Raw genomic sequence first — 57671 nt, 5'->3', positions numbered from 1 at the left:
GGCCAGGAGACGGCCGCGCAGGGTGAGGACGAGACGGCCGTCCCGGTACGCCCCCGGATCGAGCAGACCGTCGGCCAGAGCCTGCGCGGCGCCGGTGGCGTCCACCCGGTCGAGCGGGATCCCGTCGCGCAGCCGCACCCGCAGCATCACGTCCTCCATGTGCCGGTCGTCGCCGGTCAGCATCTCCCGCGCGTGCCCGGGTGACGTGCCGTCGGCCAGGCGTTTCGCGTACGCCGACGGGTGTTTGACGTTCCACCAGCGCACCCCGCCGACGTGGCTGTGCGCGCCCGGCCCGAGACCCCACCAGTCGGCGCCGGTCCAGTACAGCAGGTTGTGCCGGCACTCCCCGCCCGGCCGGGCCCAGTTGGACACCTCGTACCACTGGAAGCCGGCGTCGGTCAGCGCGGCCTCGGCGGCCAGGTAGCGGTCGGCGGCCACGTCGTCCGACGGGTACGGCAGCTCGCCGCGCCGCATCCGGGCCGCCATCCGGGTGCCGTCCTCCACGATCAGCGCGTAGGCGCTCACGTGGTCCACCCCGGCGTCGACGACCGCCCGCAGGGACCGGGCGAAGTCGTCCTCCGACTCCCCCGGCGTGCCGTAGATCAGGTCCAGGTTGACGTGCTCGAACCCGGCCTCCCGGGCCTCGACGGCGGCCTGCGGCGCCCGGCCCGCGGTGTGCTTGCGGTCCAGCACGCGCAGCACGCCGGCGGCGGCCGACTGCATGCCGAGCGAGATCCGGGTGAAGCCGGCCCGCCGCAGGTCACGCAGATAGTGCGGATCCACCGATTCCGGATTGGCCTCGGTGGTCACCTCGGCGCCCGGGGCCAGACCCCAGGTCCGGTCCACGCCCTCCAGGATCCGGCCCAGGTCACCGGCGCTGAGCAGGGTCGGCGTGCCACCGCCGACGAACACCGTGTCCACCCGGCCGGGCTCGATCACCCGGGCGGCCAGGGCCAGCTCGGCAAGGACGGTGTCCGCGTACTCCTCGCGGCTCGCCCCGCCACCCAGCTCACTCGCGGTGTAGGTGTTGAAGTCGCAGTAGCCGCAGCGGCTCGCGCAGAACGGGACGTGGATGTAGACGGCGAACCCGTCCTTGCCCACCCTGCGGGTGGCCTCGTCGGGGAGGGACCCGTCAGCGGGTACGGGTTCACCATCGGGGAGTGCGCCGGCCATCCGACAAGTGTGCACGTCTTACAGTTCCGGCATGGATCTGGTCCGTACCGTCACCGCCGCCGGCGTGACCACGATGACACTCGACAACCCCGACAACCGCAACGCGCTCTCCACCGCCCTGCTCACGAAGCTGCTCGACGCGCTGGCCGCGTCCGCCGCCGACCCGGAGAGCCGGGTCGTGGTCCTCTCGCACACCGGCCCGGTCTTCTGCTCCGGCGTCGACCTGCGGGAGACCGCCGCGGCCGGCCCCGGCGACCGCCTGCCCGCCGAGATGCTCGCCGACGTCCTCGCCGTGCTCTGGGAGTTCCCGAAACCGGTGGTGGCGCGGATCGGCGGCCCGGCCCGGGCCGGTGGCCTCGGCCTGATCGGGGCGGCCGACATCGCGGTCTGCGCCCGGCCGGCCACCTTCGCCTTCACCGAGGTACGGCTGGGCGTGATCCCCGCGGTGATCAGCGCCACCGTGCTGCCCCGGCTGGCGCCCCGGGCCGCCGCCGAGCTCTATCTCACCGGCGACGTCTTCGACGGGCCGCGGGCGGCCGAGATCGGCCTGGTCACCGCGGCCGTCCCGGAGGAGGACCTGGACACCGCGGTGGCCGGCTACTGTGCGTCGCTTCTGCGGGGCGGCCCGCTCGCGCTCGCCGGGACCAAACAACTTCTGCGGCGTACGCGTAACGAATCGATCCGTGCGGACCTGGCCGACCTCGCCCACCGTTCGTCCGGATACTTCAAGTCGGCCGAAGGCCGGGAGGGCGTCGCCGCGGCCCGGGAGAAGCGGGATCCACGCTGGATCCGGTGAGCCGCCGGCGGAAGATCATCTCGGTCGGGTGCCCCGTCACCGGTGACGCCCGGCCGCGAGCGCTCGTTGTCTAGGCTTGGCGTCCGAATCGGGAGGGGTGTTGGTGCGAGCGAAACCGGTCCTGTGCGTGGTCGCCCTGCTGGCTCTCCTCGGTGTTGTCGGCGTGGTCGTGCTGATCGACAACCTCGCCGACAACATCAAGCTGCCCCGGTTGAGCCCGGAGTGCACGGTCAACGCCGACGGCAAGGTGACCCTCGACACCGCCCAGATGGCCAACGCGGCGACCATCGCCGCGGTCGGCGTCCGGCGCAACATGCCCGAGCAGGCCATCGTGGTCGCGCTGGCCACCGCGTTCCAGGAGTCGAAGCTGGAGAACCTGGACAGCGGCGACCGCGACTCGGTCGGCCTGTTCCAGCAGCGCCCCAGCCAGGGCTGGGGCACGGTCGAGCAGATCCAGGACCCGAGGTACGCCGCCGACAAGTTCTACGTGGCCCTCAAGAAGGTCAAGGGCTGGGAGAGGATGCGGGTCACCGACGCGGCACAGAAGGTGCAGCGCTCGGCGTACCCGGAGGCCTACCAGAAGTGGGCCGACGAGTCGAAGGTGCTGGCCGCGGCCCTGACCGGGCGGGCCACCGGCGCGGTCGAATGCGTCGTCCCGGACGATCCGACGGTTCGCGGCGCCGAGGCGGCCACCGCCCTGCTGGCCAGCCTCCAGCTCGACTGGGGCAAGAAACTGGCCGCTCAGGCCCACAGCGCCGAGGCGGTCGCCGGGCTCACCCTCGACGTGGCCAACCCGAACACCGGCTGGCGGTTCGCGCACTGGCTGGTCTCGCACGCCTCCGCCACCGGTCTCGAAAGGGTACGTTTCGGTGACCTGGAGTGGCATGCCCCCGAGGGGAAATGGCAGCCGGTCGCCGACGGCCGAGGGGGCAGCCAGGCACAGGTCGTCGCCGAGGTGTTCCGGTGACCATCCCCTCAGATTGCGCTGCGTATATCGACATGGACACTGCGCAACCACCCTGGTACTAAGTAGGTCGTGCTGACGGCGACCGTGTGGCTCCTGCTCGGAGCGGGAAGCGTCGGCGCCGTCCTCTTCGGTGTGCGTCGGCACCATCCGGCCCGGCGCGCCCCGTGGCTGCTGCTGGCCGGCTCGCTGGCGGCCCTGTCGATCGGCGACGTCCTCTTCGAGTTCCACCGGAGCGCCCTCGCCGACACCGCCTACCTGGTGATGTTCGCCCTGGTCGCGCTGAGCCTGCTGCAGTTCACCCGGTGTGGGGCGCTGCTCGTCGACCGGGCCCGGCTGCTCGATCTGGTGGCGTTCGCCTGCTCCGCCATGCTGGTGGTCTGGGTCTTCGTGATCAGCCCGGCCGGCCGGTTCCAGACGGTCTCCCCCGCCGACGTGATCGGCGACCTGCTGCTGATCGCCGTGGCCGTGCGCCTGCTCACCGCCGACCCGCGCAACATCGCCGCGATCCTGCTGGTCACCGGCGGCACGGCGATGCTCGCCGGGGACGTGCTCTACCCGCTGAGCCACGGGAGCGAAGCCGCCGAGTCCGCCTTCGTGGTGCTCTACCTGACGTGGGGCGCGGCGGCGCTGCACCCGTCGATGGCCCGGCTCACCGAACCGCGGCCGCCGCGGCTGTCACCGTGGCGGTTCCGCGACACCACGCTGCTCGCCGCGTCGGCCGCCACCCCGCCGTTCGTGCTGATCGTCGAGGCCTTCACCGGGACGGTGCACAACGGGGTGGTGATCGCCGTCACCGGCTCGATCAACCTGATGCTCACCATCACCCGCCTCGCCGACGCCATCCACCAGCACAGTCAGGCGCTGGTCCGGGAGCGCGCGCTCCGGGCCGCCAACACCACCCTCGTCTCGGCAGCGGACCCGCCGGCGGTCGAGGCGGCGGTGCGGGCCGCGGTCGCCCGGCTGCTGCCACCCCAGTCCGTCCGGAAAGTGATCCTCGCCACTGATGGCGGCCAGCTGGGCTCACTCCTCGACGGCGGCTCCGGATCCAGGTCACTTCTCGACGCCACAGCCGGCTCACTCTCCGACGACGGACCCGGCACCCGGTCGCCTTCCGATGCCGGAACCGGATCGCTTCCCGGCGGCGGGCCCGGCACTCGGAGCTTCTGGTCGGCCGCCGCCGGCAGTGGGGATCGAACCCTGATCTGCCCGCTCCGGCTGGAACCGCTCGCCGTGGCCCGGCCCAGCGGCGGCGCCCTGATCATCACCGGGGACCGGAACGCGCTGCTCGCGGGCCGGGACGCGCTCGAGGTGCTGGCCGGGGAGGCCGCGCTCGCCCTCGACCGGATCACCCTGGTGGAGGCGGTCGGGCGCCGGGACAGCGACCTCTACCTGCGTGCGGTCACCGGCAACACCGCGGAGATCATGGCGGTGATCGACTCCGACCACCGGATCCGGTACGCCAGCCCCGGCCTACGCCGGCTGGCCGGAGCCGAGGAGTTGCCGCCGCTCACCGCCTTCGAGGATCTGGTTCACCCCGACGACCAGGAGACGGTACGGCTGGCCCTGCGCACCGAGGGCGATGGCAAGGTCTACTGCGCCCTGTCCCGGCGGGACGGCAGCCAGGTGCTCGTCGAGATGGCCTACCGGGATCTGCGCGGCGACCGGCTCGTCCAGGGCCTGGTCGTGACGCTGCGGGTGGTCACCAACCGCGGCGACGTGATGGAGCCCGCCCCGCACCACGAACATCAGGGCGAGCCGCCGGCCTGGGTGAACCGCCGCAGCGCCCGCCACAAGTTCCGCTACTGAGCCCCGCTTCCAGAACTCTTCATCACCGGGCTGCCTTCCCGGCCCCTTCGCAACGGAGCCCTCCCGCCCTGGCCCTCCTGCGGGTTCTTCGTCCCTTGACCTCCGGCGGGTTATTCCGTCCCCGGGCCCTTCATCTGGGACTTCCTCCCCGGCGCCCCTCCGCCCGGCAGTTCCACCCGGCCCCCATGCCTCGGGTGTTTCCACCCCGGACACGGAAAACGCCAGCCCCCTTGCGGGGACCGGCGTATCCGGGTTTTGCGTCAGACCGCTGGTCAGCGGGTCAGGTGACGACGACGACCGGCGCCGGCGACCAGGGCCACACCGATCGCGGCGAAGGCGACCTGGAAGATGAACTCCCACCAGTCGAAACCGCGGGTCTCAGCAACGCCGATCGCGCGGGCCAGCACGGTACCCAGCAGAGCGGCGACCACACCGACGACCAGGGTCAGCCACAGCGGCATGTTCTGCTTGCCCGGGACGACCAGGCGGCCCAGGGCGCCGATGATGAGGCCGACGACGAGGGCGGTGATGATGCCGACAACAGTGAATTCCATGGGATCCTCCTCGGGGGTGGAGCTTGGTGGTTGCGTCCGTCGAGCCCCTGATTTCCCGACCCCCCGAAAAATCAAACCGCCCTATTTTTTTGTCGTCCCCTTGGTGTCAGTGCTATCGGACGTCGACAGAGCGGCGATGAAGGCCTCCTGCGGCACCTCCACGCGGCCCACCATCTTCATCCGCTTCTTGCCTTCCTTCTGCTTCTCGAGCAGCTTGCGCTTCCGGCTGATGTCACCGCCGTAGCACTTGGCGAGCACGTCCTTGCGGATCGCGCGGATGGTCTCGCGGGCGATGATCCGGCTGCCGATGGCCGCCTGGATCGGCACCTCGAACTGCTGCCGCGGGATGAGTTTCTGCAGCTTGGCGGCGATGGAGGTGCCATAGGTGTACGCCTTGTCCTTGTGCACGATGGCACTGAAGGCATCGACCGGCTCGCCGTGCAGCAGGATGTCGACCTTCACCAGATCGGCGGCCTGCTCGCCGGAGGGCTCGTAGTCGAGGGACGCGTACCCCTTGGTCTTGCTCTTGAGCTGGTCGAAGAAGTCGAAGATGATCTCGGCGAGGGGCAGGGTGTAGCGAAGCTCCACCCGTTCGGAGGACAGGTACTCCATGCCGAGCAGGCTGCCGCGGCGGCTCTGGCACAGCTCCATGACGGCGCCCACATACTCGTTCGGCACCAGGACTGTGGCCCTCACCACAGGCTCGTGGATCTCGGCGATCTTGCCGGTCGGGAACTCGCTCGGGTTGGTGACCACCGAGTCCTTCCCGTCCTCGGTGAACACCTGATAGACCACGTTCGGCGCGGTGGAGATCAGGTCGAGCCCGAACTCGCGCTCCAGCCGCTCGCCGATGATCTCCAGGTGCAGCAGGCCCAGGTAGCCGACGCGGAACCCGAAGCCGAGCGCCGCCGACGTCTCCGGCTCGTAGGTGAGCGCCGCGTCGTTGAGTTTCAGCTTGTCGAGCGCGTCACGCAGCGCCGGATAGTCCGAGCCGTCGATCGGGTAGAGACCCGAGTAGACCATCGGCTTCGGGTCCTTGTAGCCGCCGAGAGCCTCCTTCGCCGGCCGGTTGTTGCCGGTGACGGTGTCGCCCACCTTCGACTGACGGACGTCCTTCACACCGGTGATCAGGTAACCGACTTCACCGACGCCGAGCGCGCCCGCCTTCTCCATCTCGGGCGAGACCACCCCGATCTCGAGAAGCTCGTGCACGGCGCCGGTGGACATCATCTTGATCCGGTCACGGGCCTCGATCCGGCCGTCGATCACCCGGACATAGGTGACGACACCGCGGTACACGTCGTAGACCGAGTCGAAGATCATCGCCCGGGCCGGGGCCGCCGCGTCACCGACCGGCGCCTTGAACTGCCGGACGATCTCGTCGAGCAGATGACCCACGCCGACACCGGTCTTGCCGGAGACCCGCAACACGTCGGTGGGCTCGCAGCCGATCAGCTTGGCCAGCTCCTCGGCGTACTTCTCCGGCTGCGCGGCCGGCAGGTCGATCTTGTTGAGCACCGGGACGATGTGCAGGTCGTTCTCCATCGCCAGGTACAGGTTGGCGAGGGTCTGCGCCTCGATGCCCTGCGCGGCGTCGACCAGCAGCACGGCGCCCTCACAGGCCGCCAGGCTGCGGGACACCTCGTAGGTGAAGTCGACGTGCCCCGGAGTGTCGATCATGTTGAGGACGGCGGTCTCACCCTGCCGGTCACCCTCACGGATCGTCCAGGGCATGCGCACGGCCTGCGACTTGATGGTGATGCCGCGCTCGCGTTCGATGTCCATCCGGTCGAGGTACTGTGCGCGCATCTGACGCGGGTCGACCACCCCGGTGATCTGCAGCATCCGGTCGGCCAGCGTCGACTTGCCGTGGTCGATGTGCGCGATGATGCAGAAGTTGCGGATGCGGCTGGGATCGGTCGATCCGATCACGTTCACGCCGGGGTCGAGCGGTCCGGGCACGGTCTTCCGTTCTTCTCGGGCTGGTCTTCTCACCGCTGGTGGCGAGCCGGCGGTCCCCACCGGCGCTCCCTATCGTCCCACGCCCGGCCCGGCAGGTCCGATCACACCCGTTCGAGCGGCCCGCCGGAAGCCCGCGGGCGCCCCCGCGCGAAGCGAGCGCCCCGCGCGAACCGGACGCTCCGGCTCAGCCCGGCGGCTCGAGGAACAGGGTGGACAGTTTCGGCAGACGGCGGCGCATCTCGTCCTCGTCGTCGAAATCCCACAGATCACCGGCCTCCGGGCGGGTGCGTGGCCGCTCCCCGGACGGCAGCGGCTCCCCGGTGGCCTGCTCATAGGCCCGGGCCGCGATGCCGAGCACCTCCTCCGCCCCGAACACCGCGCCGGTGTCGGCGGCCGATTTGATCGCCACCACGTTGGCCAGCACGTCGGGCGACTGCACGGCGGCGGCCACCGCTTTACGCCCGTGGGCGATCAGCCAGCCCCGGAACGCGTCGAAGCCCTCACCGTCGACCCCACTGTTGATCAGATAAGCGGCGGCCCAGAGATCCTCCGTGCCCGAGGCCACCATGACCTTTTCCAGATGGCGGCCCCAGGCCACGATCTCCTCCGGATCGCGCGCGGCCAGCTCGGCGACGGCACGCTCGGCCACCTCGGCGGGCGAGGCCGGCCGGTCGGCGGTGGCACGGTCGATGACCGCCCAGAAATCGTCGGTTCGCATGCCGTGATCCTGCCAGGGCGGTACGACACTTTCCCGAGGCACACCTGCCGGGGCGGGGCGGGTACGACGGCGGCAGGATGGGGGCATGCGGCCGATCACCCTGCCCGAGGTTCCGTACGACGCGACCGCCGTACGTCCCCCGTGGGCCGATCTGCCGGAGACCGTGCGGGAGGCGATCACCGCGCGCCTCGGCTCACCGGTGTCCGCCGCGCGCAGCGCCGGCGGCGGTTTCACCCGCGCGTTCGCGGCCGTGCTGGAGACCGGGAGCGGGGACCGCGTATTCGTCAAAGCGGCGCCGCTCAGCGACCCGGCCTCGCAGTGGTACGCCCGGGAGGCCGCCGTCACCGCCGCCCTCCCACCCGAGGTGACCGCCGCCCGGCCGCGCTGGACCATGACCGCCTCCGGCTGGTTCGTGCTGTGCCTGGACGCGGTCGACGGCCGAATCCCGGCGCTGCCCTGGTCCCAGGCCGACCTGGACGCCACCCTGCGCACCTGGACGGTCGCCGCCACCGCGCTCGCCTACCCGGCGCCCTCGCTGCTCGGCATCGGGCTGCCCACCCTTCCGGAGATCCTGCGTACCGAGATGTCCTGGTGGTCGCTGATCGCCGGGCGCCGGGAGCCGATGCCCGAACCGGCCCGGGAGACGATCGCGCCGCAGCGCCTGCCCGAACTCGCCGAGCTGGAAGGCGCCCTGCCGGAACTGGCCGCCGGCGACGGCATGGCGCACGGCGACCTGCGGGTCGACAACGTGCTGATCGACACCGGCGGCCGCGCCTGGCTCTGCGACTGGACCTGGCCGTGCCTGGGCGCACCCTGGTTCGACACGGTCACCCTGCTGGTCAGCGCTTACGCCAGCGGCCTGGACACCGACTCGGTGCTGCGGGCATGGGGCGCCCCGGACGAAGGCGTGGACGGCGCGCTGGCGGCACTCTCCGGGTACTGGCTGGTCCGGGCCGGCGACGGGCCGGGCAGCGCGTCGCCGCACAGCCGTCAGCACCAGCGGTTCAGCGGCGAACAAGCCCTCGCCTGGCTGACCGAACGCCGCGGCTGGGCCACCGCCCCGAAGAAGCGCGGCTGGCTCCGCCGGTGACGGTTCCCGATCATCGGCAGCGCTCACGAAGGCCCTGGACCGGAGCCATTTTGGCGGCTCGGAGGCATGCTGGTAACCTGGTTCCTCGCGTGTGGTGACACGCTGTCGTCTCCTGTGCCGGCCTCGCCGGGTGAGCCGATCGCGGTGACCATTCGTTGAGACCATTTTTCCGAACTAGTCAGGACAAGGCTGTCGCGTGGCGAACATCAAGTCCCAGATCAAGCGCAACCGGCAGAACGAGAAGGCCCGTCTGCGCAACAAGTCGGTCAAGTCTTCCCTGAAGACCGTGATCCGCAAGCTGCACGAGGCAGGCGACTCGGGCAACGTCGAGACGGCTACCGCGCTGCTGCGTGACGCCTCGCGTCAGCTGGACAAGGCTGTCAGCAAGGGCGTCATTCACAAGAACCAGGCGGCCAACCGCAAGTCGGCCATCGCCAAGAAGATCGCCGCGCTGTCCGCCTGATCCTCACCGATCAATGAGATCGGCGGCCGCACGGATGCGGCCGGCGATCTGCGCCCGCTTTCAGGCGGGCAGGCATGGACGACCCCGGGCACCGTCGGACCTCACGGTCCGCAGCGGTGCCCGGTCGCATTTCCCCCTCGGTACGCACCCCGCGCTCACCCCGGCCGGCCCGCCCCTCCACGCGCGGCCACCCAGAGCCGTTTCGCGCCGTGCTGACGGCTCCTCCTCCCGCGACCGCCGGGACTCCTGCCCGCACCCGTACCTGCGCTCGTGCTCGTGCTCGTGCTCGTGCTCGTGCTCGTGCTCGTGCTCATCTTGGTTTCGTCTCGCCGTCTCGCCGTCTCGCCGTCTCGCCGTCTCGCCGTCTCGCCGGACTGGCGTTTATCGACCTTGCGCCGCGATCTTGGACGATTCGTCATCGATTCCGGTGGTCTATCGTCCAAGATCGGGCCGCGGGACGGCGGGACGTCCGCCGCGCCTCGGCAACCGAGCAGAAGACTCGAAAAACGGGTGAATCGATCAAGATCGCCGCACGGCGCCCCGGGGACGAGCCCTCCTGCTGAGGACGTGACGGAGAATGCCTGGCGAACCGGGGACAAGACCCACCGGTTCGCTCCCATCTCGCACGTGACGTGCGAGACGTGGAGGGCACCGGCCGGACGTGAGCAGCGGGCCGAGAACCGTACATCCGCGGGAACGCGGTGACCACACGGCAGGGTCAGGGCGGTGGCGGTAGCCGGCCGTGCCTACTCGTAGCGGCGTGCAGCGGCCTGACGAGCAATCTGCTCGCGCACGTCCAACTGGTCGGCCCACGGGCGGCGGCTGGGGGCACTGTTGTCGGCGGGCCGGGACTCGTCGGGCGCCGTGGGATTCCCGGGCGAGCGCGCCTGGAATCGGGCGGCGGCCACGTCGGCGTTCCTCGCCTGGTCCTCGTAGAGATGCCCGCCGGTCACGTCACCGTCGGAGTACGGGTGGCTCTCCGCTGCCTCGCCCTCCGGATGAGGACGCCCGCCGGCCACCTCGGTTCCGGCGTAGGCATGCCCGCCGGCCGCCGCGCCCTCCGGGTAGGAACGGCCGCCGGCTGATCCGCCTCCACCATGGAAACCGCCGCCGGCCACCTCGCCGTCAGCGTAGGGATGCCCGTCAGCGACCCCCTCGGCGAAGGGCCGACTGCTGTTCTCGGCGTTGAAGTGGCTGCCGACCGTGCCGCCGCCGGTGTAGGCGTGCTCGCTGGCCATGTTGCTCGCGACGTAGGAGTAGCCGCCGGTCGCTGCGGTGGCACCGCTCTCCTCGGCGTAGGACTGCGCGGTCGCCGCTGAGGAGCTGGCGTACACGGTCGGATATCCGGGCGCGGGCGTCGCCCCGAATCCGCCGGAGAGGTGACCTCCGGCAAGGCCGGACTGATAGCCACTCCCGAGGTCGTCCTGATGATCGTGGCCGGACTGGTGACCACCGGCGAGGTCGGACCGGTAAGCACTGCCGAGGCCGGATCGACAGTCACCGGCGAGGTCGGACTGGTGAGAACCGGCGAGACCGGCCTGATCGTCACGGGCGAGGTCGGGCTGGTAGCCGTCGGGCAGAGTGCCGGGAGAAGCCGTGTGCCCGTAACCGAGGGCGGCCGGCTCGTGCGCGACGACCGGCGCGAATCCGCCTGCCCGGACGGCGCCTCGGGACGGGACGCCGGGCTGGCCGGTGAGCGGCGCGACATCCGGGCCGAAACGCCGGTCCCGCTCGAAGGGCGACGTGCCGGCCGGGCCGGAGAAGGCGGCCGGAGCCGCGGAGACGGCGACCCGGAAGTCACCGGCCCGTTGCGGGGTGGCGCCGGTCTGCCCGGACAGGGACTGCCCGGCGCCCGGGACCCCGGGCGGGACCGGTCCGGAGGTGTCGATGGTGGGGGCGCGATGCGCGTACCCCTCGAAGGGTTGTGACACGCCGGGAGCGGGCATCGCTGCCGGGCGCAGCACGGTGGGGCGCTCCGCGCTGGTCTCGCGGGCGACCGGGCGCGGGGTGAGCGCCCCGGCGACCAGGTCGTTGAACTTGACCATCAGGGCGACCGTGACCGGCAGGACCAGCACGCCCCACCAGCTGACCAGCTCGGCGAGGGCCAGCAGGAGACCGAGGACGACCGCGCCCTCCAGGAAGACGAAGCAGAGCAGGCCGCTCGGCGCGAGATGACGCAGCCGCAGCGCCCGGGAATAGAGCGGCCGGTCGGCCGGCTCGGCACGGCGGGAACGGATCTCGCGGGTCATCGGGCGCCTCCGTCCCGGCGGGCGGTCGCGATGGCGAAGACCGTCCGCTCGAGGGCGAAGCCACGGTCCTCGGCGCCGCCCTTGACCGCGGCGTTGCAGTCGGCGGCGGCGCGCATCGCGTCGGCCAGGCCCTCCGGGGTCCAGCCACGGCTGCGGCCCTGGGCCTTCTCGATCTTCCAGGCGGGCATGCCGAGGGTACTGGCCAGCTGGTACGGGTTACCGCGGCCGGCGGAGGCGACCCGTGCCACGGTGCGGATCCCGTCGGCGAGCGCGTCGGCGATCGGCACCGGGTCGACACCGACGTGCAGGGCCCAGCGCAGCGCCTCGAGCGCGCCGGGCACGTCGCCGACCATCGCGGCGTCCGCCACCGCGAAGCCGGTGACCTCGGCGCGGCCCTTGTAATAGCGGGCGACCACGGCCTCGGTGATCTTGCCGTCGGTGTCGGCGAGCAACTGGGAGCAGGCGGCGGCGATCTCCCGCAGGTCGTTGCCGACCGCCTGGAGCAGCGCGGACGCGGCGGAGTCGTCACACCGGACGCCGTTGCGTCGGAACTCGTTGCGCACGAACGCGATCCGCTCGGCGTCCTTCTTCAGCTTCATCGCCGGGACGACGGTGGCGCCGGCCGCCCGCAGCCCGTCGGCGAACGCCTTGCCCTTGGCCCCGCCCACGTGGGTGACGATGAGCGTGACGTCGGGGTCGGGGCTCTTCGCATAGGCCAGCAGGGCGGTGGTGAGGTCTTTCCGTGCGTCCTGACCACTGCGGATCACCAGGACGCGGCGTCCGCCGAACAGCGACGGGCTGAGCATCTCGGCGACCTCGCCGGCGACCAGGGCCGCCGCCTCGTATTCCCGGACGTCCGCGCCGGGGTCGGCAGTCCGCGCCGCTTCGACCGCCTCGGCGACGGCACGGGCGGCGAGAAGCTCCTCGTCGCCTTGGACGAGCAGCAACGCGGGCGGTGGCACGGCATTCACGTGCAACATCGTCGCACGCGGCACCGACAGTTCCGTGAGCCTCACTCGTTAGCGCAGGACGCCGATCACCGAATGCGAAACCAGACATATCGGCACTCGGTTATCCCGGACCCGCCGTACAGTCGCGTGCACAGGCCCGATGCACCGCACGGGTGATTCGCACGATTCGCCTGACATAGAGGTTTATGGCGAGTAAAATCCGGTCGCCGCCTTCCGCACCCGGGCGTGTCGGCCCATGCCCTCCCGTCCGGTACTGATCGGCCCGCTCTACTGCGGCGGGTCCCCGCGGGCCGCGACGGCCAGACCTCCGTCCACCGCTACCGCTGCCACATCACCCGATTCATCGGTACGAAGGATCCGCGCCCCGCCCTGAGCGATCCATCCGAGCAGCACCGCGTTCGGATGGCCGTAATCGTTGTCCCGGCCGACCGATACCAGCGCCACCGTGGGATCCACCGCCTCCACCAGCGCCGGTGACTGCAGGGCGCTGCCGTGGTGCGCGACCTTCAGCACGTCCGCCCGCAGCCCCGCCGCCCCGATGCCGGCGACGAGATCCTCCTGTTCCTCGGTCTCCGCGTCACCGAGCAGCAGCACGGACCGCCCGCCGAGGACGGCCCGCAGGATCAGCGAGTTGTTGTTCGGATCCGAGTTGGTGCCGCGCATCGGCGACAGCGGCCCGATCACCTCCAGACGCAGACCCCCCGCCGTGTACGCCCACCCCGCCCCGGCCGCCTGCACCGCGATCCCGGCCCCGGCCGCGGACTCCGCCACGGACGCCCGGCCGGCCGCCGGCTCCGGCCAGTCGGGCCCGATCACCGCGTCCACCTCCCGGTCCCGGAACACTCCGGCCACCCCGCCGACGTGGTCGGCGTGGAAGTGGCTGACCACCAGCACCACCACGTGCCGGATGCCGAGCCGGCGCAGACACCGGTCGACCGCGTCCGGTTCCGGCCCGGCGTCGACCACCACGGCCCGGCCGGACCCGGCGGGGAGCACCACCGCGTCGCCCTGTCCCACCGCGCACGCCACCACGAGCCATCCCGGCGGCGGCCACCCGGACGCGAGCAGCCGCACCGGCAGGGCGCCGAGGACGGCGCCGAGCGCGACCACGGTCGCCAGCCGCCGGACCGGCTCCCGTCGTGCCGCGACCAGGAACGCCACCGTCAGCACGGCGAGCAGCACCCCGCCCACCGCGCCGCCCGGCCACGGCAGCGCCCCGGCCGGGATCCGCGCGCCGGTACGGGCCACCAGCACCAGCCACTCGGTGGGCCAGTGCCCGATCCAGGCCGCGAACTCGGCTCCGGCCGGCCACACCGGTGACAGCACCGCCGCCGCCACACCGAACAGGGTGGCCGGCGCGATCGCGGGCACCGCCAGCAGGTTGGCCGGCACCGCGACGAGGCTGACGGTCGCCGAGATGGCGGCGACCACCGGCCCGCAGGCGACCTGGGCCGCCGCCGGAACGGCGAGGGCCTCCGCCACCCAGCCCGGCCAGCCACGCCGTTGCAGCCCGTCCCGCCACACCGGCGCGATCAGCAGCAGACCGGCCGTGGCCAGCACCGACAGCGCGAACCCGGGATCCGCCGCGAGCTCCGGATCGGCGATCAGCAGGACCGCCGCGCCCGCGGCCAGCGCCGGCACCGCCGCCCGGGGCCGGCCGGCGGCCAGGCCGAGCAGGCCGATCGCGCCCATCGCCGCCGCCCGGATCACACTGGGCGACGGGCGGGCCAGGATGACGAAGCCGGCCAGCGCGATCGCGCACAGCACCGCGCACAGCAACGGCCCGGCCCGGGTCCGCCGCACCACGAACAGCACGAGACCCAGGACGATCGCGACATTCGTTCCAGAGACCGCGGTCAGATGTGTCATTCCGGTGGTACGGAAGTCCGCCTCCAGCGCCGGGTCGAGCCGGCTCGTGTCGCCGACGACCAGGCCCGGCAGCAGCCCACCGGAGTCGTCCGGCAGCGGCTCACAGGCTCGCTGGAGTCCCGCCCGCAGCACTCCGGCGCCGCGCTGCACCCAGGACGGCCGCCCCTCCAGCCGGGGTGGGGTACGGGCCGACAGCACGGCGGCGCGCAGATCACCGGGGCGGGGCGGCATCAGCCGTCCGGTCGCCGTGGCCCGCTGGCCCGGCAGCAGCTCCCGCCAGCCGGGGTCGGAGCCCAGCACGAGCGCCCGCGCGGTGAGCCGGATCGGCGCGGCGTCCTCCGCCGTGACCGATTCCAGTTCGACGGCGACCAGATAGGTCGGCGGCCCGGCGGAACGGGCCAGCGGCCGCGGGTCGTCCCGCACGACCAGTTCGACCCGTACGGTCGCACCGCTCTCCACCAGCGCGCGCAGCACCGGCGCCTCCCGCACCGACATCCGGGCCCCGGTGGCGATCGCCCCGCACCCCACCCCGAGCGCCACGGCGGCCACGATCCACCGGACCGCCCCACCCCAGCCGGCCTCGCCGGCCGCCCGCGCCTCCCCACCGCCACGGGCCGTCCCGCCCCGGCGGGAGCCGGGCGCCCGTCCGGCGAAGCCGGCCGCAGCGGTCACCGCGGCCACGGCCAGCCCCGCGGCCCCGACGGCGATGCCCCACACCGCGGACAGATGAAGCGTGCCCAGAGCGGCCAGCCAGAGACCCACCGTGAAGCCCGCCAGCCGCAGATCCGGGATCCGCTCGGCCCCGCTCATCCGACCGTCACCAGGTCCTTGAGCTGCTCGTAGCGGGCTTCCCCGATCCCGTCCACCTTGCGCAGATCGCTGACCGCCCGGAAACCGCCCTGGGCATCGCGCGCGTCCAGGATCCGCTGGGCGAGCACCGGCCCCACCCCGGGCAGTCCGTCCAGCTGGGCCGGCGTCGCCGTGTTGAGGTCGACGAGCGCGGAACCGCTGGCGGGAGCGGCGCCGCCGCCGGTGACGGCGCCGGGCGGCGGAGTGACCCCCACCATGATCAACTCACCGTCGACGACCTTGCGCGCGAGGTTGAGCATCGCCACGTCCACCCCGGCCTGCGGTCCGCCGGCCGCGACCAGAGCGTCGGCGACCCGGGCTCCGGGGCTGAGCCGTACCAGCCCCGGCCGCAGCACCTTCCCGCCGACCGCGACCACCACCTCACCGGACGGCGCCGCCCGGACCGGCCCCGAGCCCGGCGCCTGCGCGGTGACCGAGCCGGCCGGCGTCGACACGACCTCGTCGAGCCGCGGCCGCGACTGCCACGCGAAGTACGCCGCCCCGAGCACGACGACCGCGGCCACCGCCGCCAGCGCCCGGACCCCGGGCCGCCCCGGATCGAACGCCGGCAGCCACTGCCGTCGTCCCCCGCCGAAGGCCCCTTCCCCACCGAGGCCCGGATCCCCCGGCGGCGCGGAGACCGGCGCCGGACGCGGTGGTCCGGACACCACCGGCGAAGTCGGCGAAGCGCGCCGAGACGGCACGGACCGCCGCAGGGAATCCGCCCCGTCCCACGGGTAGGCCCTCACCCCACCCGAAGCCGGAACCGCTGATGAAGAAGCCGGATCCGCGGGGAACGGACCCGGGCTCGCAGGAAACGACGCCGGGTCAGCAGGGAACGGATCCGGGTCCGCGGAGGATGGCTCATCCGGAACCGAAGAGTCTGCGGAACCGCCGCCCGGCGACCCCCTTCCGGGATCCCCCGGACGGGAAGCGTCTCCTAAAGGGGAGACATCATCCTCCTCCGACGACCACGCCGGAATGATGTCCGCCCAACTGAGCGGCCCCTCCTCCGGAACCGCGCGGGAACCCGCCCCCGCGTCGAGCACCGCCCGCAGCCGCGCTCCGACGACGTCACCGCTATCCTTCGCCTCTCGCACGGCCCGACCGTAGGAACTTCCGCGTTCCCCCGCCCGTGGCCCTGTGGACGACGCCGCACTGTGGATATCCGATTCGTGCTAAGGACTGCATGTGACCTCCTCAGAGACGCTCGCCCGGGCCACCGCCCGGTTGCGTGCCGCGGGCTGTGTCTTCGCCGAGGAGGAGGCGGAGGTCCTCGCCTCGGCCGCCGCCTCCGGCGACGATCTGGACGCGATGGTCGGCCGGCGCGCTTCCGGCGAGCCTTTGGAACAGGTCGTCGGCTTCGCCGATTTCTGCGGGGTACGCGTCCGCCTGCGCCCCGGCGTCTTCGTCCCCCGGGTCCGCAGTGAGTTGCTGGTACGCCTCGGCGCCGCCGCGATCCCCCCGGATGCCCTCGTGGTCGACCTCTGCTGCGGCTCCGGCGCCCTGGGCATGGCCGTCCGCCATCGTGTCCCCGGCATCACCCTGCACGCCGCCGACGTGGACCCGGCCGCCGTGGCCTGCGCCACCGGGAACCTGGCGGCCGGCGGCGCCCACGTGCACCGGGGCGACCTCTTCCAGGCTCTCCCCGTCGATCTGCGCGGCCGTGTCGACCTTCTCCTGGCCAACGTCCCGTACGTCGCCACCCGTCACATCCCGTTCCTGCCCGCGGAGGCCCGTGACCACGAACCGCGTACCGCACTGGACGGTGGTGACGACGGCCTCGCCGTCTTCCGCGCGGTCGTCGCCGAGGCCGCCGCCTGGCTCGCCCCCGGTGGCCTGCTGATCTCCGAGATCACCGAGGCGCAGACCGGGGCGGCCACGGCGGCCGTTCGCGGGAACGGATTGACGGCCACCGTCACCACCGACGATGATCTCGACGCCCGCGCGATCCTGGCGCGCCGCAACCCCATAAGCCCTGCCTGATGACCCTCTGACGACGAGAAGGACGCCGTGGGCCTGCTGCGTAGGATCGCCCGCGCCCGGCTGGCCGGCCGGGTGATCCGCCTGCTGCGCCGTGCCGGCATACCCGGAGCGCGGTACCACTCCCGCGCCTTCGAGATCAGGTTCACCGCGCCCGGCGACAGCGAGCCCACCATCGTGCCGTTGACCCCGCTGATCGGCCGCAAGGATCTCGGCTCGTTCGTCGCCGGCCTGCTGCGGGTGCCCGCCGCCTGGACGGATGCGGCCCCGCTGCTGCGCCCGGTGCTGCGCGGCGCCGCGCCGGGCGCGCTGTTGCGGCGCCCGGCGCTGCCTTTCCTGTCCGAGTTCGTCGTGGTCGATCAACCCGACACCATGACGTACGTGACCCCGGCCCAGTCCGTCGCGTGGAAGACCGATGCCGACCGGATCTTCGCCCGGGCCCGTGCCAATCTCACCGGGGCGGTTCTGCACGGCACGGCCACCGGCCCGGTGACGGTGCGGTTCGTGGACGACGGCAACGCGTACTGGACGTCCCATCTGCTCCTTCCCGGCTGGCTGACCCGCCTGACCGGCCAGGTCGGCGGCACTCCGGTGGCCTTCGCCCCGGAACGCGGCACGCTCCTGGTGACCGCCGAGGAGAGCCCGCACCTGGTGGCCCTGTTCGCCGAGGCGGAGGCGATCTTCGTCACGTCACCGCATCCGCTGTCCCCGATGGCCTACGTCAGCGACCCGGACGGCTGCACCGTTCCCTACACCGCCCCGCCCGGTCACCGCCTGCACCAGACGGTCCGGCGCGCCGAGCGTCTTCTGGCCGTGCGCGAGTACGACGTCCAGCCCGCCGACCCCGAGCACCCGTCGGCGCCCCTGCAACTGCTCGGCTCCACCGCCGAGGGCTGGCGCACCCGCGCCCTGTGGCCGAAGGACTCCCCCACCCTGCTTCCCGAGGCCGACGAGGTCCAGGTCGGCGACCGGACCGTCGCCTGGCCCGACCTTCTCCCGCACCTGACGCCGGCCGGTCACACCCCACCCCGCTGGCTCGCCACCTCCTGGCCCCCGTGAAGCCGGAGACCCCGGCCGGGTGGTGGCCGGAGACAGCCCGGGGAGCCGGCCGGGCACGAGCGGTGGTGACGGACGCTCATCCCGTACGAGAGTGAATGACGACGCCGGCCAGGCCCGGACCCGTGTGTGCCGCGACCACCGCACCCACCTCGGTCAGATAGCAATCGCGTAAGCGATCCCCGAGCCGCTCGCTCAACGCCTCCACCAGCATCTCCGCCCGGTCCGGCGTGCCGAGATGGTGAACGGCGACGTCGGCCTCCCCGTCTCCCGCCGCCTCGACGGCGAGATCGACGAGCCGGGCGAGGGCACGCCCCGTCGTCCGGACCTTGTCACGGATCGTGACGGCGCCGTCGTCGACGTGCAGGATCGGTTTGACCGAGAGGGCGGTGCCGAGCAGCGCCGACGCCGCCCCGATCCGGCCGCCCCGGCGCAGGAACTCGAGGGTGTCGACGTAGAACAGCGTGGTGACCCGTGCCGCGTGGTCGACCGCGGCGCCGGTGACCGTCTCCAGGTCGTGGCCGTCCCGGGCGGCAGCGGCGGCGGCGAGCGCCGGGAAGCCGAGGCCCATCGCCGCGGTCCGGCTGTCGACGACCCGGACCCTGGGGCCGACCTCGGCGGCCGCGAGTCGCGCGGCCTCGTAGGTGCCGGAGAGCTTGGCGGACAGGTGCACCGAGACGACGCCGTCGGCGCCGGCGTCGAGGAGGCGACGGTACTCGGCGGCGAACTGTGCGGGCGCCGGCCGGGAGGTGCTGACGGCGGCCCGGCGCGCGGTGAGCGCCCGGGCCACCTCGGCCGGCGCGACCTCGGTGCCCTCCAGGCCGTCCCAGCCGTTGATCACGACGGTGAGCGGCACGATGGTCAGGTCATACGTGCCGTTCAGCTCGGCCGGCAGGTACGCGGTGGAGTCGGTGACGACCGCGATGGTCATGCAGGCAAGGTACTTGATTCAGATGTGCGCCACCTGACGGCTACCGAACCGAGGAGACCTCGAAGGGCTCGCCCTGCATGCAGGTGGTCATCATGCCCGGGGCGGGTTTGCCGGCCACGGTGACCTCGGTGCCGACCTGGAGAGAGGCACGTGCCTTCTCGTCCTTGACGATCAGCAGGTGATCGCCGGTGCCGTCCTTGAGGAGCAGGCAGTTCGGCTCGACACCGGCGGTGACGGTGCCGGTGAGGACGGTCTCGCCGGGAGCGGCCGTCGCCGAGGTGGCCGCGGTAGCCGAGGGTGCGTCGCCGGGCGAGAGAGGGGGCTCGGTGTTGTTCGCGCAACCGGCGGCGAGCGCCAGGAGGAGCGCGGCGGGGACGAGGATACGCATGGTTTTCTGACGGTAGCGAAGCCGGGTGGGTTCCCTCACACCGGCGGCGGGACCGGGCGGTCGGCCATGACACCGACGTTGTACGCCGCCATCTGCCAGCCCCGGGTCTCGTCGCGGGTGAGCTCCACCCAGTGACAGTTCTGCAGGGCGCGCAGCGTGCGCAGCTGCTCACGTGGCCAGCCGAGCAGATGACCGACACCCTGCCGGGCGGCCGCGCCATGGGTGGCGACCACGACGGTGCCGTCGGCCGGGACCAGGCGGGCCGCGTCCGCGAGCGCCTCGGAGACCCGCTTGCCCAGGTCGTCGAGGGTCTCCACCTCGCCGCCGATGACATCTTCGCCGGCGGTCCAGCGGGCGTGCTCCTCGGGACGCTCGGCGGCGACCTCGGCCATGGTCATGCCCTGCCACTCGCCGAAGTATCGCTCGCGCAGCCGCTCGTCGGGGCGGATGGTGAGCCCGGTGAGGGCGGCGAGGGCGGCGGCGGTGTCGGCGGCCCGGCTCAGGTCGCTGGCGACGATCGCGGCCGGGCGCAGACGGACGAGCAGTTCAGCCGCGTCGACGGCCTGCCGGCGGCCCAGCTCGTTGAGCGGGACGTCGGTCTGCCCCTGCACGCGGGAGCCGGCGTTCCAGTCGGTGTTGCCGTGCCGCCAGACGATGAGGCGGGTCACGGGGCCTCGGCGCCGGCTTCGGCGAGGTCGCGGTCGACGAACGGGATGATCGGGCAGTCCTTCCACAGCTGGTCCAGGGCGTAGAACTCGCGCTCCTCGACGTGCTGCACGTGCACCACGATGTCGATGTAGTCGAGCAGCACCCAGCGGCCCTGCTGCAGGCCCTCACGCCGCTCGGGTTTCGCCTTCTCCGGCAGGTTGAGCAGCGCTTCCTCGATGGCGTCGACGACCGACTGCACCTGGCGCTCGTTCGCCGCCGAGGCGATGACGAACGCGTCGGTGATGTAGATCTGCTCGGCGACGTTGATGACGGAGATGTCCTGCGCCTTCTTGTCCGCGGCGGCCTGGGCGGCCGTCAGGGCGAGTTCAAGAGCGCGTTCGGTGACGGGCAAAAGGGGTCTCCTCGGTCGAGTATCAGGACTTCAAGCGTCTCACACCGGCCCGGAAATCCCCGCGTCCCGATACAGGCCCCGCTTGTTGATGTATTGCACGACACCGTCCGGCACCAGGTACCAGACCGGCAGGCCGGTTGCGACCCGGTGGCGGCAGTCGCTGGAGGAGATGGCCATCGCCGGGACCTCGACCAGGGTGACGCTGTCGGCCGGCAGGTGCGCGCCGGACAGCTCGAACCCCGGCCGGGTGACGCCGATGAAGTGCGCCAGCTCCAGCATGGTCAGCGCGTCCCGCCACGACATGATCCGGCCGAGCGCGTCGGCGCCGGTGATGAAGTAGAGCTCGGCGGACTGCCCGTAGACGGCCCGCATGTCCCGGAGCGTGTCGACGGTGTAGGTCGGCCCGTCCCGGTCGATGTCGGCGCGGCTGACATGGAAGCGCGGGTTGGAGGCGGTGGCGATGACGGTCATCAGGTACCGGTCCTCGGCGGGCGAGACCCTGCCCTTCTCGTACGGCTGACCGGTCGGCACGAACATCACCTCGTCCAGGTCGAACCGCGCCTGGACCTCGCTGGCGGCGACCAGGTGACCGTGGTGGATGGGGTCGAACGTCCCACCCATGATTCCGATGCGCCGCCTGGACATCAGGGAAGGATATCGGACGGAGATCAACCGTCGAGGCGGCGGCGAACGGCGGTGAGCAGCTCGTCGGCCGTGAACGGTTTCTCCAGCAGCGTCACCCCGGGGTCGAGGGTGCCCCGCGAGGCGAGGACCGGATGGGCGTAACCGGACATGAACAGGACCGGGGTGCCGGGACGGGCGTCGACCAGCCGCTCGGCCAGCTCCTTGCCCAGCATCCCCGGCATCACCACGTCACTGACGAGCAGGTCGATCCCGCCCTCGTGCCGGGCCGCCACCTCCAGCGCCCGCGGCCCGCTCTCCGCCGACAGCACCCGGTACCCGGCCGCGGTGAGGATCCGCCCGGCCACGTCCCGCAGCGCGTCCTCGTCCTCGACGACCAGCAGCGTCTCGCCCCGGGCGCCGAGCGTGCCGGGTTCGGCCGGCTCGTCGGCGACGCCGGGCGCCGCGCCGGCCGGCAGCAGCGCGGTGACCGTGGTGCCGACCCCGACCTCGCTGGTCAGGAGCACCTCGCCACCGGCCTGGGTGACGATGCCGTAGACGGTGGCCAGGCCCAGGCCGGAGCCCTCGGCGCTGCCCTTGGTGGTGTAGAACGGCTCGAAGGCGCGTTCGGCCACCTCGGCGGGCATGCCCGTGCCGGAGTCACGGACCCGCAGCCGCACCCGGCCGCCGGACAGCCCGGTGTCGATCGTCAGCGTGCCACCGCCGGGCATCGCGTCCCGGGCGTTGAGCGCCAGGTTGACCAGCAGCTGCTCGATCTGCCCGGGGTCGCAGACGACCGTCGGCAGCCCGTCCTCGAGCCGCAGGATCAGCTCGGTCCGCGGGCCGGCGGTCCCGGCGAGCAGACCCCGGGACCGGGTGATCAGTGCGTTCAGGTCGACCGGCTGGGGGCGGACCACCTCGCGCCGGGCGAAGGCGAGCAGTTGGTGGGTGAGTTCGGTGCCGCGCCGGCCGGCCCGGATCACCTGCCTGGCGTCGGAGGCGATCAACGCGGCGTCCGGATCGGGTGACTCGGCCTCCTCGATCACGAAGCCGGCGTAGTTGAGGACCATCCCGAGCATGTTGTTGAAGTCGTGGGCGATGCCGCCGGCGAGCTGGCCCAGGCTCTCCAGGCGCCGGTCGCGGTGGACCTGCGCCTCGGCCCGCAGCCGGTCCTTCTCCTGTTCGGCGCGCCGCCGTTCGGTGATGTCGCGGACCACGGCGACGGCGAGCCGCCCCTGGGCGGTGTCGACGAGCGTGGTGGACGACTCGACCGGGAACTCGGTGCCGTCCCGGCGGCGGGCGGTGGTCACGATCCGGCCGATCGAGCCGGGCGGCTCCTTGCGGACCAGGCGCCGCCGCTCCGGCTGGATCGCCCGGGAGTCCGGGGTGAGCAGCTTCTCCACGGACTGTCCGACGAGTTCGGCCGCGGGCCAGCCGTACATCTGCTCGGCCCGGTCGTTGGCCAGCACGATCAGATCCCCGTCCAGGACCAGGATCGCGTCCGGCGCGGCCCGCAGCAGGCCGCCGGCCAGCTCCTCCGACCACTCCACGCCGTCACCCCCGTGGCCTCAGGTTACGAGTCCACGGGGGCGTTCCGGGCACGAATCAGGTCAGCCTCGCGCGAGCAGGGCCCGCCGCATGTCGTCGTCGGAGTCCTCCACCACGCGGCGCAGGATCTGGTGCAGATCCCGGTCGGCGAGCAGGGTCGCCGCGAACTCCCGGGTGCGGGCGGAGACCATCACCGAGGGGTACGCCACCGAGGCGATGTGCTCGGCGCTCATCCCGCCGCGGTTGCGCATCATCTCCGGCATCTCGGTGAAGTACCGCTCGGCGTACGGCTCCAGCAGCTCCCGTTGCTCCGGCTGCCAGAACCCGCTCGCGGTCAGCTCGGCGAGCCGGTTGGACAGCGAGGCGTCCCGGACGATCGCGGTCCAGGCGGCCTCCTTGGCCGCCGGGTCCGGGCGGGCGGCCCGGCAGCGGGCGGCCCACTGCTCACCGGAGGCGCTGCGGTCGCGGGCCAGCTCACCGTCGATCACGTCGGCGCCCGCGACCCCGAGCACCGCGAGCCGGTAGATGATCAGCCAGCGCAGGTCGGCGTCGACGGCCAGACCGTCCGGCACGTTCTCGCCGGCCAGCCAGCCGTGCAGCCGGGCGGTGTCGACGGTGGCGCCGATCAGGCCGCGGGCGGCGGCGAGCTGCCGGGAGTCACCGGCCGGCGCGGCGGCGAGCAGCCGGTCGGCGGCCTGGGCGAGGAGTCCCAGGGCGGCCGGGCGGGTCTCCGGGGAGGCGTACCGGTCGACCAGCCCGCGGGTGGCCTTCAGCACGTCCTCGACGACCGCCACCTCGCTCTCCACCGGCAGCGCGGCCAGGACCAGGGCGACCAGTTCGGCGACGGGCCGTTCGCCGTCGACCACGGCGTCCAGGGTGGCGGCCCAGATCACGGCACGGGCCAGCGAGTCGTCCAGGCGGGGCAGCAGCAGCGGCACGGCGGCCGCCGACTCGGCGTCCAGGCGGACCTTGGCGTACGTCAGATCACCGTCGTTGAGCAGCAGCAGGTCCGCCGCGGGCTGTCCGGCGAGCTCGGCCAGCACGGTACGCCCGGATGCGTCCAGCTCCACCTCGAGGCGCCGGCGCAGCACCACGCCGCCGTCGGCGCGCCGGTCGTACAGCCCGACACCGATCCGGTGCGGCCGCAGGGTCGGGTAGTCCGCCGGGGCGGTCTGCGTCACCGCGACCTCGGCGTAGTTCGCGCCGTCCCGGGTGACCTCGGCGCGCAGCGTGTTGACCTGGGCCCGGCGCAGCCACACCTCGGCCCAGGCGGACAGGTCCCGGCCGCTCGCCTCGGACAGGGCGCGCAGCAGGTCGGCCAGGGTGGCGTTGCCGTAGGCGTGTGCCTGGAAGTGCTCGTTGAGCCCGGCCAGGAACGCCTTGTCGCCGAGCCAGGCGACCAGCTGCTTGAGGACGGCGGCGCCCTTGGCGTACGAGATCCCGTCGAAGTTGAGCAGCGCCTGCTCGGTGTCGACGACCTCGGACGGGGCGACCGGATGGGTGGACGGCCGCTGGTCGGCGCGCAGTCCCCAGGCTTTGCGGTGCATGGCGAAGGTGGTCCACGCGTCGGCGAAGCGGGTCGCCTCGGCGGTCACCCGGGACCCCAGGTACTCGGCGAACGACTCGTTCAACCACAGGTCGTCCCACCAGGCCATGGTGACCAGGTCACCGAACCACATGTGGGCCATCTCGTGGGCGATCACGTTGGCCCGGCGTTCCCGGTCGCTGTCGGTGACCGCCGAGCGCGGGATCATCTCGTCCCGGAAGACGACGAGGCCGGGGTACTCCATGGCGCCGAAGTTGAACTCGGGGGCGAACGCCTGCTGGTAGTGCCCGAACGGGTAGCGGATGTCGAACATCTCGTGGAACCGGTCCAGCGACTGCCTGGTCAGCTCGAAGATCTCCGGCGCCTGCGCGTCCAGGTGCTCGGCGAGGGCGGACCGCACGTACAGGGCCAGCGGGATGCCGTCGTGCTCGCTGGTGACCTGGTGGTAGGGCCCGGCGATCAGGGTGGCCAGATAGGTGGAGATCCGCTTGGTGGGCGCGAACCGCCAGCGGCAGCCGTCCCGGGAGACGAGCGTCCCGTTCGTGGCGACCAGCCACTGCTCCGGCGCGGTGACGCCGACCGTGAAGACGGCCTTGAGGTCCGGCTGGTCGAACGCCGGCAGCACCCGGCCGGCGTTGTTGATGAACAGGTGCTGGTAGAGGTAGGTGTTCCCGTCGGCCGGATCGGTGTACCGGTGCAGGCCCTCGCCGTCGTTGGAATACCGCATCAGGGCGTCGACGACCAGCTCGTTCTCCTCGGCGAGGCCGGTCAGCTCCAGGCGGGCGCCGGTCGAGGCCGCCGCGGGCACGGCGACCCCGTTGAGCGTCATCGAGGCGACCTCGGCGGGCTCGAACTCCAGGAAGGTCGCGGCGCCGGCCCGGGCACGGAACCGCACCGTCACACGGGAGCGGAAGGTGTCGCCGGAGCCGGTCAGGTCCAGGTCGATGTGATATTCCTCGACGTCGACGACTGATGCTCGCTCGACGGCCTCGGCACGGGTCAGGGTGGGCATGCCGACAATCATGCCCGTCTGGGGCCGCCGTCCCCACGGTGGGCACGCTACGCTCGATCCATGCGCGTCTGCCGTACCGACTGGTGGCTGCCCTGACGGGGCGGCTCACCCACACGCGCGAATCCACTTCCGCGGCCGCCCGATCCGGGCGGCCGTTTCTCGTCGAGCACGCGATCTCCCGGAGCAGACGGTCACCCGTACCCCCGTAGGGAGATCCTGATGTCGACCACCCGCCGCCTGACCGGTTTCAAGCCCACCGGCCACCTGCATCTCGGTAATCTGCTGGGCGCGCTGCGCCCGCTGATCGCGGCGCAGGACGGCACCGCGTCGATCACGCTGATCGCCGACCTGCACGCGCTCACCCTGGACCACGACCCCGAGAGGGTACGGGCGCTCACGCTCGAACAGGCCACGGTCATGCTGGCCGCCGGCGTCGACCCGGAACGCACCCCGATCGTGGTCCAGTCGCACGTTCCCGAGATCACCGAGCTGCACTATCTGCTGGAGTGCGCGACCGGCTTCGGCGAGGCGGCCCGCATGATCCAGTTCAAGGAGAAGTCGTCCGGCGGCGGTCACGTGCGGCTGAGCCTGCTGACCTACCCGGTGCTGATGGCCGCCGACATCCTGGCCCACGACATCGTCCAGGTGCCGGTCGGCGAGGATCAGAACCAGCATCTGGAACTCGCCCGCACCCTCGCGACCAGGTTCAACGCCCGGTACGGCCGGACCTTCACGGTGCCCGAGGGGGTACGCCCGGAGGCGGCCGCGCGGGTCATGGATCTCGCCGATCCCACCACCAAGATGGGCAAGAGCACCGGAACCGGGCGGATCGCGCTGCTCGACCCGCCAGACGTGGTGCGCCGGACGGTGGCCCGGGCGGTCACCGACGAACTGGCGGTGGTGCGCCGCGATCCGGGCCGGCAGCCGGGCGTCACCAACCTGATCGACATCCTGGCCGCCTGCGCGGGCCGGGAACCGGCCGATCCACACTCCTACGGAAAGCTGAAGCGGGAGGTCACCGACGCGGTGGAGGCGGTGCTCGCGCCGATCCGCTCGCGGCACGCCGCGCTGGCCGGCGACCCCGGGCACGTCCGGGAGATCCTGGCGGAGGGCGCACGGCAGGTCCGGCCACGAGCTTTCGCGACGGTACGCCGTACGCGTGCCGCCCTGGGCCTACTGGACCAGGACCGGTAGCCGCTTCTCGAACGTGACCAGCCCGGGACGGTCCGGCCGCACCGGCAGGTAGCCGGACGACCGGTAGAGGGCGATCGCCGCGGACAGCCGGGACTCCAGCTCCAGCCGGATCACCGGCCGGCCCGCGGCGAGCGCCTCCTCCTCGATCGCGACGATCATCTGCCGGGCCAGGCCGCGGCCACGGAAGGCGGGGCGCACGTACAGCCGCCGCATCCCCGCCGTGCCCGGCGCCAGCGCCTGCCAGCCCCCGCAGGCCACCGCTCGCCCGTTGACGACACCTACCAGATACTCGACGTCATCGTCCGGCTGGAACGTCCGACCCCGGGCCGGCATGCCGGAACCGGTCCGTTCCCACTGCTCAGCGGTAACGAGGACGGCCAGTTCCGGGTCCAGGGAGGGTCGAATTTCGATCAGCACCCAGGTGACTCTAGGTGACGACCGTTTCCGGCGGGTTGCGGTGATCTGGCCGACTGCCTATTCGTCGGTGTCGCCCTCGCTGTCATCCTCGTCACTCACCAGCACCGGAAGCTGCGCGTTGGCGACGGTGCTGACCGTGCCGTCGGCCGACATGTGGGTCAGCTCGTCGTCGTTGCGCACCCGGCGGGCCTTGCGCGCGGCGAGTCGCTGCGCCGCGGACGGCCGGGTGTCCAGCTCCTCCAGGCGGATGTCGGTGCCACGTGGGCCGGAGATGTACTCGCCCGCGTTCGGCGCCCAGTCGAACTCGCGCTCGCCGATCCGCACCGGGCTGCCCGCGACCGCGCCCTTCTTGGCCAGCTCGGCCTCGACGCCGAGCCGCTCGAGGCGGTCACCCAGGTAACCGATGGCCTCGTCGTTGTCGAAGTTGGTCTGCCGCACCCAGCGCTCCACCTGGGTGCCGCGGATCACGAAGACCCCGTCCTCGTCCTGCTCGATGGTGAATCCGGTGTCGTCGACCGCGCGCGGGCGGATCACGATCCGGGTCGCCTCCTCGACCGGCTTGGCCGCCCGGTGCTCGGCGACCAGCTTGGCCAGGGCGAACCCGAACTCCCGCAGTCCTTCCCGGGTCATCGCGCTGACCTCGAACACCTGGTAGCCGCGGGCCTCCAGGTCGGGTCGCACCATCTCGGCCAGGTCGCGCCCGTCCGGAATGTCGATCTTGTTGAGCACCACGATCCGCGGCCGGTTCTCGAGCCCGCCGTAAGCCGCCAGCTCCGCCTCGATCGCGTCCAGGTCGGCGAGCGGGTCCCGCTCGATCTCCGGGGCCGCCGCGTCCAGCACGTGCACCAGCACCGAGGTCCGCTCGATGTGCCGCAGGAACTGCATGCCCAGGCCCTTGCCGGTGGCCGCGCCGGGGATCAGCCCGGGCACGTCGGCGATGGTGTAGGTCTGCTCGCCGGCCTGCACCACACCCAGGTTGGGCACCAGCGTGGTGAACGGATAGTCGGCGATCTTCGGCTTGGCCGCGGACATCACCGCGATCAGCGACGACTTGCCCGCCGACGGGAAACCGACCAGGCCCACGTCGGCGACGCTCTTCAGCTCCAGCACGACGTCCAGCTGGTCGCCCGGCTCGCCGAGCTCGGCGAAGCCCGGCACCTTGCGCCGCGCGTTGGCGAGCGACGCGTTGCCCCGGCCGCCGCGGCCACCGCGGGCCACGGTGAACTCGGTGCCGGCACCGACCAGGTCGGCCAGCACCTCGCCGTCCAGGGTCTGCACCACGGTGCCGTCCGGCACCTTGAGGATCAGATCCTTGCCGGTCGCGCCGTCCCGGTTCGAGCCGGCGCCACCGCCGCCGTTGCTGGCCTTGATGTGCGGATGGAAGTGGAAGTCCAGCAGGGTGTGCTGCTGCGGATCCACCACGAGGGTGATGCTGCCGCCGTGCCCGCCGTTGCCGCCGTCCGGCCCGCCGAGCGGTTTGAACTTCTCCCGGTGCACGGAGGAACAGCCGTGCCCGCCGTCACCCGCCTGGAGGTGCAGCACTACCCGGTCGACGAACGTGGTCACTTGCGACTCCTACTGCTGCGAGACCCTGGTGTTGTGGTGACCTGCGGCTCGATGGCGAACCACACGTCACCACAGTGAAGCCGTGGAAAAACAACAGCGGGCCGCGGACCCGAGGGTCCACGGCCCGCTGTAGAGAAAACTACTACGCGACCGGCACGATGCTGACGGTCTTGCGACCGCGCGAGGTGCCGAACTGGACGTTGCCCGCGGCGAGCGCGAACAGCGTGTCGTCGCCGCCACGGCCGACCAGGTCGCCCGGGTGGAACTTGGTGCCACGCTGGCGGATCAGGATCTCGCCGGCGTTGACGAGCTGGCCGCCGAACCGCTTGACGCCCAGCCGCTGAGCGGCGGAATCGCGGCCGTTACGAGAGCTGGATGCACCCTTTTTATGAGCCATTGCGCGCCTACTTCCCGCTCTTGATGCCGGTCACCTTGACGCGGGTCAGCGGCTGACGGTGCCCCTGGCGCTTGTGGTAACCGGTCTTGTTCTTGAACTTGTGGATCCGGATCTTCGGACCCTTGGTGTGCTCGGCGATCTCGCCGGACACCGTAACGTTGGCAAGCTTGGCCGCTTCGGTCACCAGGTTGTCACCGTCGACGAGGAGCACTGCGGCGAGCGTCAGAGCGTCGCCGGGCTCACCCGCGAGCTTCTCGACCTCGATCACGTCGCCCTCGGCAACCTTGTACTGCTTGCCGCCGGTCTTGACGATCGCGTACATGAGACGCGGACTCCCTGAGACTTACGCAGCCGCATGGCTGCTGGCGGATGTTGCTAAAGATCCGGCAGGCGCTCATCTGTCACTGAAGCGCGCACGGAGCGGGCGCCGAAAAGGCGCCGTCGGAAAGAATACTTCATCGCCGGGCCGAGACCCAAACCGGGCCGTTAACCTCGTCCACACGCCTTGTCCAGCGTGCCGTGCAGGTCGGTGAGCCGCTTGTCGTCGAACTTCGCGATGTCACCCTTGAGCGCGGTCACCTGCGCGCCCAGCGTGGCGAGGGCCTTCTTGACCTCGGCGTCGGCGGTCAGCTTCGACATGTCGAGCAGGGCGAAGGAGAAGTTCTGCACGTCACGTGTGACCTTCTCCCGGGCCTTCGCCTGGGCCTCCCGGCTCTCCGCACCCGCCCGGGTCAGCAGGACCCGGTTCTCCACCACGGTCTTGCCGAAGGCGGTGCTGGTCCGGCTCGCCTGATCGCAGATGGCCTCGGTGTCCGCGGAGAGCGCGGCGTCGGTCGGCTTCTCGGTCTGCTGCGCAGCGGTCGCCGCGGGGGCGGCGGGGGCGGCGGGGGCCGCCTTCGGCTCGTCGCCGCCGGAGCAGCCGCCGGCCAGGAGCGCGGCGCAGATCGTCACCGTGGCGAGGGCAGGGATACGCATGGGAACTCGGTCTCCTCGGGGGAAAGGGATCGATCCCAGCGAGGGTAACGGAAAACCCGCCCCCGCAGTTAACTTTCTTTCTAGTTAACCGCGGGGGCGGGTTCACACTGCTCAGGGCCGGGTACGCCGCCTCGTGGCGCTCCGCCTCGACCGGCGGCGGGTGCCCGTGCCGGCGCCCACCACGTCCTCGTCGTCGTCCTCGTCCTCGTCGGCCGCGTCCGGGTCGTCCGCCCCGGCCAGCCGCATCGACTCGGCCTCCTCGGCGGCCGACTCCCGCGACGCGGGCTCGGCCTCCGTCTCGTAACGGGACAGGTCGTAACCGCTGATGTCGTACTCGTCGTCGGCGTCGGAGGTGGTCAGCGCCGGCTGCGCCGGGCGGACGATCCCCGAACCCGCCATCGGCGCCTGCACCGGAGCCTGCGCCTGGACAGGAGCCTGCGCCTGGACAGGAGCCTGCGCCTGGACAGGAGCCTGCGCCTGGACAGGAGCCTGCGTCGTCACGGGAGCCTGCACCGGGACCGGCGGGACCTCCGCGACCGGGCCGGCCTCCTCGACGGCCACCGGCTCGGCGACCACCGGCTCGGCGACCACCACGGTCTCCACCGGCTGCTCCACCGGGGCGCTGTCGCCGCCACCACGGCGACGCCGCTGACGCGACGACTGCTGCTGGGGCTGCTGCACGGGCGTCTCGGTACGCACGGGCGTCTCGGTACGCACCGTCGCCGCGACCGCCTTGACCTGGCTGCTCGCCCCGCCGCCGTTGCCGCCACCGCCGCCGTTCGACCGCTTCTCCGGCACCGGCTCCTGATGGATGATCAGGCCGCGGCCCTTGCAGTGGTCGCAGTTCTCGCTGAACGCCTCCAGCAGGCCCGCACCGATCCGCTTGCGGGTCATCTGCACCAGACCCAGCGAGGTGATCTCCGTGACCTGGTGCTTCGTCCGGTCCCGGCCCAGGCACTCGGTGAGCCGCCGCAGCACCAGCTCGCGGTTGCTCTCCAGCACCATGTCGATGAAGTCGATCACCACGATGCCGCCGAGGTCGCGCAGCCGCAGCTGGCGCACGATCTCCTCGGCCGCCTCCAGGTTGTTGCGGGTGACCGTCTCCTCCAGGTTGCCGCCCGCGCCGGTGTACTTACCGGTGTTGACGTCGACCACGGTCATCGCCTCGGTCCGGTCGATCACCAGGTGACCGCCGGACGGGAGAAAGACCTTGCGGTCGAGAGCCTTGAGGATCTGCTCGTCGATGCGCCACTCGGCGAAGGCGTCCGTCACGCCGGTGTGCCGCCGCAGCCGCTCCACCAGGTCCGGGGAGACCGAGTCGAGGTAGTTCTCGACCTCGGCGTACGCCTGCTCGCCCTGGACCACCAGCTCGCGGAAGTCCTCGTTGAAGAGGTCCCGGACGACCCGGATGACCAGGTCCGGCTCCTCGGACAGCGCCCGCGGGGCGTTGCCCTCGGCGGCCCGCGCCTGGATGTCCTCCCACTGCGCCTGCAGCCGCTTGACATCGCGGGCCAGCTCGTCCTCGGTGGCGCCCTCGGCCGCGGTCCGGACGATCACGCCCGCACCGTCCGGCACCAGCTTCTTCAGGATGTCCCGGAGCCGCTTGCGCTCGTTGTCCGGCAGCTTGCGGCTGATCCCGGACGCGTTGCCGTTCGGCACGTAGACCAGGTGCCGGCCGGAGAGCGCGATGTGGCTGGTCAGGCGGGCGCCCTTGTGGCCGATCGGGTCCTTGGTGACCTGTACCAGCACCGAGTCGCCGGAGCGCAGTGCCTGCTCGATCGAGCGGGCCCGGCCCTCCAGCCCGGTGGCGTCCCAGTTGACCTCACCGGCGTAGAGCACGGCGTTGCGGCCGCGGCCCACGTCGACGAACGCCGCCTCCATGCTCGGCAGCACGTTCTGCACCTTGCCGAGGTAGACGTTGCCGACCATGGTGCCGGAGGTGGCCCGGGCGACGTAGTGCTCGACCAGGATGCCGTCCTCGAGCACCGCGATCTGGGTGCGGTCCTGCTTCTGCCGGACGACCATGACCCGGTCCACCGCCTCACGGCGGGCCAGGAACTCCGACTCACTCAGGATCGGCGGGCGGGTACGGCGCTGCTCGCGGCCGTCCCGGCGGCGCTGGCGCTTGGCCTCCAGCCGGGTCGAGCCGGAGACACCCTGCACCTCGTCGGAGGTGCGCCGGGGCTCGCGCACCCGGACCACGGTGTGCACGCCGTCCTCGATGCCGCCGGTCTCGCCGTCACCGCTGGAGCCCTTGCGACGCCGGCGGCGGCGACGCCGGGTGACGCCGTCGCCCTCGCCCTCGCCCTCCTCCGGCTCCTCGTCCTCGTCCTCGCCGTCCTCGGCGGACGCCTCCGCGCCCTCCTCGGCGCCCTCCTCGGCGTCGGCGTCGTCGGCCTCGTCGGACGGGCCCTTGCCCCGGCCCCGGCCGCGGCGGCCACGGCGGCGACGACGACGGCCGGCGGCGCCGTCCTCATCGTCGTCGTTCTCGTCGTCGGCACCGTCCTCGACGTCGTCGGCGCTCTCCTCGGCCTCCTCCAGCGCCGGCTCCGCCTCGGCGACCGCCACCTCGGCGGGCTCCTCGGCAGCGCCCCTGCGGCGGCGACGGCTGCGGCGGGTGCCCTCGGCGGGCTCCTCGATGGTCTCCTCGGGCACGGCCACGGCCTCGACCGGCGCGGGCGCCGGCTCGGCGACGGCCGGGGCCTCGGCGGCGACCGGCTCGGCGGCCGGGCGGCGGCGACGGCTCACCGGCGCGGGTTCGGCCTCCACGGCCTCCGGGGGCATGAACAGCACAGCGGGCGGGAGGGCGCCACGGCGGCCCCGGGCGGGGCGGGCCGGCTTCTCCTCCACGAAGTCGTCGTCGAGCGGAAGGATGCCGACCACCGGGGCACCGGCGGCGCGGGCGGCCGCGGCGGCCTCCACGGCGGCTTCCTCGATGAGAGCGGCCTCGTCCTCCTCGGAGAGCTCCGGGACGGCCGGCTCGGCGGTCGCGGCGGGCGTCTCCACCACCTCGGCCGGTACGTCGGCCGGGGTCGAGTCCTCCAGGAGAGTGGGCTGTTCGGCAGCCGGCTCGACCTTCTTACGGCGAGCCCGGGTGGCTTTCTTCACCGGCGCGGGCGGGACCTCGGCGGCCTCCGCGGCCGGGCCCTCGGCGGCGGCCGGGACGGCAGCGGACTCGGCGGCCTGGACGGTGGCCGGCTCGTCAGCTTGGGGAGCTGCCGGGGCGGCAGCCTCGGCAGTGGGCTCGGCCTTCTTGCGCCGGGCCCGGGTGGCCTTCTTCACCGGCGCGGGCGGCGCCTCGGCGGGGTCAGCCGCGGCAGCGGCCTCGATCCCGGCGCCGGGCTCGGCAGCCGGGCCGGCGGCGTCGGCCACCGGAGCGTCAGCCACCGGCGCGTCAGCCTCCGGTGGAGGCGCTGCCGCCTTGCGACGCGGAGCCCGCGTCCGGCGTGCCGGGGTGGTGCTTGCGGCGGCATCCGCGGGCGGCGTGACTGCTCCGTCCCGTTCACCGCCCTGATCTCCCAGGTTGACTGGGGGCTCGTTATCGAGCATGGGGCGCTCTCCAGTTCTCGGCGACCCCGGGCGCGGGTGAGCGCTGCCACGCAGGGTCGCTGCAAAGTTTTTCGGGCCCAGCCCTGTGCGGGTCGGGCTTGCCGAAGTCTGCCAGTGACCTTTTTTCAACCTGGCATTGGCCGAAGACCACCGGCCCGTTGCCCGGTGCCGGGTGTTGCCGCCTCGCCATGCTGAAAAAAGCTCGACGAACACCGACCGGACTCCCGGTCAGCGCTCTCCGATGCCGACGCCCCCGCGATCCGCGTCCAACGGATCGACGATCTCCCCCTGCGCGGTGAGTGTGCCCTGGGCCAGCCGAGTGACCCGTGGGGGCACCGGCGGCTCCAGGCCGGCCACCACACGCAGACCGGAGAGGACGTCATCGGGCCGCACGGCGGGTGTCACCTGCCGTACGACAAGGTCGATTATCGCACACGGTACCGCAACCGCCCCGGAAGGTAGGTCCGGCTCAGCAGCCACCGCGCACCGGGACACCGCCGCCCGCGCGTCGAAAGCGCGCTTGCCCTGCTTGGTCATGCGTTCCACCAGGACTTCCGCCGAGTCCAGGAACGCGGTGACCGCCTTCTCCGCGACCGCGGGCTCGACCTGCGGCAGCTCCAGACGCCACTGCGAGGCGTCGATCCGGTCGGCGAGGCTGCCCTCGCCGGCGATCACCGCCTCCAGGATGTCGAGGCCCGGGGAGAGAGCGGCGTCCAGCGCGACCCGCAGCTGCTCCGGGTCGACCGGGGCCTGCAGGCCGATCTCCAGGTACTCCGCCTCGCTGCCGACACCGGTCGGGGCGGCGCTGGCGTACGAGATCTTCGGGTGCGGGGTGAAGCCCTGGGAGAAGGCGATCGGCACGGCGGCACGGCGCAGCGCCCGCTCGAACGCGCGGGCGAAGTCCCGATGCGAGGTGAAGCGGAGCGGGCCACGCTTGGCGTACCGCAGACGGATCCGCTGGACGACCGGGGCCTGACCGCCGACGGGTTGGTTCTTCGGAGGAATCGGAAATCTCCTAAACGGGGACCCGCAGGTTCTTCACGGGTGTCAGAGGAAGCAGCTTCTTGCCGGTCGGGCCGATCTGGATCTCGGTGTCCATCGACGGGCAGACGCCGCAGTCGAAGCACGGGGTCCAGCGGCAGTCGTCCTGCTCGAACTCGCTCATCGAGTCCTGCCAGTCCTGCCACAGCCAGTCCTTGTCGAGACCGGAGTCCAGGTGGTCCCAGGGCAGGACCTCCAGCTCCTCGCGCTCGCGGGTGGTGAACCAGTCCAGGTCCACACCCATCCCGGGCAGGACCTCGTCACAGGCCTCGACCCAGCGCGCGTACGAGAAGTGCTCGGACCAGCCGTCGAAACGGCCGCCCTTCTCCCAGACCCGGCGGATGACCTTGCCGACCCGGCGGTCGCCACGCGACAGCAGGCCCTCGATCAGGGACGGCTCGCCGTCGTGGTAGCGGAAACCGATCGCCCGGCCGAGCGAGCGGTCACTGTTGATCGCGTTCTTGAGCATCTTGAGCCGGCCGTCGATGACCTCCGGCCGGTCCATCGGCGCCCACTGGAACGGGGTGTGCGGCTTCGGCACGAACCCGCCGATCGACACCGTGCACCGGATGTCCTTGGTGCCGGCCGCGGCACGGCCGGCCCGGATCACCTCGTGCGCCATCTCGGCGATCTCCAGGACGTCCTCGTCGGTCTCGCTGGGCAGGCCGCACATGAAGTACAGCTTCACCTGCCGCCAGCCGTTCGAGTACGCCGTGACGACGGTCCGGATCAGGTCCTCCTTGGTCACCATCTTGTTGATGACCTTGCGGATCCGCTCCGAGCCGCCCTCGGGCGCGAAGGTGAGACCGGTCCGCCGCCCGTTGCGGGACAGCTCCTGGGCCAGGTCGATGTTGAACGCGTCGACCCGGGTGGACGGCAGTGACAGCGAGACGTTGGTGTCCGCGTACTGCTCGGCGAGACCGGAGCACATGTCACCGATCTCGGAGTGGTCGGCGCTGGACAGCGACAGCAGGCCGACCTCGTTGAAGCCGGAGAACTCCAGGCCCTCCTTGACCATCTGGCCGACCGTGGTGATCGACCGCTCCCGCACCGGGCGGGTGATCATGCCGGCCTGGCAGAACCGGCAGCCCCGGGTGCAACCCCGGAAGATCTCCACCGCGTACCGCTCGTGGACGGTCTCGGCCAGAGGCACGAGGGGCTTCTTCGGGTACGGCCACGCGTCGAGATCCATCGTGGTCCGCTTGGCGACCCGGAACGGCACGTCCGGCCGGTTCGGCACGACGCGCTGGATCCGGCCGTCGGGCAGGTAGTCCACGTCGTAGAACCGGGGCACGTAGATGCTCTCGGTCCGGGCCAGGCGCAGCAGCAGCTCGTCGCGCCCGCCGGGGCAGCCCTCGGCCTTCCACTCCCGGATGATCCCGGTGATCTCCAGGACCGCCTCCTCGCCATCACCGAGCACGGCGGCGTCGATGAAGTCGGCGATCGGCTCCGGGTTGAAGCTGGCATGACCGCCGGCCAGCACGATCGGGTGCGACTCGTCCCGGTCGGCGCTGTCCAGCGGGATGCCGGCCAGCTTGAGCGCGCACAGCATGTTCGTGTAACCCAGCTCGGTGGCGAACGACAGCCCGAACACGTCGAACGCCTTCACCGGCCGGTGCGCGTCGACGGTGAACTGCGGGACGCCGTTCTCCAGCATCAGCGCCTCGAGGTCGGGCCAGACCGCGTAGGTCCGCTCGGCGAGCACGTCCGCCTGCTCGTTGAGCACCTCGTACAGAATCTGCACGCCCTGGTTGGGCAGGCCGACCTCGTAGGCGTCGGGGTACATCAGCGCCCACCGGACGGTGGTCTCGTCCCAGTCCTTGACGACGGCGCCGAGCTCGCCGCCCACGTACTGGATCGGTTTGCTGACCCTGGGCAGCAGCTGCTCGAGCTGCGGGAAGACGGAACTCACGCTCATGGGTGTCCAGGGTACGCGAGGCCGTTCGGCACTACCGCTCCAGTTCCGCCGCGGCCCGGTCCAGGTCGGTCGCCAGCAGGTCGGCGCGGAACGCGCAGAGCTGCAGCGTCATCCGTGCGGCCCCGCGCTCCCCGACGACCAGCCGGATCGGTTTCCCCCGGTCGTCCAGATCTCCGACGATGAAGTCCAGCAGCCGCACCCCGGCGCTGTCCAGGAACGAGACCGCGGTCAGGTCGATCAGCACGGCGCTCGCCTCGGTGGTCCGGGCCACGACGGCCCGGCCGATGTCGTTGGCGTTCGCGAGGTCTATCTCACCCTTCAGATGGACCAACTCCGTGACACCCCGCCGCGAGAAGCTCACCCACTCGTCGGTCATGCCGTGCCCACCAGAACGGGGTGGCTCCGCCATGAACTCCCTCCGGTCGCTCATGCCGTGCTCACCAGAGCGGGGTGGCTCCGCCATGAACTCCCTCCGGTCGCTCATGCCGTCGTCCTGTGCCGTCGCATCGTCACCGTCGTCCCCTCGCCGCCACGGTCGAAGGCCACCTCGTCCATCGACTCGTAGATGAGCTGAAGGCCACGGCCGCGGGTGAAATCGGTGGGCGGCTCCGTCCCCCCGCGCCAGCCGCCCCGGTCGGTGACCCGGACCTCCACCGTCTCCGCGCTGATCGTGGCGGACACGTCGACCACCCCGAACGGGTCGTCGGCGTACCCGTGCTCGATCGAGTTGGCCACCGCCTCGGAACAGGCGAGCAGCACCGCGTTGAGGCAGTCGGTGTCCACCCCGTGGCCGGCCAGCCAGCCGCGCATGTCGGCCCGGAGCAGGGCGATCTGCAGCGGGTCCGCGCCGATCGAGCGTTCCAGCCGCTCCTCGGCGCCCAGGGTGAGGCAGAGCAGGCACACGTCGTCGCCGTGGTCCCGGCCGACCAGGGTGTCGGCCAGGCTGGCGGTCAGGCCCTTGAGCGGCGCGTCCCGCAGCCGCGCGTACTCGCGGGCGAGGGTCTCGAAACCGCGGTCGATGGGGCGGTTCCGGCGCTCGATGAGGCCGTCGGTGTAGAGCAGCAGGCGGCTGCCGGCGGCCAGGCGCATCCGGTGCTCGACGCGGCGGCGGTCGCCGGCCCGGGAGCCGATCGGCGCGGACCGGCCCTCCAGCAGGTACGTCGGGGAGCCGGCCGGCTCGTGCAGCAGCGGGGGCAGGTGACCGGCGCAGGCGTACGACACCTCACTGCTGAGCAGGTCGATCTCGGCGTAGACCAGGGTGGCCATCCGGGCCGAGTCGACCCGGTCACAGAACCGGTCCAGGTCCTCCAGCAGCCGGGCCGGCCCGTTCTCCGCCGAGGCCAGCGCCCGGATCGCGCTGCGCAGCTGGCCCATCGTGGTGGCCGCCTCGATGCCCCGCCCGACCACGTCGCCGACCACCACGGCCAGCTTGTTGGCGGTGATCAGGAAGGCGTCGTACCAGTCGCCGCCGACCTCCATGTCCTGCGCGGCGGCCTGGTAGTGGGTCTCCACCGCGAACCTCGGGTCGGCGCCCGGCACGTCCGCGGCCAGCAGGCTGCGCTGCAGGGTCCGGGCGATGGCCCGCTCCTGCTCGTAGAGGCGGGCGTTCTCGCAGGCGAGCGCGATACGGTCGGCCAGGTCGATGAGGAACAGCCGCTCGGCCTCGGCGCCGCGGCGGTCCGGGGCCATCCGGACGGCCAGCGTGCCGAGCACCCGGCCGCGGACGATCAGCGGCAGCACGGTGCAGCCCAGGGCGTCGCCGTCGGTGGCGAAGACCGGCGCCGCCGTCTCCACCGCCTCGGCCGTCCGCTGCTCGATCCGCGCCGGATCGGGCGCCGGGCCGCCGTGGTGCTCGACCAGGCCGGCCGGGCCGACCTGGAGCCGGATCAGGGCCCAGTCGGCGATCTCCGGGACCACCCGCTCGACGAGCCGGCGGGCCCGCTGCAGCAGCCGGTGCTCCTCGTCCAGCGCCCGCGTGGTGCGGGCCAGGAACGACGAGCGCTCCTCACGGCGCCGGGCGTCGTCGTAGAGCCGGGCCCGGTCCAGCGCCTGCCCGGCCTGCTGCCCGAGCAGCCGGATGACCCGCAGCTCACCGTCGGTGAGGACACGCTCCTCACGGAAGCTGAACGCCAGGACGCCCAGCACGTTCATCCCGGCCTGTTCGTCGGCCGGGCCGGTGGTCAGCGGGAGCAGCACCACGCTGCGCCGCTCGGACCGGCGCATCGACTCGGCCAGGTCCGGGAAGTGCTCCTCGGCCTCGGCCACGGTGCCGACCACGTGCAGGTCGCCGCGCCGGGCCACCTCGGCGACCGCCCGGGTCGACGAGCGGGGCATGTCGTCCCAGTTGCCGGTGGTCGGATCGGTCGAGGCGACCGCGATCAGCCGGTCCGAGTCGGTGTCGACCAGGTAGATGCTGCTGCTGGTGGCCTGGAAGGCGGGCTCCGGCGCGCGTACCACGGCCTCCGCGACCTCCGCCTCGGTCGGGGCCGCCGCCAGGTCGGCCACTATCCGCTGCAGAACCCGGACCCGTTGCTCCGAGGACTCGGCGGCCCGGCGGGCGCTCAGCAGCTCCCGCTCGTAGCTGCGCCGCTCGGTGGCGTTGAAGACCATCGTGCGGATGATCCGGGGCACCCCGGTCGGCCCGCGTTCCAGCACCGAGTTGACCAGGGTGGGCACCGCCTGCCGGTCCGACCGGACCACCTCGAGCGCGATCTCGTGCACCTCGCCCTGCATGTTCAGTAACGGCGCGTAGTGCGTCTCGTGATAGATCTGGTCGCTCTTGGTCAGCAGGTCGCGGAACCGTTTGAGGCCGATCAGGTCGGACCGCGAATACCCGGTCCAGTTCAGGAACGTCTCGTTGACCCGGACGATCGTGCCGTCCGGGAGCGTCGTCAGGTATCCACAGGGGGCATGCTCGTACAGGTCCTCGGGATCGTCGTCCCAGGGCAGTCGCAACTCCTGTGTCACGTCCGGCCCACCAGATTCACTCACGCCAATGCTCCGCCGATCATGCCCGCTGTCTACAACCAGGACTTGATCGCGTCAACCGTCTCCTCGGGCGCACTCAGGTTCGGACAGTGGCCGGTCGCGTTGAGGGCCATGAACGTGCTCTCCGGAGTGTTCTTGTGCACGTACTCGCCGACCACGGTGGGCGCGATGACGTCGTCCGAGCACTGCAGGACCAGCGAGGGGACCCGCAGCCGGGGCAGATCGGCGCGGTTGTCGGAGAGGAAGGTGACCCGGGCGAACTTCTTGGCGATCTCCGGGTCGGTCATGCAGAAACTGTTGGTCAGCTCCTCGCCGAGCTCCGGCCGGTCCGGGTTGCCCATGATCACCGGGGCCATCGCGCTCGACCAGCCCAGATAGTTGCTGTCCAGGGACTCCAGCATCTGCTCGATGTCGGTGTGCTGGAACCCGCCGACATAGCCGTCGGTCTCGTCGTCGATGTACCGCGGGGAGGGGCCGACCATCACGATCCCGGCGAACCGGTCCGGCTCCCGGACCGCGGCGAGCACCCCGATCATCGCGCTCACCGAGTGGCCGACGAAGATCACGTCACGCAGGTCGTTCTCGTGGATGATCTCCAGGACGTCCTCGGAATAGCCGCCCAGGGTGCCGTGCCGGGAGTCGCGATAGGCCGACAGGTCGGACCGGCCGTTGCCGACGTGGTCGAACAGGACGATCCGGTGCGTGTCCTGGAAGGCCGGCGTGACCAGACGCCACATGTTCTGATCGCATCCGTACCCGTGAGCGAACAGCATCGGCCGATGAGACTCGGACCCCGAGATCGTGACGGCGTTTCTCTGTGTCGTACTCATGCGATGGCGGCGCACGCCCGAGCCGGGGGCGCCCCTCCCTCCCCAACTGCACGCGAATGATGTGTCGCACTCCGGATCGTGACTCCGGGCACTCTCCAGCCCCGAAGGGCCGATCGATGCGGGTCCGGGTAACCATACGACTCCGGAGCGTTTCGCACATCGCCCCCGTTGTCCGCCATCGGCGCCCGGTGCCCGGAACCAGCCTTCCCGTCCGGGTGGCGAACCGCCCCTAACCTGGGGCGAGAGGTTCGTGTCCGGGCGTGCGGGAGGAGATCGAATAAATGGTCGACCAGCAGCCGGGAGACACCACCCCGGCGGCCGGAATGCCCGACCCCACCCGGTTCGCCGGAGCTGACGAGGGCGAGCCGCCGACCGCGGCCGTCCCCGGCCGGTGGAGCGGCGCGGCGATGGTGCCCGAGCCGTCGCCCCGGCGGTCGCGGTGGTCCCGCATTCTCGACAGATTCACCGGTTCGGCTGACGGCGAGCACGACGACCGCACCGCCGTGCCGGCCGTCGACCCGTGGGCGGGTCAGGACACCCCGGTGTGGGCGGAGGCGTACACCACGTCGCCGGCCGGCGTGACGGCCACCACCGTCCAGGCGCCTCCCACCCGGTTCGACAACCCCACCGCCGTCGACCGGCCGGCCGCCTCCGGCGCTTCCGCACGGGCCGGCGGCACGCCATCGCCCGCCGGCAGCCCGGCCCCGCCCGCCGGCCTGCCGCCGCGACTCCGCGAGTGGAGTGAGCGAGCCTCGACCGAGGCGCCGGAGAGACTGCGGGCCTGGGGCCGGCAGGCGGCGGCCAACAGCCGGCAGGCCGCGGCGAAGGGCCAGGAGGTGGCGGCGAACGCGCCGGGCAAGCTCCGATCCTGGCGGCGGCAGGCCGCGGCGAGACTGCCGCGGCGGCAGCAGGCGGCGCCCCGCGGCCCGGTCCAGCCGCACACGCCGCTGGGACAGACCCGCCCGCCCGCGACGCCGCCGTGGACCGCCCGGCCCACCCCGCCACGACCACGGCGCCGCCTGCGCAGGCTGCGGCGGCTCGTGCTGCTGCTGGTCGTCCTGGCCGCCCTGGTCGCGGGACGGCCGTACATTCAGGAGCACGTCCCGGTTCTCAACCAGTACCCGGTGACGGCCGTCCTGCCGGACTCGTTCGCCGACCTCAGCCTGCGTGACACCGCGGCCGGGGAGAAGGCCGCCCGCCGCCTCGCCGAGCAGTTGCAGGAGGCGGGCGCGGACGGGGACGGCTTCGCCGGCGTCTACACCGACGCTCGGGGCAAGCGGGTCACCGTCTTCGGTGTCACCGGCCTGCGGCTCACCCCCGGCTCGGACCTGGACGGTCAGCTGAGCCGGTTGTCCGAGTCGCTCGGTTTGACGAACGTCCAGGCGTACGACGTCGGCGAGTTCGGCGCGCATCAGCAGTGCGGGACCGGCCGGCTGGACGGGACGTCGGTGGTCGCCTGCGGCTGGGCCGACCACGGCAGCCTGGCCACGGTCCTGCTGACCCGCCGCTCCCTGGACGAGAGCGCCGGCCTGGTCACCCGCCTCCGCGACACGGTCCTCGCCCCCGCCTGACGCCGTGTCCCGGCGAGGCACGCGGGGTCTTATTCCTCGCGCTTGGGGGCGTAACGAGGGATGTACTCCTGGCCGGTGAGCTTCTGGATCTCGCCCATCACCTGGTCGGTGAGCTCGCGCAGCGCGGTGCGGTCGTCGGAGCGGCCCACCGTGTCGATCGGTTTGCCGAACTTGACCGTGATGACGCCGCGCTGGAGCTTGGGGAAGAGCCGGCCGATGGGCTGGACCTTGTCGGTGCCGACGACGCCGACCGGGATGATCGGGACGCCGGCGGCGACGGCCAGGCGGGCGACGCCGGTGCGGCCGCGGTAGAGCCGGCCGTCGGGTGAGCGGGTGCCCTCGGGGTAGACGGCGACCAGTTCACCGCCGCGCAGCGCGGGGATGGCGGCGTCGAAGGCGGTGAGGGCGGCGCGCCCACCGGCCCGCTCGACGCGGATCGCGCCGACGCCTGCCATCAGCTGGCGGTTGAACCAGCCCTTGACGCCGGTGCCGGTGAAATAGTCCGACTTGGCCCAGAAGGCGAGATGGCGTGGAACCACGGCGCCGAGGAGAAGCTCGTCGGCGACGGAGAGGTGGTTGCCCGCGAAGATCGCTCCGCCGGTCTGCGGAATGTGCTCGATGCCTTCGACGTGCGGCCGCCAGCCGGTCATCAGCACTCTGCCGAGGGTGACCTTGCCGATTGAGTAGAGCAGCGGCAACTCGTCCTCCGGGACGCGTGGGGGGTGTGGTGCTGTGAGGTTAGCTGACAGTCGCCGCGATGTACCCAGCGACGTGGGCCCAGCCCGGATGTTCGCCCACACCAGGCGAACATCCGGGCCAATCGGTTGAATCACACGACCGAGACGGTCACCCTGACCTGGTCTCCGTCGCCGACCTCGCCGGCGAAACCGTCGTTCAGGTCGGCGAACGCGACCGACGTGGCGAGGGTCTCGCCGGCGACGAACGCACCGTGCGCCTCGACCGCCGCCCGCACCGGCCCGGACGCCGACAGGGTCAGCGCGATCCGGTCGCTGACGTCCAGCTCCGCGTCCCGGCGGGCCTGCTGCACGACCCGGATCACGTCCCGGGCCAGGCCCTCGGCCGCCAGCTCGGGGGTGACCGCGGTGTCCAGCACGACCACGCCGCCACCGGCCGGCAGCGGAGCGGAGTTCTCCACGTCGGCGGCGACCAGTTTCAGCTCGTACTCCCCTGGAGCGAGGGTGACGCCGGCCGCGACCGGGGCGCCGTCGACGAGCTGCCAGTCACCGCTCTTCACTGCCTTGATCACCTGCTGGACCTGCTTGCCGACCCGAGGGCCGAGCGCCCGCGGGACGACGGTGAGGACCTGCTGGCAGTACGCGGCGACGTCGTCGGTGAAGATCACGTCCTTGACGTTGATCTCGTCCTTGAGCAGGTCCCCGAGACCGGTCAGGGCAGCTCCGGACGGGGACGCGACGGTGGCCGAGGCCAGCGGCAGCCGGACCCGCAGGCCCTTCGCCTTCCGCAGGGAGAGGGCCGCCGAGGCGACGTCCCGGATCGCGTCCATCGAGGCGACCAGGTCGTGGTCGGCCGGGAACGTGCCCGCCGACGGCCAGTCGGTCAGGTGCACCGAACGGCCGCCGGTCAGACCGCGCCAGATCTCCTCGGCGGTCAGCGGGGCGAGCGGGGCGACCACCCGGGTCACGGTCTCCAGCACGGTGGCGAGGGTGTCGAAGGCGTCCTCGTCACCGGCCCAGAAACGGTCCCTGGAGCGGCGGACGTACCAGTTGGTCAGCGCGTCGAGGTAGGACCGCACCGAAGCGGCCGCGCCCGAGATGTCGTAGTCGTCCATCTGCCGCTGTACGTCGCTGACCAGCTCACCGGTCTTGGCGAGGATGTAGCGGTCGAGCAGGTGCGTGGAATCCGCCCGGTTCTTCGCGACGTAGTCGGACGCGTTCGCGTAGAGGCTGAAGAAGTACCAGACGTTCCACAGCGGCAGCAGCACCTGACGGACCGAGTCGCGGATCGCCACCTCGGTCACCGGCATGTCACCACCACGGAGGACCGGGGACGACATCAGCATCCAGCGCATGGCGTCGGAGCCGTACGTGTCGAAGACCCGGTACACGTCCGGATAGTTCCGCAGCGACTTGGACATCTTGCGCCCGTCCTCGCCCAGCAGGATGCCGTGGCTCAGGCAGTTCCGGAACGCCGGCCGGTCGAACAGCGCCGTGGCCAGCACGTGCATGGTGTAGAACCAGCCGCGGGTCTGCCCGATGTACTCGACGATGAAGTCACCCGGGTAGTGGTGCTCGAACCACTCCTTGTTCTCGAACGGGTAGTGCACCTGCGCGAACGGCATCGAACCCGACTCGAACCAGCAGTCCAGCACCTCGGGAACCCGGCGCATGACCGACTTCCCGGTCGGGTCGTCCGGGTTGGGGCGGGTCAGCTCGTCCACGTACGGCCGGTGCAGGTCGGTCACCCGTACCCCGAAGTCACGCTCGATCTCCTCGTAGGAGCCGTAGACGTCGACCCGCGGATAGGACGGGTCGTCCGACTTCCACACCGGGATCGGCGAGCCCCAGAACCGGTTCCGGGAGATCGACCAGTCACGGGCGTTCGCCAGCCACTTGCCGAACGAGCCGTCCTTGATGTGCGACGGCGTCCAGCTGATCTGCTGGTTCAGCTCGACCATCCGGTCCCGGAACTTCGTCACCGCGACGAACCAGGACGACACCGCCTTGTAGACGAGCGGGGTGTCACAGCGCCAACAGTGCGGGTACGAGTGCAGGTAGCCGTCGTGGCGCAGCACCACACCGCGCTCCTTGAGCGTGGCGATCACCGGCTTGTTGGCGTCGAAGACCTGCAGCCCCTGATAGTCGGGGACCAGCGAGGTGAACCGGGTGTGGTCGTCGACGGTCACGACGGTCGGGATGCCCGCCGCGTTGCAGGCGTTCTGGTCGTCCTCGCCGAAGGCCGGGGCCATGTGGACGACACCGGTGCCGTCCTCGGTGGTCACGAAGTCGGCGCCGAGGACCTGGAAGGCGTTCTCCCCGCCCTTCTCGACCAGGAAGTCGAACAGCGGGGTGTAGCGGCGCCCGACCAGCTCACTGCCGAGCACCGTGCCGACCTTCTCGAACCCCTCGAGCTCCTTGGCGTACGCGGCCACGCGCCCCGCACCCACGATGAGCCGCTGCCCGTCCCCGTCGGCCAGAACGGCGTACTCGATGTCGGGGCCGACCGCCAGCGCCAGGTTCGACGGCAGGGTCCACGGGGTGGTGGTCCACACCGCGATGTCCGCACCGTCTGAAAGCGCCTCCGGCCCTGGGCCCGCCGCCAGCCGGAACCGCACCGTCAGAGCCGGGTCGGTCCGGTCCCGGTAGACGTCGTCCATCCGGGTCTCGGTGTTCGACAGCGGCGTCTCACAGCGGAAGCAGTACGCCAGGACGCGGAAGCCCTCGTACACCAGGCCCCTGTCATGCAGCGTCTTGAACGCCCACATGACCGACTCCATGTACTCCGGGTCGAGGGTCTTGTAGTCGTTCTCGAAGTCCACCCACCGGGCTTGGCGCGTGACGTACCGCTCCCAGTCCTTGGTGTAGGTGAGCACCGACGTGCGGCAGGCCTCGTTGAACTTGTCGATGCCCAGGTCGACGATCTGCGCCTTGCTGGTGATGCCGAGCTGCTTCTCCGCCTCCACCTCGGCGGGCAGGCCGTGGGTGTCCCAGCCGAACCGGCGCTCGACCCGCTTGCCCCGCATCGTCTGGTAGCGCGGGACCAGGTCCTTCACGTACCCGGTGAAGAGGTGCCCGTAGTGCGGCAGGCCGTTCGCGAACGGCGGGCCGTCGTAGAAGACGTACTCGTTCGCGCCGTTCTCCCCGGCCGGGCGCCGCTCGACGGACGCCTCGAACGTCTTGTCGGCGGCCCAGTGGTCGAGCACCGCGCGCTCGACGGCCGGCAGGTCGGGCGACGCCGGCACGCCCGTGGCATCGGTGTGCTTCGGATAGGCCATCGGTGTTTCCCCTCAAGCAGTTCACTTCTCGTGACTGCGAGGACGAGCCCTTCCAGGCCCGCGGTACCACCTCGCTTGACGGGAGACCCGCCCGCTCATTTCGCCGGATCTGCCTGCGCGGTCCGGTGGCCGCCCGGTTCTACTAGGGGGTGAGCCCGTTCTTCCGAAGGCTCCCCGGTGATGGCCGGTTCAAAGCCTGCGCGCCACCACGATACCGGCCGCGCGCCGCACACCCGAAATCCGTTACGCGACGCGGCGCGAATGATCGGTGCCGGACAGAAACTGCTGATCACTCCCGCGATAGAAGCGGGCCGGGATGCGTCCGCGCCCATGCGGGCGAGCCGGCAGGGGCGGGTGAAGTCCGGGCGCGGATCGCGCCCGGAACCTCACACCCTGCGAAACGCGTCAGAGCTTGGGGAACCAGAGGGCCAACTCGCGCTCGGCGCTCTCCGGCGAGTCGGAGGCGTGCACCAGGTTCTCCCGGTTGGAGAGCGCGAGGTCACCACGGATCGTCCCGGCGGCCGCCTTGCGGCCGTCGGTCGCGCCGATCATCGCGCGGACCACCTCGATCACCGAGTCGCCGGAGAGGACCAGGGCGGCCAGCGGGCCACTCGTCATGAAGTCCTTCAGCGGCGGGTAGAAGGCCTTGTCCACATGCTCGGCATAGTGCGCGTCGGCGAGAGAGGCGTCCATCGTGCGCAACTCCAGCGCTTCGACGACCAGGCCCTTACGCTCGAAACGGGACAGAATCTCACCGAGGAGCCCGCGGCGGACCGCGTCGGGCTTGATGAGGACGAGCGAACGCTCGGTGGTGCTGGACACGCAGTTCCTCCGTTGCAGGGGGCAGGCCGACACGCGGGAGTTCAGCCTATCGGTACCGCGAACTCCTCGAGCGGCGATGTCCGGACCGGCGCACTTTCGCGGACGCGGCGCCGGGTCATAACCTGACGGGAACTACCGGGAGGTCCACAGTGGCGAACCAGACCGGCCGGCCCATCGCCCCGGCGCGCAGACTGGTGGCGGCGATCATCGCCACGCTGGCGATCTTTGTGATCGTTTTCGGTCTCGGCATGGGGAGTCCGCCGGTCGCCGTGTTCGGCGTCGCGGTGCTCGCCGTGGCCGTCGTCGTCGCGTTCATGAAGGTGTCCCGCCGCGGCCGCGCCACCGTGGCCGGCAGCGCCGAGGTCAAGTCGATCACCCCGGCCCCGCTCGCCGGGGCGTACGGCCGCGCCACCCTCGAACTCATCGTGGTCGCGCCCGGGCTCGGCGCCTTCGACACGATCGTCCGCGAGTCCCGCGTCCCGGTCGAGAAATGGCCGCTGCCCGGCACCACCGTGCCGATCACCGTCGACGTCGACGACACCCGCCGGGTCCGGGTCAACTGGCGCGACGCGCCGGCCCGCGCCGAGGGCGAGGACCCGCCGCCTCCGCCGCAGCCGCAGCCCACGTCCCGCCCCGACGACGAGCTCGACGACGAGTTGTTCGGCGCCGTCGACCCCGCCCCGTGGGAGGGCCGCCGCGACGACTGGGACGTCGACTCCGGCGATCCCCCGCCCCCACCGCCGCCCGCGTCCGGCCCGCGCGCCACCGCCACCACCTACGCCCGCCGCACCGCCACACCGGTCGTGGTCCGCGACACCCCCGCCGGCACCATCGTCGAAGGCCAGGTGGTCGGCACCGACGAGGAGCCGCCACCGCTTCCCCGCCGGGCCGGCAACGCCCCCCGCTTCGGTGCCCGCCCCGCCGCCGCCACCCCGGCGGACCTCGACGACCCGCCACCCCCGTCCTGGACCGATCCGGACCTGAACTCCGACCTCGACTCCGACCTCACCGCCGACCCCCGCCCCCGCACCGGCTCGGGCCGATGGGCCGACCCCGGTCCCCGGCCGGCCCCGCCGGCCTCGGCCACCCCCGACGATCAGCCCGCCACGGACGCTCCCACCAGCCCGGGCGCTCAAACCAGCCCGGAGACGTCGACCGATCCGGACGACCGACCCGCCCCACACGGTGGCACCGATCCGGACGACCGACCCGCCCCACACGGTGACATCGGCCCGGACGACCGACCCGCCCCGCACGGTGGCGCCGGCCCGGATCCCGGGACCGACTTCGACGACGAGCCCGGTCCGGAGCCCATCTCCCGCCCGGCCTCCTCAGCGGCTACCCCCGAGCCGGCCGTCGAGCACGGCGGCCACGCACGGCTCGCGGAGGACGCCCGCCCCACCCGGTCCCCGGGCCCCGCACCCACCGGCCCCGCGACCGGCACCACCTTCACCACCCCGATCCCGGCGGAGCGGCCCGGCGCCACATCCGCCCCGGACGAGCCCTCCGGAGGCACCGGCCACACCGCGTTCGCCCAGTTCAGCACCCCTCGCACCGCTTCAGGCGCGGCCTCCGGCCGACCGCCCGGCGCCCGGCCGAGCCCACGCCCACGTGCGGCCTCCAGCCCCACGGCGTCCACCCCACCCCCTTCCTCCGGTACGCCCACCGAGCACCCGGACGACCCCACCACGAACGCTGCTCCACAGACCACCGTCACCGCGACGCAGACCAGCACCACCGCATCGCCGGTCGCCACCGCCACGCCGCGGGCCACCGCCACCGCCGCGCCCGTCGACACCGACTCCGCGCCGCGGGCCACCACCCAGACCGCTCCGACGGTCCCACCGGCTCAGCGCACCTCCACCGAGTCGCACACCAGCCCGGCCACCGAGCCCGACGCCCTCATCGACCTGGATCTGGACGGCCCGCCCACGCAGCCGCTCCCGCCCACCGCGGTCACCGCGGCCACCGCGGCCACCGCTCGCGGCACGTCAGGGCTCTCCGACACCTCCGCCGACACCGGCACCACAACCGACCGCCCCAGCACCTCCACCGACACCGGTACCGGCACCAGGAGCGACCGCCCCAGCACCTCCGCGCGCTCCGCTGCCGACAGCACCGCCGCAGATCCGGCCGCCACGGATACAGGGACGGCACGCACGACTGCCGCGCGCACGACTGCCGACAGCACCGCCGCAGACCGGGCCGCCACGGATGCAGGGACGGCGCGCACGACTGCCGCCGGCGCTGCGGCCGCTGCTGCTGCCGCCGCCGCGGGTGCCGCCGGCGCTGCCCGTTCGCCGGCTCCAGCACAACCGACTGCGGAGACCCGAACGAACCCGCCCAGGCTTCGGACCGAGGCCACACCCGCTCGCCCCACCGGCACGGACATCCCAGCGCAGCCCACGGGGCCGTCCCGAAGTGGCGCCGGCACGGCCGGCCCCACGCCCGAGTCCGCGGGCTCCGGCCACACATCGCAGGCCGCCGGTTCCGGCCGCGCCCCCGAGCCGAGCGGCCGCAGCCGTTTCACAGGTCCTGTCGACCCGGTCTCTCCCGCGACGCGCATTCCCCGGCCGGCCGGGGACACGCCGCCGCCTCCCCCGGCTCCCCGCCCTGCCGACGCTCCGGCGCCCCCGCCACCACCGGTTCCCCGCCCGGGCCACGCCGCCGCGCCACCTCCGGCACGCCCGCCCCGCCCCGCCGCCTCCGGTCACGACCAGGACAGGCGGGCTGACGCACCGAATCGCGAACAGAGCCGCCTCACCCCCGAGCAGGGCACCCGGTCCACCGCCCCGCTCCGGGGCCAGGACGTGCCGGGCCCGGATCGGGGCGGCGCATCACGGGAACAAGGCCCTCGGCCCGCCGCCTCGTCCCCCGGTCAGGACTTGCCGTCCCGGGAACAGCAGGTCTGGGCCCGGCCGTCGAACATCAGCCCGCCTCCGGCCCAACCGCTCTCGCCGCTGCAGGGCCCCGGCTCCCGTCGCCCTCGAGCGGACCAGCGCTGGGCCCCGCCCGCCCGACCGGACGTGGAGCATTCCGCCACGGAGACCGGCACCCCCTCCGCACCGCCCGCGCAGCCGATCTCCCCGGCAACGAACCGTTCGACCCCGGAGACCGGACCCCCATGGGCGCCGCCCTCCCACCCGGCCCCGGAACACTCCGCCACGGAGACCGGCACCCCCTCCGCACCGCCCGCGCAGCCGATCTCCCCGGCAACGAACCGTTCGGCCCCGGAGACCGGAACCCCGCAGACGGCCGGCCCCGCAGGTGCCGCGCAGTCCACCGAGGCGCAGACCAGAGGGGCCGGCGACGACGACACCGCGACCCGGCCGGAGGCACCGACCGCCGGTGGTCCGCAGACAGATCCACGGGCGGCGGCACGCCCTTCTCAGGACGAGAACCCGTGGGCACCGCCCACCGCCACAGGCCGGGCAGCCGCGTCCGCGCCGATCCCACCGAACGTCGACGCCCGGCCGCTCGGCAGCCGCACCCGCTTCTTCATGCAACCGGGCGACGACGCCGACGCCTCTTCGACAACGGCGGGCCCGGACGCTCCGCCGTCACCCGCGCCGACAGCGCGCTCCGAGGAAGCCACACCGTCGGCGCGTGAACGCACCGACGAGGCCGCACCGCCGTCGCGAGCACACTCCGAGCAGGCCGGCCCACCGGCCGGAACCGTGTCGTCCGCATGGTCGGACGGAATCGCGCCGCCGGCGAAGCCGATCCCCCGCCCGGCGGCGGACCGCCCGGCGGCAACGCCCTACCGCGAGCCGGGAGAAGACCGGTCGCAGACCGGACCGGAGGAGAACCGGACGCCACCGGTCGCCCGGCCGGTGCGGCCGGAACCGGCTGCGACCGCCCATCCGGCGCAACCGCGGCCCGAGCGGGCTCCCTCATCGACGCCGCACAGCCCGTCACCGGTCTCGTCGTCGCCGCACACCCCGTCACCGTTGTCGCCGCCGCCTGCCGCCCCGGCCCCGGACCGCCTGTTCCCGAGCGCGCCTCGGCCGACCATCGCCCACGACGACGGTTCCCTTCCCGGCATCGACCAGATCGACATCCCGCTCGACCCGGATTTCCCGATCGGCGCCGACCTGCCGATCTACGAGAATCCCGAACCCGCCCCGGAGAATCGGCCGCACGCTTCCGGCGCCCGGTCCGACGGCATCATCGCGCCCCCGCAGCCCGAACCGCCTGAGCCCGACCGCGCTCACCCGGCGACCGGCCCGCAGCCCTCGTCGCCGCAGGGCCGGGCGGGTTCGGCGGAAGCTCCGCAGTCGTCGCAGCGGGATCGGACAAGTTCCGGCCTGGAGACCGGCCGGTCGAGCGCAGCCGCCGGCTCAGCGGCAGGTCAGGCTCCTGTCGGCGGGACCGGCACGCGGCCCGCACCCCGACGGGACGGGGCGGAGCCGGCCGGAGAGGACGGAATGCCCACGCCGTCCGCGCTGCGGGACGGGATCATCGGGGTGGCGGTGGGGCGGGCGGCCGTTTCGCCGGACGCGTTCCCGACGCCGCGCTTCGACGACGCCGAGACCGGTGACAGGCCCGACGACGAGACCGACGGCGAGACCCGCGACAGGACCGACGCCGAGACCGGCGGCGAGACCGGTGACGGGAAGCAGCAGGGCAGCCCGTGGGGTGACTTCAGCGGCCGCCGTCAGCCCGACGAGCGGGCCGGCGATGTGATCACCGCCTACCCGAGCGCCCGGCCCGGCCCGGCCGGAGCGATCCACGGCGTGGGCATCACCATTCTCGTCACGGACCTGGAGCGGTCGATGCGGTTCTACCGTGACACGCTCGGTTTCTTCGAGATCGACAACGGTGACGGCAGTGCCGTGCTGGCCTCCGGTGACACCCGGCTGGTGTTGCGTACCGTGCACAATCTGACGTCCGACGCGGGCCGCCTGATCTACCTGAACCTGGAGGTCGGCGACATCGAAGCGGTCCACGCCGAACTACGGGACAAGGGCGTCAAGTTCGTCCACTCGCCCCGCGCGGTGAACCGCGGCGACAAGCTGGAACTGTGGTCGGCCACCTTCCGTGACCCGGACAACCACAACATCGCCATCACCCAGTGGCGGGCCATCGGCTGAGCAGGCCAGGGCACAGGAAGAGCTGAGCAGGCCACGGCGCAGGAAGAACAGAGAGACCGCGACCAGCCGGTGATCCGGCTGGTCGCGGTTCGTCGAGGCCGGGGTGCGTCTCAGCCCAGGATGGTACGGCGGACGTGCAGCCCGTAGGCCCAGGCCAGCCCGAAGATCACGCCGACGGCCGCGAGCGTCCAGTGCAGGAACCCGCCGGCGATCAGCAGCACCTGAACGGCGGTCCCGGCGCCCCACGCCCAGTTCCGTTTCATACAGCCGGCGATCACGACCGCGGCCCCCGCCAGGACGAGGACCGCCGTGATCGCCGGGCCGCTGCGGTCCCCCGCGATCACCGACAGCGGCGCGATCGTGAGAAGCAGCACGATCACTTCGAGGGCGAGTGTTCCGGCGCCGAGGCCCCGTACCGCGGCCTGGGGGTTGCGAAGCCCGGACGGCCGCGGCCCCGCGGCAGCCGGAGTCGTCTCGGACGACGTCGCGTTCTCCTCCGGACCGATCATCGTCTGAGCAGCTTCCGCGCGTCGGCGACGGTGACGACCGAACCGGTGATCAGCACGCCGACCCCGCTGAGCTCCCCGGACACGTCCTCTTCGGCGAGGACGACGGCTTCCTCGATGGCGTCCGGCATGGTCTCGGTGATCGTCACCCGGTCCTCGCCGAAGATCGTGATCGCGAGCTGCCCGAGCTCCATGGCCGGCATCGCGCGCGGCGAGCTGTTCTGCGTCACCACGATCCGCGCGGCGACCGGTTCGAGCAGGTCGAGCAGGCCGGCCGCGTCCTTGTCGCCGAGCACCGACACGACCACCACCAGGTGCCGGAAGGTGAACTCGTCCTCCAGCGCGGCGACCGTGGCGGCCATCCCGTGCGGGTTGTGTGCGCCGTCCAGCAGGATCGTCGGCGCGCTGCGGACCCGTTCCAGCCGGCCCGGCGAGTCGGTTTTGGCGAAACCCTCCCGGACCAGGTCGGCTTCGAGCTGTTTGCCGGGCCCGGCGCCGAGGAACGCCTCGACGGCGGCGAGCGCGATCGCGGCGTTCTGGGCCTGGTGGGCACCGAACAGCGGCAGGAAGATCTCGTCGTAGACCCCGCCGAGGCCCTGCAGGGTGAGCAGCTGCCCGCCGACTGCCTGGACCCGTTCGACGACGCCGAACTCGCTGCCTTCCCGGGCGAGGGTGGCGCCCATGTCCGCGCAGCGTTCCAGGATGGGCCGCATGGCCTCCTCGTTCTGCAGCGCGGTGACCACCGTGGCGCCCTGGTGGATGATGCCGACCTTGTGCCAGGCGATGTCCTCGACGGTGTCGCCGAGCCATTCGGTGTGGTCGAGCCCGATCGGGGTGAGCACGCACACCCCGGCCTCGATGACGTTGGTGGCGTCCTCCTCGCCGCCGAGCCCCACCTCGACCACGGCGATGTCGACAGGCGCGTCGGCGAATGCCGCGTACGCCATCGCTGTCGTCATGTCGAAGTAGGTCAGTGGCTCCGGGTTGCGGGCGTCGAGCAGTTCGGCGAGAGGCGCCACCTCGTCGTACGTGGTGGCGAACGCCTCCTCGGACAGCGGCGTCCCGTCGAGGCTGATCCGTTCTCGGACCGTCTCCAGGTGCGGGCTGGTGTAACGCCCGGTGTGCAGCCCGTGCGCCTGGAGCAGCGAGTCGATCATCCGGGCGGTGCTGGTCTTGCCGTTGGTCCCGGTCAGGTGGATCGCCGGGTACGCCCGCTGCGGGCTGCCCAGCACGTCCATCAGATCCCGGATCTTCTGCATGTCGAAGACCATGCGGGTGAAGCCGCGCTTGTCCAGCGCGGCCTCGACCTCGTTGTACTCGCTCATGAGGCGGGCAGCGCCTGGAGAGCGGCAGCGATCCGGACCAGGTCGGCTTCCGCCGCGGCGAGCCGGTCCTTGATCTTCGCGACGACCTGTTCCGGCGCCTTCCCGATGAACGCCTCGTTGCCGAGCTTGGCCCGGCACTGGGTCGCCTCCTTCTCGGCGGCGGCCCGGTCCTTCTCCAGGCGGGCCCGCTCGGCGGCGACGTCGATGGCGCCCCGGGTGTCCAGGTCGACGGTCACCCCACCGGTCACCGCGAGGGTGGCGGTGGTGGCGAAGTCGGCGCCGGGCGCGTCGAGCCGGGCCAGCGAACGGATCAGTGGCTCGTGCGCGTCGATGCCGACGTTGCCCAGGCCGGTGAGCGCGGCGGTGACCCGCTGGCTCGGCTTGAGCCCCTGGTCGGAACGGAACCGCCGGACCTCGGTGACCACCTTCTGCAGGGCGGCCAGCTCCTCCTCGGCGGCGTCGTCGATGAGCGCCTGGTCGACGGTGGGCCACGCGGCCGTCATCACGGTCTCGCCGCCGGTGAGCGCGATCCACAGCTCTTCGGTGACGAACGGGATGACCGGGTGCAGCAGCCGCAGCAGCTGGTCGAGGACGTGCCCGAGGACCCGCCGGCTCTGCGCGGCCTCGGCCGTGTCGGAAGCCAGCACCGGCTTGCTCAGCTCCAGATACCAGTCGCAGACGTCGTCCCACGCGAAGTGGTAGAGGGCGTCACAGACCTTCGCGTACTCGTACGCCGCGAAGTAGCCGTCGACCTCCGCGGTGACGTGCTGCAGCCGGGACAGGATCCACCGGTCGATGGCGGACAGCTCGCTCGGCGCCGGCAGATCACCGGTGACGGTCGCGCCGTTCATCATCGCGAAGCGGGTCGCGTTCCACAGCTTGTTGCAGAAGTTGCGGGAGCCCTGACACCACTCCTCGCTGATCGGCACGTCGGAGCCGGGGTTGGCGCCGCGGGCCAGCGTGAACCGGGTGGCGTCGGCGCCGTACCGGTCGATCCAGTCGAGCGGGTCGACGACGTTGCCGAACGACTTCGACATCTTCTTGCCGAACTGGTCGCGGACCATGCCGTGCAGGTTGACCACGTCGAACGGCTGCTTGCCGTCCATGGCGTAGAGACCGAACATCATCATCCGGGCGACCCAGAAGAACAGGATGTCGTAGCCGGTGACCAGGACACTGGTCGGGTAGAACTTCTCCAGGTCGGCGGTCTGCTCCGGCCAGCCCAGCGTGGAGAACGGCCACAGGCCCGAGGAGAACCAGGTGTCGAGGACGTCCTCGTCCTGGTGCCAGCCCTCCCCGGTGGGCGGCTGCTCGTCCGGCCCGACGCAGACGATCTGCCCCTCCGGGCCGTACCACACCGGGATCCGGTGGCCCCACCACAGCTGCCGGGAGATGCACCAGTCGTGCATGTTGTCGACCCAGGCGAAGTAGCGCTTGGACAGCTCCACCGGCTCGATCTTGACCCGGCCGTCACGGACCGCGTCCCCGGCGGCCTGCGCGAGCGGCTTCGTGTTGACGAACCACTGCAGTGACAGCCGCGGCTCCACGGTCGTCTTGCACCGCGAGCAGTGGCCGACCGAGTGCAGGTAGGGCCGCTTCTCGGCGACGATCCGGCCCTGTTCCCGCAGAGCCGCCACGATCGCCGGCCGCGCCTCGTAACGATCAAGACCTTCGAACGGCCCGGGTACGGTGATGACCGCGCGCTCGTTCATGATGGCCGGGCTCGGCAGGTTGTGCCGCTGCCCGATCTCGAAGTCGTTCGGGTCGTGGGCCGGGGTCACCTTCACCGCGCCGGTCCCGAACGACGGGTCGACGTGCTCGTCCGCCACGATCGGGATGCGCCGGCCGGTCAGCGGCAGCTCCACCTCGGTGCCGATCAGGTGCTTGTACCGCTCGTCGTCGGGGTGCACGGCCACCGCGGTGTCACCGAGCATCGTCTCCGCCCGGGTGGTGGCGACGACGATCGAGTTCTCCCCCTCGCCGTAGCGGATCGAGACGAGCTCGCCCTCGTCCTCGGTGTGCTCCACCTCGATGTCGCTGAGCGCGGTGAGGCAGCGCGGGCACCAGTTGATGATCCGGTTGGCGCGGTAGATCAGCTCGTCGTCGTACAGCCGCTTGAAAATCGTCTGCACCGCGCGGGACAGGCCCTCGTCCATCGTGAAACGCTCACGCGACCAGTCGACGGAGTCACCCAGCCGCCGCATCTGCCCGAGGATCTTGCCGCCGGACTCGGCCTTCCACTCCCAGACCCGCTCCACGAACTTCTCACGCCCGAGGTCGTGCCGGGACAGCTGCTGGGCGGCGAGCTGCCGCTCCACCACGTTCTGCGTGGCGATGCCGGCGTGGTCCATGCCGGGCAGCCACAGCACCTCGAAGCCCTGCATCCGCTTGAGCCGGACCAGGGTGTCCTGGATCGTGTGGTCGAGGGCGTGGCCCACGTGCAGGGAGCCCGTCACGTTCGGCGGCGGGATCACGATCGTGAACGGCGGCTTGTCACTTTTCGGGTCCGCCGTGAAGTAGCCCTCCGATACCCAACGCTCGTACCGCCGCTGCTCTACCTCGCCCGGCTGGTACTGGGCGGAGAGGCCACCGGTGGGCCGGCTGTCGGGGGTACGGGTTTCGGTCGCATCGGTCACCCGACAAGTCTACGGATCCCCACCGACCGCCCCGAATTCGCACCTCCTCCGGACGACGCCCACCTCATGAATCGCGGTCCGGCCACCCCACCTCCCTTGGTCACCCGAGATAGGCTCGCCTGATGTCGGACCGCGGTCAGCCCACGCACGCCTCCCCCGATCCCGCTCCCGCGGATCCCACCGAGGCCCCCGCAACCCCGACATCCCCTGCCGCCGACTTCCCGCCCGGGCCGTCTGCCGACATCACGGCCGCGAGCTTCCCGCCCGAGCCCTATTCCGGCATCCGGGCCGACGATTCCCCGCCCGAGCCTCCCGCCGGCACCCCGGCCGCGGACTTCCCGGCCGAACCCCATGTCGGCATCCCGGCGCCGGATTCTCCGCACGAGCCTCTCGCCGGCATCCCGGCCGTCTTGCCCACCTCGGCGACCGGCCCGGTCGCCGACCGGCATCTCGAGCTGACCGCCGACGACAGCGACAACACCGACGACGCCCCGTTCCGCCTGACCCCTCCGGCCGACGAGTCCGCCCCCGCCGCCGCTCCGGGCAGCCGCCGAACCCGCACCATCGTCCTGTCGAGCCTGCTCGTCGTGGCTCTGGCCGGCGCCGTCACCATCGGCTGGTTCGGCTGGCAGGTGAACACCCAGCGCCAGACCAGCCTCTCCACCCCCACCAGGATCGGCACTCTGGCCCTCGACGACAGCGAGGAGGCCACCGCCACCGCCGACTACCTGCAGAGCGCCCTCTCCGCCGAGATCTCCATGACCAAGGCTGTCGGCGCCGTCTACACCGACACCGCGGAGAAGACCGTCCTCTTCTTCGGCGGAACCACCCTGCTGTGGTCCCCCGAAAGCGACCTGGACTCCGCCTTCTCCTTGGTCAGCGACGACCAGGGCGCCGTCACCGACCTCCACGAGGTCGACGCCGGCCCATTGGGCGGAACCATGAAGTGCGGCCTCACCACTTCCCCCGACGGCGACATCACCGTCTGCGGCTGGGCCGACCACGGCAGCCTCGCCCTGGCCATGTTCCCCAACCGCACCGAACCCGAAGCCGCCCCGCTGATGCGCACCCTCCGCTCCGCCATCCAAACCCGCAACTAAACCCCCCCCCACCCACTCCAGCCCACCCAAAAAAGGCCTACCGAATCCATCGGTAGGCCTTCCTTACTTTCCACACCCCCGGTGCCACAGCAGAACCCAGCCATCCAGGCCCCACTACCTACCGCCACACCCACACCAGCACGGGCACCGGCACCGGC

At 72.1% G+C, this 57671-nt stretch carries 42 protein-coding genes and 1 pseudogene (1 of these 43 running past the window's edge); 11 read left to right on the top strand and 32 right to left on the bottom strand.

The genetic code is table 11. The annotated features are described in order from the left end of the window. Positions 1-1173, bottom strand: the 5' portion of a protein-coding gene (hemW, locus tag Aut01nite_RS38275; RefSeq protein ID WP_043526252.1) for a radical SAM family heme chaperone HemW. The gene continues 27 nt to the left of window position 1, outside the view; the window shows 1173 of its 1200 coding nt (coding positions 1-1173); its start codon is at positions 1171-1173; the stop codon falls past the left edge of the window. 31 nt (positions 1174-1204) lie between these two features. On the opposite strand from hemW, the gene Aut01nite_RS38270 reads away from it, so the two are divergent. From Aut01nite_RS38270 to Aut01nite_RS38260, 3 genes are all read left to right on the top strand, one after another. Then, positions 1205-1969: an enoyl-CoA hydratase-related protein gene (locus tag Aut01nite_RS38270; RefSeq protein WP_043526255.1), complete on the top strand. Its 765-nt coding sequence runs from the start codon at positions 1205-1207 to the stop codon at positions 1967-1969. Between the two features lie 97 nt (positions 1970-2066). Continuing rightward, a complete protein-coding gene (locus Aut01nite_RS38265; protein ID WP_043526256.1) occupies positions 2067-2936 on the top strand; it encodes a hypothetical protein in 870 nt (289 codons plus the stop codon). 69 nt (positions 2937-3005) lie between these two features. Further along, positions 3006-4742 (top strand): PAS domain S-box protein, encoded by a 1737-nt coding sequence (locus Aut01nite_RS38260; RefSeq protein ID WP_043526258.1) that lies wholly within the window; start codon positions 3006-3008, stop codon positions 4740-4742. Positions 4743-5014: 272 nt separating this feature from the next. On the opposite strand, the gene Aut01nite_RS38255 is transcribed toward Aut01nite_RS38260, so the two are convergent. The 3 genes from Aut01nite_RS38255 to Aut01nite_RS38245 all read right to left on the bottom strand — a co-directional run bounded on the left by Aut01nite_RS38255 (position 5015) and on the right by Aut01nite_RS38245 (position 7976). Then, a complete protein-coding gene (locus Aut01nite_RS38255; RefSeq protein ID WP_043526259.1) occupies positions 5015-5296 on the bottom strand; it encodes a GlsB/YeaQ/YmgE family stress response membrane protein in 282 nt (93 codons plus the stop codon). Positions 5297-5377: 81 nt separating this feature from the next. After that, a complete protein-coding gene (lepA, locus tag Aut01nite_RS38250) occupies positions 5378-7258 on the bottom strand; it encodes a translation elongation factor 4 (protein WP_204037896.1) in 1881 nt (626 codons plus the stop codon). Positions 7259-7442: 184 nt separating this feature from the next. After that, positions 7443-7976: a DUF4240 domain-containing protein gene (locus Aut01nite_RS38245; RefSeq protein WP_043526263.1), complete on the bottom strand. Its 534-nt coding sequence runs from the start codon at positions 7974-7976 to the stop codon at positions 7443-7445. A gap of 85 nt (positions 7977-8061) precedes the next feature. Between Aut01nite_RS38245 and Aut01nite_RS38240 the strand changes: the two genes are divergently transcribed. Together Aut01nite_RS38240 and rpsT are read left to right on the top strand one after the other, a co-directional pair. Next, positions 8062-9066, top strand: a complete 1005-nt coding sequence (locus Aut01nite_RS38240; RefSeq protein ID WP_043526265.1) for a phosphotransferase family protein — start codon at positions 8062-8064, stop codon at positions 9064-9066. Positions 9067-9262: 196 nt separating this feature from the next. Then, complete coding sequence (gene rpsT / locus Aut01nite_RS38235) at positions 9263-9529, top strand: 30S ribosomal protein S20 (protein ID WP_043526266.1); 267 nt, start codon at positions 9263-9265, stop codon at positions 9527-9529. Between the two features lie 2008 nt (positions 9530-11537). On the opposite strand, the pseudogene Aut01nite_RS45095 reads toward rpsT, so the two are convergent. The 4 genes and pseudogenes from Aut01nite_RS45095 to Aut01nite_RS38215 all read right to left on the bottom strand — a co-directional run. After that, a pseudogene (locus Aut01nite_RS45095) lies at positions 11538-11778 on the bottom strand (hypothetical protein); the annotation flags it as partial. Then, positions 11775-12758 (bottom strand): DNA polymerase III subunit delta, encoded by a 984-nt coding sequence (gene holA / locus Aut01nite_RS38225; RefSeq protein WP_043526268.1) that lies wholly within the window; start codon positions 12756-12758, stop codon positions 11775-11777. The pseudogene Aut01nite_RS45095 and the gene holA, both read right to left, overlap by 4 nt. A gap of 258 nt (positions 12759-13016) precedes the next feature. Beyond that, positions 13017-15428: a ComEC/Rec2 family competence protein gene (locus tag Aut01nite_RS38220; RefSeq protein WP_083999147.1), complete on the bottom strand. Its 2412-nt coding sequence runs from the start codon at positions 15426-15428 to the stop codon at positions 13017-13019. Further along, positions 15425-16216: a ComEA family DNA-binding protein gene (locus Aut01nite_RS38215; protein ID WP_083999149.1), complete on the bottom strand. Its 792-nt coding sequence runs from the start codon at positions 16214-16216 to the stop codon at positions 15425-15427. Before Aut01nite_RS38215 ends, Aut01nite_RS38220 begins: the two co-directional genes overlap by 4 nt. A 442-nt stretch (positions 16217-16658) precedes the next feature. On the opposite strand from Aut01nite_RS38215, the gene Aut01nite_RS38210 reads away from it, so the two are divergent. Together Aut01nite_RS38210 and Aut01nite_RS38205 are read left to right on the top strand one after the other, a co-directional pair. Then, entirely contained in the window at positions 16659-17453 is a 795-nt protein-coding gene (locus tag Aut01nite_RS38210; protein ID WP_043526269.1) for a putative protein N(5)-glutamine methyltransferase, read from the top strand. Between the two features lie 27 nt (positions 17454-17480). Beyond that, on the top strand, positions 17481-18509 hold the full coding sequence (locus Aut01nite_RS38205) for a hypothetical protein (protein WP_043526271.1): 1029 nt from the start codon (positions 17481-17483) through the stop codon (positions 18507-18509). 76 nt (positions 18510-18585) lie between these two features. Here Aut01nite_RS38205 and Aut01nite_RS38200 read toward each other — a convergent pair whose 3' ends face one another. Genes Aut01nite_RS38200 through pepN form a run of 7 tightly spaced genes read right to left on the bottom strand, consistent with a single transcriptional unit; the run spans position 18586 to position 25612 of the window. Further along, positions 18586-19437 carry a DegV family protein gene (locus Aut01nite_RS38200; RefSeq protein WP_043526273.1) on the bottom strand — a complete coding sequence of 284 codons (852 nt, stop codon included), beginning with the start codon at positions 19435-19437 and terminating at the stop codon, positions 18586-18588. 40 nt (positions 19438-19477) lie between these two features. Beyond that, the gene (locus Aut01nite_RS38195) at positions 19478-19825 is read right to left on the bottom strand and encodes a hypothetical protein (RefSeq protein ID WP_043526275.1); all 348 of its coding nucleotides are present in this window, start codon (positions 19823-19825) and stop codon (positions 19478-19480) included. Between the two features lie 35 nt (positions 19826-19860). Continuing rightward, the gene (locus Aut01nite_RS38190; protein WP_043526276.1) at positions 19861-20493 is read right to left on the bottom strand and encodes a histidine phosphatase family protein; all 633 of its coding nucleotides are present in this window, start codon (positions 20491-20493) and stop codon (positions 19861-19863) included. Further along, positions 20490-20885: a ribosome silencing factor gene (gene rsfS / locus Aut01nite_RS38185; RefSeq protein ID WP_043526278.1), complete on the bottom strand. Its 396-nt coding sequence runs from the start codon at positions 20883-20885 to the stop codon at positions 20490-20492. Before rsfS ends, Aut01nite_RS38190 begins: the two co-directional genes overlap by 4 nt. 39 nt (positions 20886-20924) lie before the next feature. Continuing rightward, positions 20925-21530: a nicotinate-nucleotide adenylyltransferase gene (gene nadD, locus Aut01nite_RS38180; RefSeq protein ID WP_043526280.1), complete on the bottom strand. Its 606-nt coding sequence runs from the start codon at positions 21528-21530 to the stop codon at positions 20925-20927. Between the two features lie 23 nt (positions 21531-21553). Further along, complete coding sequence (locus Aut01nite_RS38175) at positions 21554-23056, bottom strand: hybrid sensor histidine kinase/response regulator (protein ID WP_043526282.1); 1503 nt, start codon at positions 23054-23056, stop codon at positions 21554-21556. 60 nt (positions 23057-23116) lie between these two features. Next, positions 23117-25612, bottom strand: a complete 2496-nt coding sequence (pepN, locus tag Aut01nite_RS38170) for an aminopeptidase N (RefSeq protein ID WP_043526283.1) — start codon at positions 25610-25612, stop codon at positions 23117-23119. A gap of 219 nt (positions 25613-25831) precedes the next feature. Here pepN and trpS point away from each other — a divergent pair, with 219 nt between their 5' ends. After that, positions 25832-26806, top strand: coding sequence for a tryptophan--tRNA ligase (trpS, locus tag Aut01nite_RS38165; RefSeq protein ID WP_043526285.1), 975 nt, complete (start codon positions 25832-25834; stop codon positions 26804-26806). On the opposite strand, the gene Aut01nite_RS38160 is transcribed toward trpS, so the two are convergent. The 11 genes from Aut01nite_RS38160 to Aut01nite_RS38110 form a co-directional block, all read right to left on the bottom strand. After that, positions 26786-27223: a GNAT family N-acetyltransferase gene (locus tag Aut01nite_RS38160; protein ID WP_043526287.1), complete on the bottom strand. Its 438-nt coding sequence runs from the start codon at positions 27221-27223 to the stop codon at positions 26786-26788. The genes trpS and Aut01nite_RS38160 overlap by 21 nt on opposite strands. A gap of 57 nt (positions 27224-27280) precedes the next feature. Next, positions 27281-28789: a GTPase ObgE gene (gene obgE / locus Aut01nite_RS38155; RefSeq protein WP_043526289.1), complete on the bottom strand. Its 1509-nt coding sequence runs from the start codon at positions 28787-28789 to the stop codon at positions 27281-27283. A gap of 142 nt (positions 28790-28931) precedes the next feature. After that, positions 28932-29186, bottom strand: coding sequence for a 50S ribosomal protein L27 (gene rpmA / locus Aut01nite_RS38150; protein WP_043526290.1), 255 nt, complete (start codon positions 29184-29186; stop codon positions 28932-28934). 7 nt (positions 29187-29193) lie between these two features. Next, the gene (gene rplU / locus Aut01nite_RS38145; protein WP_043526292.1) at positions 29194-29508 is read right to left on the bottom strand and encodes a 50S ribosomal protein L21; all 315 of its coding nucleotides are present in this window, start codon (positions 29506-29508) and stop codon (positions 29194-29196) included. Between the two features lie 164 nt (positions 29509-29672). Next, complete coding sequence (locus tag Aut01nite_RS38140; protein WP_043526293.1) at positions 29673-30161, bottom strand: hypothetical protein; 489 nt, start codon at positions 30159-30161, stop codon at positions 29673-29675. 111 nt (positions 30162-30272) lie between these two features. Next, the gene (locus tag Aut01nite_RS38135; RefSeq protein WP_043526295.1) at positions 30273-33710 is read right to left on the bottom strand and encodes an Rne/Rng family ribonuclease; all 3438 of its coding nucleotides are present in this window, start codon (positions 33708-33710) and stop codon (positions 30273-30275) included. A gap of 228 nt (positions 33711-33938) precedes the next feature. Beyond that, the gene (locus tag Aut01nite_RS38130) at positions 33939-34658 is read right to left on the bottom strand and encodes a TIGR03936 family radical SAM-associated protein (protein WP_083999151.1); all 720 of its coding nucleotides are present in this window, start codon (positions 34656-34658) and stop codon (positions 33939-33941) included. A gap of 67 nt (positions 34659-34725) precedes the next feature. Next, positions 34726-36669 carry a TIGR03960 family B12-binding radical SAM protein gene (locus tag Aut01nite_RS38125; protein ID WP_043526297.1) on the bottom strand — a complete coding sequence of 648 codons (1944 nt, stop codon included), beginning with the start codon at positions 36667-36669 and terminating at the stop codon, positions 34726-34728. Between the two features lie 31 nt (positions 36670-36700). Next, a complete protein-coding gene (locus Aut01nite_RS38120; protein WP_236642761.1) occupies positions 36701-37099 on the bottom strand; it encodes an STAS domain-containing protein in 399 nt (132 codons plus the stop codon). A 50-nt stretch (positions 37100-37149) separates the two neighbouring features. Next, positions 37150-39660 carry a SpoIIE family protein phosphatase gene (locus Aut01nite_RS38115; RefSeq protein WP_043526300.1) on the bottom strand — a complete coding sequence of 837 codons (2511 nt, stop codon included), beginning with the start codon at positions 39658-39660 and terminating at the stop codon, positions 37150-37152. A 29-nt stretch (positions 39661-39689) separates the two neighbouring features. Beyond that, the gene (locus Aut01nite_RS38110) at positions 39690-40487 is read right to left on the bottom strand and encodes an alpha/beta fold hydrolase (protein WP_043526302.1); all 798 of its coding nucleotides are present in this window, start codon (positions 40485-40487) and stop codon (positions 39690-39692) included. Between the two features lie 281 nt (positions 40488-40768). On the opposite strand from Aut01nite_RS38110, the gene Aut01nite_RS38105 reads away from it, so the two are divergent. Beyond that, positions 40769-42058 carry a hypothetical protein gene (locus tag Aut01nite_RS38105; RefSeq protein WP_052163871.1) on the top strand — a complete coding sequence of 430 codons (1290 nt, stop codon included), beginning with the start codon at positions 40769-40771 and terminating at the stop codon, positions 42056-42058. Between the two features lie 29 nt (positions 42059-42087). On the opposite strand, the gene Aut01nite_RS38100 is transcribed toward Aut01nite_RS38105, so the two are convergent. The 3 genes from Aut01nite_RS38100 to ndk all read right to left on the bottom strand — a co-directional run bounded on the left by Aut01nite_RS38100 (position 42088) and on the right by ndk (position 46853). After that, the gene (locus Aut01nite_RS38100; RefSeq protein ID WP_043526304.1) at positions 42088-42756 is read right to left on the bottom strand and encodes a lysophospholipid acyltransferase family protein; all 669 of its coding nucleotides are present in this window, start codon (positions 42754-42756) and stop codon (positions 42088-42090) included. 131 nt (positions 42757-42887) lie between these two features. Beyond that, positions 42888-46031: an isoleucine--tRNA ligase gene (ileS, locus tag Aut01nite_RS38095; protein ID WP_043526305.1), complete on the bottom strand. Its 3144-nt coding sequence runs from the start codon at positions 46029-46031 to the stop codon at positions 42888-42890. 405 nt (positions 46032-46436) lie between these two features. Next, positions 46437-46853, bottom strand: a complete 417-nt coding sequence (gene ndk / locus Aut01nite_RS38090; RefSeq protein ID WP_043526307.1) for a nucleoside-diphosphate kinase — start codon at positions 46851-46853, stop codon at positions 46437-46439. A gap of 149 nt (positions 46854-47002) precedes the next feature. Between ndk and Aut01nite_RS44545 the strand changes: the two genes are divergently transcribed. Next, complete coding sequence (locus tag Aut01nite_RS44545; protein ID WP_275409755.1) at positions 47003-51946, top strand: VOC family protein; 4944 nt, start codon at positions 47003-47005, stop codon at positions 51944-51946. Positions 51947-52056: 110 nt separating this feature from the next. Here the strand turns inward: Aut01nite_RS44545 and Aut01nite_RS38080 are convergent, their stop codons facing one another. Genes Aut01nite_RS38080 through Aut01nite_RS38070 form a run of 3 tightly spaced genes read right to left on the bottom strand, consistent with a single transcriptional unit; the run spans position 52057 to position 56413 of the window. Then, positions 52057-52455 (bottom strand): DUF4233 domain-containing protein, encoded by a 399-nt coding sequence (locus tag Aut01nite_RS38080; RefSeq protein WP_043526312.1) that lies wholly within the window; start codon positions 52453-52455, stop codon positions 52057-52059. After that, positions 52452-53777 (bottom strand): bifunctional folylpolyglutamate synthase/dihydrofolate synthase, encoded by a 1326-nt coding sequence (locus Aut01nite_RS38075; protein ID WP_043526314.1) that lies wholly within the window; start codon positions 53775-53777, stop codon positions 52452-52454. The genes Aut01nite_RS38080 and Aut01nite_RS38075 overlap by 4 nt, the downstream gene beginning before the upstream one ends. Then, positions 53774-56413, bottom strand: a complete 2640-nt coding sequence (locus tag Aut01nite_RS38070) for a valine--tRNA ligase (RefSeq protein WP_043526316.1) — start codon at positions 56411-56413, stop codon at positions 53774-53776. The genes Aut01nite_RS38075 and Aut01nite_RS38070 overlap by 4 nt, the downstream gene beginning before the upstream one ends. 122 nt (positions 56414-56535) lie before the next feature. Here Aut01nite_RS38070 and Aut01nite_RS38065 point away from each other — a divergent pair, with 122 nt between their 5' ends. After that, a complete protein-coding gene (locus Aut01nite_RS38065; RefSeq protein WP_236642762.1) occupies positions 56536-57513 on the top strand; it encodes a hypothetical protein in 978 nt (325 codons plus the stop codon). The last annotated feature ends 158 nt before the right edge of the window (positions 57514-57671 follow it).

This window comes from Actinoplanes utahensis (assembly GCF_016862455.1).
In the GTDB taxonomy this organism is placed as follows: domain Bacteria; phylum Actinomycetota; class Actinomycetes; order Mycobacteriales; family Micromonosporaceae; genus Actinoplanes; species Actinoplanes utahensis.
This window is presented reverse-complemented; position numbering and strand designations above follow the sequence as displayed.

Excerpts from the sequence above, each read along its gene's own strand:
- Aut01nite_RS38270 (WP_043526255.1), top strand. The coding sequence starts at position 1,205 with ATGGATCTGGTCCGTACCGTCACCGCCGCCGGCGTGACCACGATGACA.
- Aut01nite_RS38255 (WP_043526259.1), bottom strand. The coding sequence starts at position 5,296 with ATGGAATTCACTGTTGTCGGCATCATCACCGCCCTCGTCGTCGGCCTC.
- Aut01nite_RS38245 (WP_043526263.1), bottom strand. The coding sequence starts at position 7,976 with ATGCGAACCGACGATTTCTGGGCGGTCATCGACCGTGCCACCGCCGAC.
- Aut01nite_RS38240 (WP_043526265.1), top strand. The coding sequence starts at position 8,062 with ATGCGGCCGATCACCCTGCCCGAGGTTCCGTACGACGCGACCGCCGTA.
- holA (WP_043526268.1), bottom strand. The coding sequence starts at position 12,758 with ATGTTGCACGTGAATGCCGTGCCACCGCCCGCGTTGCTGCTCGTCCAA.
- Aut01nite_RS38220 (WP_083999147.1), bottom strand. The coding sequence starts at position 15,428 with ATGAGCGGGGCCGAGCGGATCCCGGATCTGCGGCTGGCGGGCTTCACG.
- Aut01nite_RS38200 (WP_043526273.1), bottom strand. The coding sequence starts at position 19,437 with ATGACCATCGCGGTCGTCACCGACTCCACCGCGTACCTGCCGGCCGAG.
- Aut01nite_RS38195 (WP_043526275.1), bottom strand. The coding sequence starts at position 19,825 with ATGCGTATCCTCGTCCCCGCCGCGCTCCTCCTGGCGCTCGCCGCCGGT.
- nadD (WP_043526280.1), bottom strand. The coding sequence starts at position 21,530 with ATGTCCAGGCGGCGCATCGGAATCATGGGTGGGACGTTCGACCCCATC.
- pepN (WP_043526283.1), bottom strand. The coding sequence starts at position 25,612 with ATGCCCACCCTGACCCGTGCCGAGGCCGTCGAGCGAGCATCAGTCGTC.
- trpS (WP_043526285.1), top strand. The coding sequence starts at position 25,832 with ATGTCGACCACCCGCCGCCTGACCGGTTTCAAGCCCACCGGCCACCTG.
- rpmA (WP_043526290.1), bottom strand. The coding sequence starts at position 29,186 with ATGGCTCATAAAAAGGGTGCATCCAGCTCTCGTAACGGCCGCGATTCC.
- rplU (WP_043526292.1), bottom strand. The coding sequence starts at position 29,508 with ATGTACGCGATCGTCAAGACCGGCGGCAAGCAGTACAAGGTTGCCGAG.
- Aut01nite_RS38140 (WP_043526293.1), bottom strand. The coding sequence starts at position 30,161 with ATGCGTATCCCTGCCCTCGCCACGGTGACGATCTGCGCCGCGCTCCTG.
- Aut01nite_RS38135 (WP_043526295.1), bottom strand. The coding sequence starts at position 33,710 with ATGCTCGATAACGAGCCCCCAGTCAACCTGGGAGATCAGGGCGGTGAA.
- Aut01nite_RS38125 (WP_043526297.1), bottom strand. The coding sequence starts at position 36,669 with ATGAGCGTGAGTTCCGTCTTCCCGCAGCTCGAGCAGCTGCTGCCCAGG.
- Aut01nite_RS38120 (WP_236642761.1), bottom strand. The coding sequence starts at position 37,099 with ATGAGCGACCGGAGGGAGTTCATGGCGGAGCCACCCCGTTCTGGTGGG.
- Aut01nite_RS38110 (WP_043526302.1), bottom strand. The coding sequence starts at position 40,487 with ATGAGTACGACACAGAGAAACGCCGTCACGATCTCGGGGTCCGAGTCT.
- Aut01nite_RS38105 (WP_052163871.1), top strand. The coding sequence starts at position 40,769 with ATGGTCGACCAGCAGCCGGGAGACACCACCCCGGCGGCCGGAATGCCC.
- ileS (WP_043526305.1), bottom strand. The coding sequence starts at position 46,031 with ATGGCCTATCCGAAGCACACCGATGCCACGGGCGTGCCGGCGTCGCCC.
- Aut01nite_RS38080 (WP_043526312.1), bottom strand. The coding sequence starts at position 52,455 with ATGATCGGTCCGGAGGAGAACGCGACGTCGTCCGAGACGACTCCGGCT.
- Aut01nite_RS38075 (WP_043526314.1), bottom strand. The coding sequence starts at position 53,777 with ATGAGCGAGTACAACGAGGTCGAGGCCGCGCTGGACAAGCGCGGCTTC.
- Aut01nite_RS38065 (WP_236642762.1), top strand. The coding sequence starts at position 56,536 with ATGTCGGACCGCGGTCAGCCCACGCACGCCTCCCCCGATCCCGCTCCC.